At 49.2% G+C, this 57671-nt stretch carries 47 protein-coding genes and 1 other RNA gene (1 of these 48 running past the window's edge); 20 read left to right on the forward strand and 28 right to left on the reverse strand.

Translation table 11 applies throughout. The features are described from left to right. Positions 1-272 precede the first annotated feature (272 nt). Both GC178_08990 and GC178_08995 read left to right on the forward strand, forming a co-directional pair. Positions 273-752, forward strand: coding sequence for a hypothetical protein (locus GC178_08990; protein MBI1287700.1), 480 nt, complete (start codon positions 273-275; stop codon positions 750-752). 156 nt (positions 753-908) lie between these two features. Further along, the gene (locus GC178_08995) at positions 909-2318 is read left to right on the forward strand and encodes a T9SS type A sorting domain-containing protein (protein ID MBI1287701.1); all 1410 of its coding nucleotides are present in this window, start codon (positions 909-911) and stop codon (positions 2316-2318) included. 730 nt (positions 2319-3048) lie between these two features. Here GC178_08995 and GC178_09000 read toward each other — a convergent pair. From GC178_09000 to GC178_09015, 4 genes are all read right to left on the reverse strand, one after another. Next, positions 3049-6519 carry a hypothetical protein gene (locus tag GC178_09000; protein MBI1287702.1) on the reverse strand — a complete coding sequence of 1157 codons (3471 nt, stop codon included), beginning with the start codon at positions 6517-6519 and terminating at the stop codon, positions 3049-3051. Positions 6520-6673: 154 nt separating this feature from the next. Beyond that, entirely contained in the window at positions 6674-7009 is a 336-nt protein-coding gene (locus tag GC178_09005) for a tRNA-binding protein (protein MBI1287703.1), read from the reverse strand. Between the two features lie 89 nt (positions 7010-7098). After that, positions 7099-7530: a hypothetical protein gene (locus tag GC178_09010; protein MBI1287704.1), complete on the reverse strand. Its 432-nt coding sequence runs from the start codon at positions 7528-7530 to the stop codon at positions 7099-7101. 11 nt (positions 7531-7541) lie between these two features. Then, positions 7542-8297 (reverse strand): hypothetical protein, encoded by a 756-nt coding sequence (locus GC178_09015; GenBank protein ID MBI1287705.1) that lies wholly within the window; start codon positions 8295-8297, stop codon positions 7542-7544. 102 nt (positions 8298-8399) lie between these two features. Here GC178_09015 and GC178_09020 point away from each other — a divergent pair, with 102 nt between their 5' ends. Next, a complete protein-coding gene (locus tag GC178_09020; protein MBI1287706.1) occupies positions 8400-10091 on the forward strand; it encodes a T9SS type A sorting domain-containing protein in 1692 nt (563 codons plus the stop codon). A gap of 1 nt (position 10092) precedes the next feature. Then, a complete protein-coding gene (locus GC178_09025) occupies positions 10093-11550 on the forward strand; it encodes a redoxin family protein (GenBank protein MBI1287707.1) in 1458 nt (485 codons plus the stop codon). A gap of 152 nt (positions 11551-11702) precedes the next feature. Here GC178_09025 and GC178_09030 read toward each other — a convergent pair whose 3' ends face one another. Beyond that, positions 11703-12155, reverse strand: coding sequence for a hypothetical protein (locus GC178_09030; protein MBI1287708.1), 453 nt, complete (start codon positions 12153-12155; stop codon positions 11703-11705). Positions 12156-12388: 233 nt separating this feature from the next. Between GC178_09030 and GC178_09035 the strand changes: the two genes are divergently transcribed. Then, the gene (locus GC178_09035; protein ID MBI1287709.1) at positions 12389-12988 is read left to right on the forward strand and encodes a DUF479 domain-containing protein; all 600 of its coding nucleotides are present in this window, start codon (positions 12389-12391) and stop codon (positions 12986-12988) included. Here GC178_09035 and GC178_09040 read toward each other — a convergent pair. After that, a complete protein-coding gene (locus GC178_09040) occupies positions 12969-14174 on the reverse strand; it encodes a SpoIID/LytB domain-containing protein (GenBank protein MBI1287710.1) in 1206 nt (401 codons plus the stop codon). The genes GC178_09035 and GC178_09040 overlap by 20 nt on opposite strands. A 75-nt stretch (positions 14175-14249) precedes the next feature. Here GC178_09040 and GC178_09045 point away from each other — a divergent pair, with 75 nt between their 5' ends. Then, entirely contained in the window at positions 14250-19151 is a 4902-nt protein-coding gene (locus GC178_09045; protein ID MBI1287711.1) for a hypothetical protein, read from the forward strand. 50 nt (positions 19152-19201) lie between these two features. Then, positions 19202-19516: an ATP-dependent Clp protease adaptor ClpS gene (locus GC178_09050; protein MBI1287712.1), complete on the forward strand. Its 315-nt coding sequence runs from the start codon at positions 19202-19204 to the stop codon at positions 19514-19516. Between the two features lie 85 nt (positions 19517-19601). Here GC178_09050 and GC178_09055 read toward each other — a convergent pair whose 3' ends face one another. Then, complete coding sequence (locus GC178_09055; GenBank protein MBI1287713.1) at positions 19602-20204, reverse strand: hypothetical protein; 603 nt, start codon at positions 20202-20204, stop codon at positions 19602-19604. A 47-nt stretch (positions 20205-20251) separates the two neighbouring features. Next, the gene (locus GC178_09060; GenBank protein MBI1287714.1) at positions 20252-20746 is read right to left on the reverse strand and encodes a DUF4920 domain-containing protein; all 495 of its coding nucleotides are present in this window, start codon (positions 20744-20746) and stop codon (positions 20252-20254) included. A 97-nt stretch (positions 20747-20843) separates the two neighbouring features. On the opposite strand from GC178_09060, the gene nhaC reads away from it, so the two are divergent. Then, positions 20844-22292 carry a Na+/H+ antiporter NhaC gene (gene nhaC / locus GC178_09065; protein MBI1287715.1) on the forward strand — a complete coding sequence of 483 codons (1449 nt, stop codon included), beginning with the start codon at positions 20844-20846 and terminating at the stop codon, positions 22290-22292. Between the two features lie 3 nt (positions 22293-22295). Here nhaC and GC178_09070 read toward each other — a convergent pair whose 3' ends face one another. The 5 genes from GC178_09070 to GC178_09090 form a co-directional block, all read right to left on the reverse strand. Next, entirely contained in the window at positions 22296-22841 is a 546-nt protein-coding gene (locus GC178_09070) for a hypothetical protein (GenBank protein ID MBI1287716.1), read from the reverse strand. 78 nt (positions 22842-22919) lie between these two features. Continuing rightward, the gene (locus GC178_09075) at positions 22920-24764 is read right to left on the reverse strand and encodes a T9SS type A sorting domain-containing protein (protein MBI1287717.1); all 1845 of its coding nucleotides are present in this window, start codon (positions 24762-24764) and stop codon (positions 22920-22922) included. A gap of 114 nt (positions 24765-24878) precedes the next feature. Beyond that, an RNA gene (gene rnpB, locus GC178_09080) (RNase P RNA component class A) lies at positions 24879-25207 on the reverse strand. A gap of 6 nt (positions 25208-25213) precedes the next feature. Then, on the reverse strand, positions 25214-26197 hold the full coding sequence (locus tag GC178_09085; protein MBI1287718.1) for a DUF2027 domain-containing protein: 984 nt from the start codon (positions 26195-26197) through the stop codon (positions 25214-25216). 3 nt (positions 26198-26200) lie between these two features. After that, positions 26201-27127 (reverse strand): DUF2279 domain-containing protein, encoded by a 927-nt coding sequence (locus tag GC178_09090; GenBank protein MBI1287719.1) that lies wholly within the window; start codon positions 27125-27127, stop codon positions 26201-26203. Positions 27128-27333: 206 nt separating this feature from the next. Between GC178_09090 and GC178_09095 the strand changes: the two genes are divergently transcribed. Next, positions 27334-28653, forward strand: a complete 1320-nt coding sequence (locus GC178_09095; protein MBI1287720.1) for a hypothetical protein — start codon at positions 27334-27336, stop codon at positions 28651-28653. 51 nt (positions 28654-28704) lie between these two features. On the opposite strand, the gene GC178_09100 is transcribed toward GC178_09095, so the two are convergent. Then, positions 28705-29001 (reverse strand): hypothetical protein, encoded by a 297-nt coding sequence (locus tag GC178_09100; GenBank protein ID MBI1287721.1) that lies wholly within the window; start codon positions 28999-29001, stop codon positions 28705-28707. Positions 29002-29045: 44 nt separating this feature from the next. Further along, positions 29046-31427 (reverse strand): TonB-dependent receptor plug domain-containing protein, encoded by a 2382-nt coding sequence (locus tag GC178_09105; protein MBI1287722.1) that lies wholly within the window; start codon positions 31425-31427, stop codon positions 29046-29048. Positions 31428-31523: 96 nt separating this feature from the next. Here GC178_09105 and GC178_09110 point away from each other — a divergent pair, with 96 nt between their 5' ends. Together GC178_09110 and GC178_09115 are read left to right on the forward strand one after the other, a co-directional pair. Continuing rightward, complete coding sequence (locus GC178_09110) at positions 31524-31811, forward strand: hypothetical protein (protein ID MBI1287723.1); 288 nt, start codon at positions 31524-31526, stop codon at positions 31809-31811. Then, entirely contained in the window at positions 31808-32197 is a 390-nt protein-coding gene (locus GC178_09115) for a magnesium citrate secondary transporter (GenBank protein MBI1287724.1), read from the forward strand. The genes GC178_09110 and GC178_09115 overlap by 4 nt, the downstream gene beginning before the upstream one ends. 42 nt (positions 32198-32239) lie before the next feature. Here the strand turns inward: GC178_09115 and GC178_09120 are convergent, their stop codons facing one another. From GC178_09120 to GC178_09140, 5 genes are all read right to left on the reverse strand, one after another. Beyond that, positions 32240-33649 carry a phosphoglucomutase/phosphomannomutase family protein gene (locus GC178_09120; protein ID MBI1287725.1) on the reverse strand — a complete coding sequence of 470 codons (1410 nt, stop codon included), beginning with the start codon at positions 33647-33649 and terminating at the stop codon, positions 32240-32242. A 71-nt stretch (positions 33650-33720) separates the two neighbouring features. Continuing rightward, complete coding sequence (gene mltG, locus GC178_09125) at positions 33721-34785, reverse strand: endolytic transglycosylase MltG (GenBank protein ID MBI1287726.1); 1065 nt, start codon at positions 34783-34785, stop codon at positions 33721-33723. Next, positions 34785-35660: a hypothetical protein gene (locus GC178_09130; GenBank protein ID MBI1287727.1), complete on the reverse strand. Its 876-nt coding sequence runs from the start codon at positions 35658-35660 to the stop codon at positions 34785-34787. The genes mltG and GC178_09130 overlap by 1 nt, the downstream gene beginning before the upstream one ends. Beyond that, positions 35657-36253: a GNAT family N-acetyltransferase gene (locus tag GC178_09135; GenBank protein ID MBI1287728.1), complete on the reverse strand. Its 597-nt coding sequence runs from the start codon at positions 36251-36253 to the stop codon at positions 35657-35659. The genes GC178_09130 and GC178_09135 overlap by 4 nt, the downstream gene beginning before the upstream one ends. A gap of 132 nt (positions 36254-36385) precedes the next feature. After that, complete coding sequence (locus GC178_09140; GenBank protein ID MBI1287729.1) at positions 36386-37159, reverse strand: diaminopimelate epimerase; 774 nt, start codon at positions 37157-37159, stop codon at positions 36386-36388. Between the two features lie 254 nt (positions 37160-37413). On the opposite strand from GC178_09140, the gene GC178_09145 reads away from it, so the two are divergent. Together GC178_09145 and GC178_09150 are read left to right on the forward strand one after the other, a co-directional pair. Next, positions 37414-38844: a Do family serine endopeptidase gene (locus GC178_09145; GenBank protein ID MBI1287730.1), complete on the forward strand. Its 1431-nt coding sequence runs from the start codon at positions 37414-37416 to the stop codon at positions 38842-38844. A gap of 118 nt (positions 38845-38962) precedes the next feature. Continuing rightward, positions 38963-39802, forward strand: a complete 840-nt coding sequence (locus GC178_09150) for a hypothetical protein (protein ID MBI1287731.1) — start codon at positions 38963-38965, stop codon at positions 39800-39802. Between the two features lie 55 nt (positions 39803-39857). On the opposite strand, the gene GC178_09155 is transcribed toward GC178_09150, so the two are convergent. After that, positions 39858-40151, reverse strand: a complete 294-nt coding sequence (locus tag GC178_09155) for a type II toxin-antitoxin system RelE/ParE family toxin (protein ID MBI1287732.1) — start codon at positions 40149-40151, stop codon at positions 39858-39860. A 1-nt stretch (position 40152) separates the two neighbouring features. After that, positions 40153-40389 carry a hypothetical protein gene (locus GC178_09160; protein MBI1287733.1) on the reverse strand — a complete coding sequence of 79 codons (237 nt, stop codon included), beginning with the start codon at positions 40387-40389 and terminating at the stop codon, positions 40153-40155. Positions 40390-40898: 509 nt separating this feature from the next. Here GC178_09160 and GC178_09165 point away from each other — a divergent pair. From GC178_09165 to GC178_09175, 3 genes are all read left to right on the forward strand, one after another. Further along, on the forward strand, positions 40899-41762 hold the full coding sequence (locus GC178_09165) for a sigma-70 family RNA polymerase sigma factor (protein MBI1287734.1): 864 nt from the start codon (positions 40899-40901) through the stop codon (positions 41760-41762). Between the two features lie 27 nt (positions 41763-41789). Beyond that, positions 41790-43265: a glyceraldehyde-3-phosphate dehydrogenase gene (locus GC178_09170; GenBank protein MBI1287735.1), complete on the forward strand. Its 1476-nt coding sequence runs from the start codon at positions 41790-41792 to the stop codon at positions 43263-43265. A 396-nt stretch (positions 43266-43661) separates the two neighbouring features. After that, positions 43662-44660, forward strand: coding sequence for an acyl-CoA desaturase (locus GC178_09175; protein ID MBI1287736.1), 999 nt, complete (start codon positions 43662-43664; stop codon positions 44658-44660). Positions 44661-44894: 234 nt separating this feature from the next. Here GC178_09175 and GC178_09180 read toward each other — a convergent pair whose 3' ends face one another. Further along, a complete protein-coding gene (locus GC178_09180) occupies positions 44895-47270 on the reverse strand; it encodes a TonB-dependent receptor plug domain-containing protein (protein ID MBI1287737.1) in 2376 nt (791 codons plus the stop codon). A 40-nt stretch (positions 47271-47310) separates the two neighbouring features. Then, positions 47311-48177, reverse strand: coding sequence for an outer membrane beta-barrel protein (locus GC178_09185; GenBank protein MBI1287738.1), 867 nt, complete (start codon positions 48175-48177; stop codon positions 47311-47313). Between the two features lie 183 nt (positions 48178-48360). On the opposite strand from GC178_09185, the gene GC178_09190 reads away from it, so the two are divergent. The 4 genes from GC178_09190 (at position 48361) to GC178_09205 (ending at position 53502) form a co-directional block, all read left to right on the forward strand. After that, entirely contained in the window at positions 48361-49656 is a 1296-nt protein-coding gene (locus tag GC178_09190) for a hypothetical protein (GenBank protein MBI1287739.1), read from the forward strand. Positions 49657-49800: 144 nt separating this feature from the next. Continuing rightward, positions 49801-51324 carry an aminotransferase class V-fold PLP-dependent enzyme gene (locus tag GC178_09195; protein ID MBI1287740.1) on the forward strand — a complete coding sequence of 508 codons (1524 nt, stop codon included), beginning with the start codon at positions 49801-49803 and terminating at the stop codon, positions 51322-51324. A 3-nt stretch (positions 51325-51327) separates the two neighbouring features. Further along, positions 51328-52911 (forward strand): hypothetical protein, encoded by a 1584-nt coding sequence (locus GC178_09200; GenBank protein ID MBI1287741.1) that lies wholly within the window; start codon positions 51328-51330, stop codon positions 52909-52911. A 6-nt stretch (positions 52912-52917) separates the two neighbouring features. Continuing rightward, positions 52918-53502 carry a hypothetical protein gene (locus GC178_09205; GenBank protein ID MBI1287742.1) on the forward strand — a complete coding sequence of 195 codons (585 nt, stop codon included), beginning with the start codon at positions 52918-52920 and terminating at the stop codon, positions 53500-53502. A gap of 105 nt (positions 53503-53607) precedes the next feature. Here GC178_09205 and GC178_09210 read toward each other — a convergent pair whose 3' ends face one another. The 4 genes from GC178_09210 to GC178_09225 form a co-directional block, all read right to left on the reverse strand. After that, positions 53608-54579, reverse strand: coding sequence for an AAA domain-containing protein (locus GC178_09210; GenBank protein ID MBI1287743.1), 972 nt, complete (start codon positions 54577-54579; stop codon positions 53608-53610). A gap of 117 nt (positions 54580-54696) precedes the next feature. Continuing rightward, positions 54697-56046: a peptidylprolyl isomerase gene (locus GC178_09215; protein MBI1287744.1), complete on the reverse strand. Its 1350-nt coding sequence runs from the start codon at positions 56044-56046 to the stop codon at positions 54697-54699. 1 nt (position 56047) lies between these two features. Beyond that, positions 56048-56905 (reverse strand): hypothetical protein, encoded by an 858-nt coding sequence (locus GC178_09220; GenBank protein MBI1287745.1) that lies wholly within the window; start codon positions 56903-56905, stop codon positions 56048-56050. Positions 56906-56911: 6 nt separating this feature from the next. After that, on the reverse strand, positions 56912-57671 hold the 3' end of the coding sequence (locus GC178_09225) for a peptidylprolyl isomerase (protein MBI1287746.1). It continues 1265 nt past the right edge of the window; only the last 760 of its 2025 coding nucleotides appear in the window; the start codon falls outside the window, past its right edge; it ends in the stop codon at positions 56912-56914.

The following is a 57671-nucleotide window of genomic DNA, read 5'->3' on the forward strand; positions in this document are numbered from 1 at the left end:
GACCATATATGGGCCATTTTAAGCCCCTGTCCGGCCCCCATTTTCTGAGAAACCGAAAAGGTGTTGCCAACAAAAAATCCGCCTTAGGCGGACTCATTTGTGATCGTATTCTGACGCGTAAGGGGGTTGCGCATCAGTTACAATGCCTAAAAGTATTGCGTGGGAAGGTACGTCAGTCAGTCTCAGTTTCGTTCTGCTACGTTACCGTATCTCGAAAACTCAGTAGTTTCAAAACGCAATACTTTTAGGCGAACCGTTGGTAGCAATTTAAAATGAGAAACATTACCGCAATATTTACAGTACTGCTACTTGCCCAAAAACTATATGGACAAGGATTTATTCCAGCAACCCCAGATACATTGAGCTTAAAAAGCACACAAAAACATCAAAGTTTTGCTGGATCATTAGGCTACAGGTATCTGAAAAAGTATTACAAGGTCGCATCAGAAAAAGACTCAGTTATCTACTACGCATGGGGAGATTCGAACACCATTTGTTCATTTCGTCAATCATTTGAGAGAGAAATAGTCTATGAAGTTTGGGAATGTTCAGAAGGAGGAGGAATAAGCGAACAAATAACATTTCCCAAGATGGACAATAATACTGCGAAAAAATTTGTTGACCTGTTGTTCTACGATAAATGGAACACTTGGGTATCTGACTTTACATACGAACCTGTAGGTCCTGGATGCGACTATAATATTCAACAGAGAGAAAATAAAACGGTAATTCTCATATACTGTGGATGTTGAAATAAAAATGCCACCAATAACCACCAAACCTAATGTTTGCGACTGTGCGTCATTCGGTCTCAGTTTCGTTCTGCGCTGTCCGTGCATGTCGAAAGGACGGCAGTTTCTAACGCATTATCTTTAGCGGAAAACGTTGGCAAACATTAAAAATCGAAAATGAAAAAAATATTGATGTCGGTAATGCTATGGTCTTGCGGAACTTGTATGGCACAAGACGGAGCCAATGACCTATCCTTTGACCCTGGTTCTGGAGCTAACGACTATGTCCACGAAATAACCGTTCAACCAGATGGTAAAATACTGGTAGCTGGAGAGTTCACGCAGTTTAATGGAGCCGCTGTAAATCGCATAGTCCGTCTAAACTCTGATGGTAGCATTGATGGAACTTTTAATTCAGGGACTGGCGCAGACGGACGAATCAGAGAGTGTGTACTTCAGTCTGATGGCAAAATTTTAATTGGTGGTGGTTTTTCGAATTACAATGGTGTTGGTAGGCAAGGTATTGCTAGACTGAATGTGGATGGTAGTCTTGATCAAACTTTCGACCCTGGTTCTGGAGCATTTTCTATCAAAGCGATAGCTATACAACCAGACGGGAAGATGATTATTGGAGGAAGCTTCTGGAGTTACAATGGGACTTCAAGAAACAGCGTTGCCAGAATCAACAGTGACGGCAGTTTAGATTTAAGTTTTGGAAGCAGTGTGGGCGGGGCTGATCAAGATGTGGTTAGCATCTGTCTACAAAGCGATGGAAAGGTTGTGATAGTAGGTGAGTTCACAACATATGATTTCATCGATCGGAACAACGTAGCTCGACTTAATTCCAACGGAACTCTTGATGCAACATTTGATCCAGGCTCTGGTGCTGACATAGCTATTCTTACCTGTGCGATACAAAATGACGGTAAGATCTTACTTGGAGGTTTGTTCTATTCTTACAATGGAATTCAGGTAGAAAACTTAGCTAGAGTAAATTCTGATGGAAGTCTTGATGCCACGTTCTTATCAGGGTCTGGTCCGGATAATGGTGTCGACCAAATTGCTTTGGATGACTCTGAAAGAATAATAATCGTGGGTACATTTACCGATTACGATGGCAATACAAGAGTTAAAGTTGCCCGAATACTGGAGAGTGGAACTGCTGACCCAACGTTCAATCCAGGTACTGGTGCAACAGGCCCTAGCTCTGGTACTGACGCGGTAGCAATTCAAAGTGACGGAAAAATCCTTATTGGGGGCAATTTCACTTCCTACAATGGGGTTTCGAGAAATGGAATTGCCCGAATACAGTCTTCAATTCCAGTTGGGCAAACGGAGGTAACGGCCTTTGACCAATTGCCCATTGAGTTTTATCCCAACCCAGTATCCGACATCTTGTATTTAAAGCACAAAGGTACAGCAGGTTTTCAAGTAGACATTTATACATGCCTTGGCAAACTTGTAGAATCATTTGCCGATGTCAATAAGATTGATGTTAGCGGATTATCAGACGGAGTATATCTATTGAAGATGCGAAACCCAATGACTTCCGTAGAGACAATAGAGCGGTTGATAATTAGTCCGTAGAAACAAGGTTTAATTTCAGATCGCATGATTTCGACCTTTCGGATAACCAACCATTGGAAACTGAATCAAAAAATAACGTTTTCCAACAATGCCTAAAACTATTGCTTGTGACGGTACGTCAGTCGGTCTCAGTTTCGTTCTTCCACGTTACCGTATCTCGAAAACTCAGTAGTTTCAAAACGCAATACTTTTAGGCGCACCGTTGGCAAACATTAAACACCTGAATAATGAAGCGACATACTAAAACTGGATTAATCACATTTCTTGTAGCACTGGTGATGATGTCGGCAGAAACCATCTATCACCATGGGATGGTACCAAGTGAACTGTTGTCACCGTTATGGAGATCATTGGTGACGGGATTGGTTGTAGGCGTAGCCGTCTACTTCATGGACAAGAAAGATTAAGCCTACTCGCTGGCGCGCTTTTGCGGTTGCCCGTGCGCGTCTGTGACGCGTTCATAGGTCATACCAGTAAATAGCCACCAGGTTTTCAGTTTATTGCAGACAGATCAGGCGGCACGCGTTGCAAACGCGCGCTAACGGAGTGATCACGACCGAAAAGCGTTGTCAACTTTCAAAAAGTTGACAACGCTAACACACAAGACGTTCTTCGGAAGATTTGAGTGGGATCGTTGATTCTGCGATCGCTGCCGCGCGTCTGTTCCCAAGATCCGCAGGTCTTGGGTCGCTTCATGCCTACATAGCTGACACCTGTAACCTGATACCTCTTAAAAGAACGCCCTCACCTGCATGGTGCCCGTATGCACGGCACCGCTGGTCTGGCCCTTGCGGCCGCTGTACTGTAGGTTCACCTGCATGTTCTTGCCCACCCGCATCTGAAAGAAGGCGCTCCACGTGTAGTTGAGCCCCACTTTCAGTCCTTCCAGCATCTCAAAGGCCACGGTGTTTCCGCTGTTCCCATCATACGTGATGCTGATGAAATTGAACGTGGTGTTGATGCTGCCGCGTTGCAGCACGTTGTATTTTCCCTCAATGCCCGCATCGCGCAGAATGGCCTGTTGCGTGCCGCCCTCGGCCAATCGGTTGGTCTTATCGGTGTATTTGAATTTGGCCCGCACCCGCCATTTGGTACCGGGCTGAAACACCATCTGCGGTTCGATGTAGTAGTACTGAATGTCGTAATTGTTCGTATTGAAGAAGTCCGAGATGGTCGATTTCCAACCATATTCCCCTTCGGCATTGAAGGTGAACATCTTGGCGAAGTTCCATCGCACTTTGGCCTTGTGCGAAAAGGTGCTCCGCGTTTCAAATCCGTTGGCCAGATACACCTTGGTGCGGTTCTGTTGTACGGTGTAATCAGCTCCTACCTTGCTGCTGCTTCGGTTAAAGAAAAACGTGTTTCGGAAGGAAGAAGTAAGCGTAAGCAGCGTGCTGTCGAGTTTGCTGTAAAACGGATTGAAGGCGGCCAGCAGATTATCGCGCTGCGTTTTGCGCTCGATGCGATAGACCAATTGGTCCGAGAACCGCGACACGAATTTCTTCAGTCCCTTTTTGTTGCCCCAGGCAATGCGCGGGTTCAGATCGATCAGTTCGTTGAGCTGGGTGCCATACACCTTGGTGTAATCGTTGGTGGGCGTGAACACGCGGATGTAGCGGGCCGTGTCCTGATAGACCGCCTGCACGTATTCGTTCAGTTCCTTGATGCCGTTGCCGTTCTGGTCGATCCAACTGTAGGCGCCCTGCCCAGCAGGAACTTCCACATAGATGAACTCTTTCTTGCTCTCGAGCCCCGAACCCACTTCGTAGAACGTGGAGGTGGAGATGACGCCTTTCAGCAGGCGGAGGTCGTACTGCAATCGGTTCACGAGGTTCTCGTCAGGTCGGTTCGAGCTCAGCGTGGTGTCCTTCACGGTCAGTCTTCGGTAGGTGATAACCGCTTTGAAAACGCTGTTCGGGTTGCGCGCCAGTTCGCCCGTCAGTCCCATGCTCTCTCCCAAACTCGAATACTTGAGATGATTGTTGCTGGGCAGCCAGTCGTCACGTCTTTGGTAAAAAACCGAGTAATTGTTCTTCCAACCATCAGGGCTTTTGATATAGACCTTGGAGTCGTTCCAGCGGTAGCTGTTGGCCTGCATCGAATCGGAGTGTGCCACATAGAACTCATTGTCCTCAAAGATGTCCGTTCCACCGATCACAAACCACTTGAATTTCTGCTGAATGCCTGCCTGAAAGCGGCCGAAACGGTTGTCGGTCACGGTTCCTTTCGAAGAGATGAGGCTGCTGACCAGATCGAAGTTGAAACCCTTGTGGTTCACTTTGGCGGTCAGCGCGTTCTGGAAGGCGTTGAAAATGGTCTCGTTCAAAAACGAACGGAAGCTGTATTCCACATCGGCAATGTTCTTTCGCACAAAACCGAACTTGGCGGCCGAAATGTATTGGGTGGTGTAAGCGGTCTGGTTGCGGAGGTTCCAGTCGCGGTCAAATTCCACCGTTCGGTAACGTTCCACATAACGGAAGTTGTTGTTGATGTTCTCAAAATCGACCCCCGTTTTCAGCATCCATTTGGCCGAGTCATCCAATGGGATCACGTGGTTGTAGGTCATCTTCAGACCATAACCCAGATTGTCTTTGCTGTCTTTGCTCGAGAAACGGTTCAGGTCGGTGTTGGTGAGTGCGCCTTCCACCATCACGTTTCCGTTTTTCCCAATTTGGTATTCGCCCGCCAGCGTAAACATCTGGCTCATTTTCGGGGTGATGATCTTCTGTGCGGGAATGTAGCGGCCTCTGTGTGCACCTGTAATGGAATCGGGAGCCACCCATTGGTAAACGCGTCCGTTGGCAATGGACTGCTTTTGCACGTAGTCACCGTTGCCTGTGCCCACATCCGAGAACTGGACCTTGTAATAGGCGCTATCGGCATTGATGCTGTAAACGTATATCTCAGGAAAATAGACGGGAACGCCACTCACGGTAATGGTCGTGTCGGTTTTCTTGTACCGCACCTGATCCGTGCTGAAACCAGCAGAGTCGATGGCTGGAATGATGGCCTGATTCAGACTGTCTCCGATGTTCTGCAACAGGTCGAGCTGGTCGCTGGAAAGGTCACCGTTCAGGATGCCTTTCTTTCCGTCCTGTTCGGAGTAGAGGTTGAAACGGATCTTGGTGCGGTTCTTCTCAAAGTCCGTTCCCACATGGAACAATGACCGTGAGTAGTTCCGCTCCGAATACTGGAATTCCACAATGATCCGCGAATCCTTGGTAATGAGCCGCTTGGAGGTGAATGTGAGTTGGGCCGTGTTGTAATCGATGGTGTATTCGTGTTCCTGGCCGCGGGTCAGCAACTGTCCATCAATGTAAACACGCTCCGTTCCTGCAATGACGATGATGTACGTTTCATTCTCCGCACCCGTAAGGCGGTACGGGCCTTGGTTTCCTTCCACACCCTGAATGATCTGGCGGTTGAACTTTCCGCGCGAAAGTGCTCCGCTTCCTTTCACTTCCAAAAAACCAGGCTTGTCATCGGCCACTTTTTTCCGCGCGATGGGAAAGCGGTGTTTCACGCTCAGGCCCTGCGCCCGTTTCAGGAAACTCATGAAGTAGCTGTCGGGTCGGTCAATGCGGAAATCACCTGCCGTCAGTTCGGTCTCATCCGTAAAAAGTTGAATGTAGATCTGGTCGAAATCCTGCAATTGCTGGGTATTTCCCTGCGGCTGAAAGGGAACGTTATTGTCGGTGATGGCCGCGCGCATACCGATCTTCGGTGTCAGCTGTCCCGAAAGGTTCAGGTTCAAACTGGAAGTAACCCCAAGGTTCTGGTTGTTGCCCAAGTTGATGCCGCGCGATATGGATCCGCTCTTGCTCAAAGAACCAAGGTCGAAAAGTTCCTGTGCCGTGCTTGGTTTAACCGTATAGCTGAACGGATTCTGCGGCACATCGCGGATGTCGCGTATCAGTGACGGGTCCTTATTGAAGGTCTTTTCTGAATACAGCGAAGGGAAAACGCGGTAGTTCGCCACCACAGAACTTCCCACCAGACTCTTATCAACGATCAGTTTTCCCGAATACCATTCCAGCAGATACTTCGAAGAATCGACCGCCATGCCATCTTGCGTAAGCACAAAACTGGAAGGAACGATGCTCAGCGTGTCCAGCGCAACCGTGTCGTTGCTCAGTTCAATGGTGCTGCTGCGCAGATTGCTCAGGTTCTGCCCCACGGCAGGAACCAGAAAAAGCGTCATCACGAAAAGGAGTATTGGTCTCAGAAGGCGCATGCAACAGCGGGAAGCCCCGAATAAGCAAGTATAACGCAATAAACGCGGAGAATTATATGGGACCCAGAGATGTGAACGGTCTGAAAGAGTGCAACCTATTTCAAACGTGAAGATAGGGGCATCATCTGACCACCGAACCGTTCGCGATCTCCCCTTCGGGTTTCAGCAGTACCACCTCTTTCTCTTCGTTGATGATTCCGAGTACCAGCACCTCACTCTTAAAACCAGCGATGCGTTTCACGGGGAAATTGACCACAGCCATTACTTGACGGCCTTTGAGGTCATCCAATGCATAGATCGCGGTGATCTGTGCGCTGCTGTTCTTTTGACCCAACGAACCAAAATCGATGGTCAGTTTGTAAGCAGCTTTTTTGGCATCTGTGAATGGCTCAGCATGCACAATGGTTCCAACACGGATGTCAAGCTGCTGAAAGTCTTCGAAGGAGGCCGTTTCCATGATTTAAAAATAATCCTTTAGCACTGAATGCCCTCCAAGGGCTTAACATTTGCAAATGAAAAACGCTTAGAGATTAGGCTGCCCCAAATTCAATTCCCCACGTGCTCTTCTTCGGTCTGCTCTTGCAGGTATTTGGCAATGTTCGGCCTGAAGTAGTTCTCGCCCTTCATCACTTTGCCGTCCTCGCGGTAAATGGGCTTGCCATCAGCACCCAACTTGCTCATGTTGCTGCGGTGTATCTCATCAAAGATGTCTGCGATCCTGTCCTGCAAACCATGCTTGCAGATGGTGCCGTAAAGAATGTACATCATATCGCCCAGCGCATCGGCAATTTCCACCAGGTCGCCATCCTTGCAGGCCTGGAGGTACTCCTCATTCTCCTCATGCATCAGGCGGTGGCGCAGCAGGTATTCATCCTCACCGATGTTGTGCTCAGGCGAGTCATTGTTGCCAATGCCGAACGTGTCGTGGAAATCGTAAACAGCTTTGATTTTTTCGTTGAGAGAATGGTCTTTGCTCATTTTGTGTAATGTCAGTAATAGAGGAACACACTTCTGTACGTCCCATCTGAGTTCGTTTGGCTCTTTTCGGTAAGATGCTGAGACGCATCATAAATGTACTCCGAATGGGCCGTGACCGTGGCCGTGCTATCAGTAAATTCAGTGGAACTTATCAACCCGTTCTGTGAAAAACGGAACACCTTCCTGCCGATAAGATCATTGCTCGAAGTATAGAAAGACACACGCGTCTGTCCAGTACTGAAGAAGTACTCGAAACTTCGGTAGGCCAACAGCGAATCTTCCGAATTGTAATGGTAGATGCGGTAAAGATTCCCATCATCTTGGAAATACCGATAGATGAAATATCGCTGTAGAGAATCACCCTCGAAATAGGATTCTCTCCTCCGCTTTCCGTTCTCATACATCACGAAAAGACTGCTGTCGTTCGCTCCGTAAACAATGGTCTCCAAACTGTCCATCTGGTTGTAGTTCCACGTTTGCACTTTCGTGTCCGCATCGGGGTATTGCTCCGCAATGACGCTCGTTCTGCCATCTTCAAACCATTGTTTAACGGTCTTTTGCAACCGATGCTGATCATCGAAGATGCGCGAGATAAGCAACGAATCTCCCGCATGCTCAAACTCCACATATCCTTCGGGCGAACCATTGAAATAGCGGTACTCTCGGCAAAGTTCCCCACTCGGACCCTCACCATCACACGGCACAAGTCCATCCGTGGAACACGAGCTCAGAAAAAGAACGGATACGAACAGGAAAGCATATTTCATAAGGGTCGGTGAAAATAGGAATATCACCTTTTGGTTAAGACCAGCCACCTTTTGACGCCATCAGCTTTGAAAAGCTAAATTTGAGTTCTCTAAACGATTGAAATGAAGAACAATTACTTCCTTCTGTTGATCGCTGCGATGTTCGCAGGCCAACTCCAAGCGCAGACCGTTACGCGCGGACCCTATCTGCAGTTTCCTACTTCAAGTAGTATGAAGGTGATGTGGCGCACCGATGTGGCCACCCCAGCTCGCGTCTATTATGGACCCACGCTGGCCACCGTTATGGACAATCAGGTGGATGTGTCCACTTCGGAAACAGACCACACGGTCAACATCACAGGACTTGACCCATTTACCGAATATTATTTCGCTGTGAGCGATGGCTCTACGGTTTTGGCGGGGGCCGATGACAATCATCGCTTCAGAACCTCGCCAGAGATCGGAACGGTGCAACCCATTCGTGTTTGGTGCATCGGAGATTTCGGAAAAGGCAACGAGAAGCAGATGGCTGTGAAACAATCCATGTTGGATCATGTAGGAGATGACCTACCTGATTTCTGGATGTGGTTGGGCGATAACGTGTATGACAACGGAACCGATGAGGAATATTCCACCAAGGTGTTCGATTCCATTTATGGTTATTCGGAGATATTCCCGCGTATTCCGTTCATGCCCTGTCCTGGAAACCACGATTATGGTTCGGTGCTGAGCCTGACCACGGGTGCCGATCCTACCACGCATCATGGTCCGTATTACGACCTTGTGGATGTGCCTACCAATGGCGAGATCGGTGGCGTTCCATCCAATTACGAACTCTATTATTCATTCGATTACGGCAATGTTCACTTCATGTCATTGAACTCAGAGATAGGTTCGGTTACACCGCTCCAACCATCTTGGGACTGGACAGGTGCCAACCCACTTTTCTCGTTCAATGGTTCTCCTTTCACCGATTGGATGGAGGCCGATCTTGCTGCCAACGATAAGCCGTGGGTGGTGGCATTTATCCACCAGCCTCCGTACACGGCAGGTTCGCATGAGTCAACGGCTTTTTACGAAGTGTACATGCAGGCCGTGCGCGAGAATCTTGTTCCCATATTGGAAAGTTACGGTGTGGATGTGCTGATTACGGGTCACAGCCATGTTTATGAGCGATCATACCTCATCCATGGATATTACAGCAACAACCTTTCGGATTTCGACCCGAATGTGCATGTGGTCAATTCATCCAGCGGAAGACTTTCTGAAGGAACTCCGTATGTGAAATATGTAGATGGTCCGAACCCGAACTACGGAACCTTGTATGTAGTGCAGGGGAATTCTGGTAGCAGCGAGAGTTCAGCCAGCCTCGATCATCCGGCCATGTACACAGGCCATGCCTGCGATACCTGCGTGGGCTCGACCATGCTTTATGCGAACGGTGACACGCTTTCGGGCTATTACTTGACCAAGGATGGCGAGATATTGGATGATTGGACCATTCTGAAAACGCACTTTACTGGAATTGAGGAGGCAAAATCAGGTTCACCGATCACGAATGTGATGGTCTCTCCCAATCCATTCACACAGCAGACCAAGTTCTCGTTTGACCTGAAGACAAACCTGAAAGCCAATGTGGAACTGACCGACATGACGGGACGACTCATTCATTCGTTCCATTCAGGTGAAATGGCGGCTGGCAAGCACACCTATTCGATAGATGCACAGACGCTTGGTCTTGGAAAAGGAGTTTACCTTGTGCGCGTGATCACAGGGAAACGACAGGCCGTGGCTCGCCTCATCAAAGTAGAATAACATGACAAGACTCTTTCCGATTGCTGCGCTCTTGCTGGTAAACACCACGTGGGCGCAGCAATTTCATTTTAGTGGAACCATCAAAGGCATGGCCGATCAGCCTTTGTACGTCACTTATCCTGCTGATTATTTCGGGAATACGTGGCAGGATGAGATTGCGGTTTCGGGAAATTCGTTCGGCAAGAAGGTCAACGTTCCCGCTTCGGGTTGGATGAAACTCAGCTACAACGACAAGGACCGCGAGGTTTACGTGTGGAAGTATGAGGATTCGCTTCGCATCCAGTTCGATTCCATGTTCTTGGAAGATGATCAGACCGTAAAATTCGGTGGAGATGGAGCGGCCATCAACGGTTTTGCTGCGCAGATGAAAGAGGAGTTCGGTAGCAGATTATCCGTCAAGTGGTTGGAAGAACAGGCCAAGGACGCCACCAACATCGATGCGATGGAAATGGACGCTTTCAAACTTCGGAATGATGCCGTTTTCGCATTGGAGAAGTTCGAACCGAAGCTTTCGGATGCCTTCATCAAAGCATACAAGAACCATCTTGGGTACTACTATTACCTCTCGCTGTTCAAGTTTTCGGAAATGAAAACCGCCAGCAGTTCCATTCCCAAGGCCACAGAAATTCCGAAGGTGTTGATCGAGAACCTCTCATGGGAACGCATGAACATGGCCAAGGAACTCGATAGCGAGTTCTTTCGCGAGTTGCTCATCCAGTTTGTGGATTACAAGGCATTGGAGGAATATGATTTCATGAAGTTTGCCGACCGTCAAGCGGCTGTTCAGGCAGCGTTCAATACGGCCCGCGAAAACCTGAAAGGCGAATCGCTGCAGTATTTCCTCACCAAGACCATGCTGCAAAATGCCAAGAATGTGCAGCCATCGCTACTGCGCCAAATGCGCGACCATTTGGCAGGAACGCAGCAGTCGGAAGTATTCGTGAAACTGGTGGAAGACAGCTTGGCTGAACGCCTCAAGGCGAAGGATGATGAAGTGGAAGTGGCCGTTACAGATGAACAGAAGACCGATCACGATGCGATAGATATTGAGGTGCAGGGATTGGATGGCAAAACCTTCAAACTCTCCGATCTGCGCGGCAAAGTGGTTTACTTGGACATCTGGGCCAGTTGGTGCGGGCCGTGCCGAAAGGAATTCCCGCATTCAAAAGCGTTGAAGGAAAGTCTTTCCAAGAAGGAATTGAAGAACATTGAGTTCCTCTACATTTCCATCGACAACACCGAAACCGTTTGGAAACTGGCCATCGAGGAATTGGGAATTGAAGGAAAACATGGCCTTTCAAAAGGCGGTTGGGGTTCGGAGGTCACTTCCAAATTCGGTGTGAACAGCATTCCGCGCTACCTCATTTTCGATAAGAAGGGAAAGGTGGTAGATCAGAACGCCCCGCGCCCAAGTGACCCACGTCTGCTGGAAATTCTGAAGAAATTGGCGGAGCAGTAGGGGTGCAAGGCAATGCGCCTGTTTTACCAAGGTCGTCAACTTTCTAAAAGTTGACGACTTTCCCATTTCGGAGTACTCGATCCATCATGTTTGTTCGAAGGGTCATTTTTCTCCCCTTTGGGGAGATGCCGAAGGCAGAGGGGTTGAGGAGGTCATTTCACCTCCATGTCATCGCCCAGCCAGTTCTTGCCCACATACAATTTGTAAGGCGCATCGCTCAGGTCGGCAAGTATGCATTCCACTTTGCGGCTCACCTTGTGGCTCATGAAATTCATCACCAGTTCCAGTTCGGCCGTGTAGCACTTTACGCCATTCCATTCCTCAATTCCTTTTACAACGGAATTCACGGTGCGGCCTTCGCCATTCTCATTCACCACCTTAAAGCTCACTTGGCGTGTAATGTTCTTCTCTTTCGGGAAGGAGGCATTCATCACCGCAATGGTGTTGGCGTTGATCACACACAGTTTCAGTGTGTCGCTTACCGCTGCTTTCCACAGCACGTTCGATTCCACCACTTGAACGGGTTCTTCTTTGGAAACAGGGGTTTTTTCTTGGGCGAAGCCGAATTGGCAGACGAGAAGTAGAAACGGTAAAAGATTTTTCATGGTCAGATTTTAGGGTCGAAAAACAAATTTAGCAACCGTAGGCAACCCATGTAAAAAGGTGTCGTCTTTCAAGCAGACATTCCACTTTTTCCCGAGGGAGTTAGGCAGATGATTTCTACGAAACGTTTACCTGGCTCCCTTTCCCTTTTACATGAAATGGCCACGGACGCTCAGATTTCCACAGATTTGAGCACAGATGGAATATTGGCTTTTCGTGAGATCCGTGGTTATCTGTGAATCCTAAATTTGATGTTTTGAACTTCCTCGGCCACATTTTTCTCACACCTGACGATGACGAATTGCTGCTGGGCAACTTCATTGCCGACTCGGTGAAAGGAAATCCCGAAAAGCACTTTAATGGAAAAGTGGCCGATGGCATTCGTTTTCACCGCGCCATCGATGCGTTTACAGATTCACATCCGCTGGTTAAGCAGGGAATTGAACGTTTCCGCGAAACGCAAGGACGCTATGCACCCGTGGTGATCGATGTGGTGTACGACCACGTGCTGGCCAGCAATTGGAAGGAATTCCACGCAGAGGATCTGCACGATTTCACGCAGTCTGTCTACAAGCGACTGGATGGGCAAAAACACCTCTTCCCAACGCGTGTTCAGCAATACTTTCCATTCATGCGGCAGCAGAATTGGCTGTACAATTATCAGTTTGAGTGGGGGCTGATAAAGTCACTACAAGGCTTGGACAGGCGTTCTTCAACCGAAACCCAAATGCACCTCGCGGTGGATGTTTATCGCGCATTCAATCAGCAGTTTTTGGAGGAGTTCAGGGAGTTTATTGCTGAGGCACGGCAACATCTTACGGCCTCAACGAAGTAAACGGAATCAAACTCACCCCTTTGTAGTAGTAACCGAGAATCTGGCTGTAGGTGTAACCACTTTCGGCCATTTTCATGGCGCCCTGCTGGCAAAGCCCAACTCCGTGACCGTAACCGCGCCCGCTCAATTCGGCCTTTCCGTCTTTCACCGTCAGGTCGAAGAACGTGGAACGAAGTTGAAGCAGCCTTCGCATCTGTGCTGTTTCGATGGAATCGTTCCGCAGCGTGAAGAACTTCTTGCGGTCGTGCTGCCCGAATTTCCAGCCGTCAAGTCCAGCCGTGTCGGTGGCAAAACCGAGTTGCGCCAACAGTTCTCCCAAAGGCATCGATCTGTCCCAAACCGCGCTACGACTTTTGAGACAGAATGTATCATTGACCGCTGTGAGGTAAGACCGTGATTCTTTCCAAACATCCTCCGAATTGGCCGTTTGGCCACCACAGTTGGCATGGAAGGCACTCAGAATGAGGTTGTTCTCGGGATCCACCATCACCAATCCGCTGGTAGCGGAAGTGGCTTTCACCACCTCATCCGAAGTCTTTTTCAATCCCGAAAAAACCTGGCAATGCTCGTTGTCGCACAGGTCGAAGCCGTCCAATGCATGGCGCTCCAAGTTGCGTGTGGCATACGTGCGGCAAATAATGCTCTGTATCTTGTAGTATTCCTCGGCCGCGCCATGTCCGACCTCTCCTTGCACCACGCGACCAACGTAGCGTTCAATACTTGCCTGATCGATTAACCGTAATTTTCCATCCTTCACAGAAATGTTGAGGCGGTCAATGTAGCCATGGTCCTGTTTCTCGTCATTGAAACGGAGGCGGAAACTCGGTGAAATGCCGCTGCCAACCACAGAAAGTTTCACAACTGTGTCGTTCAGTCCGTAAGGGCTTTTCACCAGCAGTCGGTCACCCAAAACGGAAACCGACATGGCATCATCCGAACGGAAACGATAAAGCGTGTCCGCGTTCTCATTCAGCAGCACATACGTTCCGCTGCTTGGTGAGAAAAGCACCGAAGAAATGGCCTTTCGGGGCATCAGCCCGATGGTGATCTCTTGCGCTTGCGCGGAGTTTGAAAATAGAACGAATGTGGAAAAGGAAAGGAGTAAGCATCTCTTCCAACAAGAGATCATCAAATGACGGACTGTTGTTTCCTGTTCATGAACTACAGCTTTCTTCACCTTGACCATTCCTTTAAAACGAATATTTTTGGGAGCTTGAATGAATTGCCGAAAATAACCCGAAAAACGGGTAAAACTATGCTGTTGAAAGCGCGTCTGATTTTCCCTTTTCTGCTGTTGTTGATTGCCTTCCAGAGCTTTGGACAGATCAGTTTCGATAGTCAGGAAGACCTCGAAAAGGCGGCCAATGAATTTTTTGAGAAGGAAGATTACGCCAAGGCCAAGCCGCTGTTCTCGCAACTGCTAAGCAAAGATGCCCTCAACCCGAATTACAATTACCGTTTCGGGGTCTGCATCCTGTTCACTGAGGCCGATCCGCTGAAGCCATTGCCCTACATCGAAGGTGGCGCAAACAGCCCTGGAGTGAATAGCGAGGCGTACTACTATCTCGGCAAAGCATACCAGCTCAATTATCGTTTTGATGATGCGGTGAAAGCCTACGAGAAAGGGAAGAATGCTGGTTTTTCCAGCCCGAAGATCGATCTGGACCGCAGCATGCAGGAATGCCGAAACGGCAAGATATTGTACAACGCGGCCATCGATTTTCAACCTGCCATGGACAAGGAGGTCATCGCAAGCGAATTCTATCGGCCCTACGATTTCCGCAAGTTGAAGGGAAAAGTGATTCCGATGCCGCCCAATTTCAAGACCAAGTACGATGAGAAGAATTTGGTGGGAACGGTGATCTACACTCCTATGAACAGTGAAGTACTGGTTTACGCCAGTTATGGCGAAGATGGGGCGAATGCCAAGGATCTGTACCGCGTCAACCGCCTACCGAACGGAGAATGGGCCATTCCGCAGCGATTGCCGAATGTCATCAACACGAAGTATGATGAGGATTACGCGTTCTATGATGAGGAATCGCAGACGCTGTTCTTCGCTTCCAAAGGACACAACACCATGGGCGGCTACGATGTGTTCAGTTCCAAGTACGACCCGAATGCGAACACGTGGTCAACGCCCATGAACCTGCAATTCCCGATCAACTCACCGTTCGATGATTTTCTCTACGTGAGCGATCCCGAAGGGAAATTGGCGTTTTTCACATCTGGTAGGAACACGGAAGCAGGTAAGTTGCGCGTGCTCAAAACACTGCTTCACGACCCGAATCAAGTGGAGGTTTCGGTGGTGGAAGGCATGTACGAAGACCTCACCGATTCGGTCTACAACTATGCAGCACTAACGGTTGTCGACCCGCAGACCAACGAGGTTGTAGGGAAGTATCGCAGCAACAAACTATCGGGAAAATATTTGCTCATCCTTCCACCACAGAACGATTACCGCTTGGATGTAGGTCCGAAAGAGGCCAACGGTTTCATGTTCGATCTGGATGTTCCTGTGCATGAATCGTATGATGCTTTGCAGCAGCAGATCACCTACAATTCGGTGAACGATGAGGCCACCGTGGCAATGACCAATTACTTTGATGCTGCGGGAAAGCCAGATACGGTGAAGTTTTCCGAAAGTCGATCGCTGAAAGAAGTGATGGCGCAGATGGCCGAAATGCCCGAACTCACGGCAGAAGAGCTGGCGCAGATGAACCCGAAAGAAAATGCCCTGAAAGCGGCTCAGTTGGCACAGGCCAAGCAGGATTCCATCCGCAAAGCGGAAGAACTGGCATTGAAGAAGAAGGAAGAGGAAGCGCAACTATTGGCACAGCAGCAGGCTGAGAAAGCTCGGTTGGATTCGCTGAAGCGCGTGGAAGAACTGGCTGCCGCACAGGCAAAGGCGCGTCAGGATTCCATCCAGAAAGTGCAGCAATTGGCGCTTGCGCAGAAGAAGGCAGAGCAGGCACGACTGGACTCAATAAAGCAGGCTGAGGCATTGGCGTTGCAGCAGGCCAAGCAAGCAGAAATGGCAGCCAAACTGGCGAAGGAAAAAGCTGAAAAGGCCAAGTTGGATTCGTTGAAGCGTGTGGAGCAATTGGCGTTGGCACAAGAGAAATCGCGACAGGATTCCATCGAGAAGGCCGTACAACTTGCGTTGGAACAAAAGCAGGCTGAACAGGCACGCCAGGATTCGATAAAGCAGGCTGAAGCGTTGGCGTTTGAACAGACCCGCCAAGCAGAATTGGCAGCAAAAGCGGAGAAAGAAAAAGCCGCCAAAGCAAGGTTGGATTCGTTGAAAGCGGCCGAAGCCGCCAACTTGGCAATGCTGCAGAAAAGGGCCGTAGAAGCGAAACAGGCCAAACTCGACTCATTGCGAAAGGCGGAGGAAATGGCGTTTGAAAAGCAACGTTTAGAAGTTGCTGAACGCGAGAAACAAGCGGCAAAAGAGGAGGCAGCGAAAGAAGCAGGCAAGTTGGCACAAGCAGAGGTCAATGGGCAGCAGCAACAGGGTCAGTTGGATTCATTGAAACGTGCCGAGGTGCTGGCCGCGCATGAGAAGGCACGGGAGGACTTCATCTACAAGGCCGAGCAACTGGCCGAAGAATACAGGCAGGCAAAGCAGCAGCAACAGGATTCCATCAAAGCGGCTGAGGAGGAAGCCGCATTGGCAATGGAGTTGAAGGAAGAGGAAGATGCCATGCTGGCCGAGGAAAAAACCATGGACCGAACGCTTGCAGAGAAGAAAGCACGTGAGGATTCCATCGCCTTGGCCAGAACGCTGATGCAGGTGGCGCGGGAAGAAGCACTGAAAGCTGAGATTGTGCTGAGACAAAGACAAAAAGCTGTAGCCGACAGTTTGGCTGCGGTGGAGTTGGCACAGCAGGCACAGGAGAAAGCCATTGCAGATTCCATCGTGAAAGCTGAAAAACAACTGGTGCAAGAAAAACTGGCCGCTGCCAAAGCAGAGCAGGAACGCACCAGAAAGCGGGCACAGGCGAAAGCAGACAGCATAGCCGCTGCCGAACTGGCGCAGAAGACGGAACGCGAGAAAGCCATGGCCGATTCGGTTGCCGAGGTTGCGCGATTGGCAGAGATCAAAAGGGAAGTGGAGTTGGCAAAGCAGCGTGCGCTTCGCGATTCAATGATCGTGAAAGACGTGGCAGTTTCTGAGGAAGAAACGGAATCTGAAAAGGAGTTGACCTATTCGGAGATTCTGAAGGAAATGGCCGCAAAGGAAGCTGAGATATTGGAACAACAAGGTGAAGAGAAGAGGAATGATGCCATCCCAGAATCGGTGACAGCCACTTCAGACACATCAAAGAAAGTTGACGGAAGTGAATCGGATATTGCCCTTGAGGATGCAAAAGTGGTTTCCGAATCGGAGCTTTTCCTGGAAACCATTGCCAAGATGGAGCAGCAGCGCAAAGAGCAGGAAGCGCTGATAGCTGCTGAGAACAAAGCAAGGGAAGAAGCAAAGGCACAGGCCAAGGCTGAGAAGGAATTGAAGCAACAGCAAGCGGTCCAAAGTCCGCAGAAGCTGGTAACGGACGGAGTTGACTCTGCGCTTGTGGTTACAGGAGACAAGATCGCGGCAGCAAAAATTGATTCGAATGCAACCAGAGTTGAAGAACCGCTGGATGGTGAATTGGAGTCGGTGGCATTGAAGAGCGATGCCGACCCGAATGCGTATCTGGCGGCACTCAATGAGATAGAAGCTGAGATGGAGAAGGAGGCGAAATCCCGACCAGACAAGGATTACACACTCCGCAGCATGGATGAACTTCAGGGAAGATCGGACGATAAGAATGCGGATCCTGTGCTACAGGCCAAAATAGATGCTGACCGAAAAGCATTGCAGGAACATCAGAAGGAAGCCATCGCCAAGGAAGAAGCGCTGAAAGAGGAGATGCAGAAAGACCGCCAAGTGGTCGAATCGTATAAAGACGGATTGGCGGATGAACTTCGCGAAGCAGAGAACGAAGTTGTACTCAACCAAACCGAACCCAAGAAAGAAACGGAGACGATCACCCTGAACGAATTTTTAACCAAGAAAGGAGAGAAGAAGACCGATGCGGTAGCACCAACGGTCGATCAGCAGGAAGTTGCAGCGGCAGAAGCGGAGTGGGATAAAGAAGCAGAAGAGATCGTACAGCAACCACAGACTGAGGCTGAGAAGAAAGAAACACCAGTAGAGAAGCAGTTTGAGGAAGTGGAAGGTTCTGGGCTGCTGATTGAACAGGAGAAAGATGCCATTCTTGAAGAATTGGCCCAGATAGATTCTGTTCAGCCTGAGGAGAATAAGGCTGTTGAGGAGGAAGTGGTTATGATGGAATCTGAACCTGCACCGAAAGACCGTGCGGTTATTGAAGAAGAAGTACTGGAGGCTGAGAACACACCAGAGCCGAAAGAGGTTGAGCCGATGGTTGACGTTGAAATGGAAAAGGAAGCGGAAGAGGTCGCGGTTGTTCAGGCGGAGGAAATTGCGACAGAGGCCGAAACGGAGAAGGAATTGGCCGATCTGGAAACCGAACCTGAGGAGGAAGTGATAAGTCTGGATGCTCCGCAGCCAGCATCGGTCGGTACGGTCGGAACCATTCCATTCCTTGTGGCTGCCAAGCGCGATTACAGCATTTCCAAGCCTTCGTTTGATAAGGTGCAGAACCCAGATGTTCGCAAGATGATCAAACGCATGCGAGCGGAGGACGTTGGGCGATTGGCCGTTCTCAAGAACATGAAGAACGAGTGGATCGAGGCTGGGAAAACGCAGGAGTCGCTCACTGAGATCAAGGGTAATCGCAGAAACCAGGATGTTCTTGCAAATCAGGTTTCGCATCCGCGCGAGGAATACATCCGTCCGCCATTCAATAAGTACGATCTGCGCAAGCGCAAGGATGTTTACTACAAGCTGGAATTTGTGATGGAGCCTGCGGGTGTTTCCGAAACGGTTTCGGACGCCATGAGTCCAGAATCGGCTATTACGTTTTCAATGCCATCGGTGCAACTCAGTACTGGGTATTTCCAGACATTGGCAGATGTGCGCTCAGAACTGAAGGAATACCAGAACCGAGGTTTTTCATCGGTACGCATTGTTCCATATTTGAACGATGCAAAAGTGGCGTTGACTGACGTGCAAGACGTTCCGTTTGTCGATTAAAGTTCTATTTTAGACGGTCGATTATCTATCTTCATCGCCAATTATTGAACATGAATATTGATCCGCTATTTACGTTAGACCTTGAGGTCGAATTTCAGCAGGAACTCGAGGAGTTGGTGCAGGCACCAAAGACGCTTGTCATCCACAATGACGACTTCAATACATTCGATTTTGTCATTGAAACATTGATAGAGGTCTGTCGCCATGAGCCTTTGCAGGCTGAGCAATGCACGTTCATCATTCACTACAGTGGAAAGTGCGGTGTGAAAACTGACATGTTCAGCAAATTGCAGCCCATGTGGGCAGAGATGATCAACCGAGGATTGACCGCCACGATCGAGGACATTCCCAAGATGGCGAAGTGATCATATTTGAGATAAAGGAAAAGGGCTCAGCGATTTTTTGCTGAGCCCTTTCTGTTTCCAATGATTCTGATTTGTTGTCCGTTTGTCATTTTGCCTTCTGCAATTTGCACTCACCAGCGGTGAACATTTCCCATTTCTGGTCAACCAGGCCATAATATGTCTTGGTCTCAACCTGACTTTGGTAACTGAACTCCTTGATAACATACGAGTTGGGGTCTGAACCGCATTTGTCCGTGTAGTCAATTACAATACTTGGGTTGCCATTACGGTAATGCAACGTAACGCGCTGCAACTTCCCTTTCTTGAATTCCAGTTGCTTGTAAGCCCAATCATACTTCTTGTTCCGTTGGAAAAGCCATTCTCTGCCGATGATGGGCAAATGGTCGCGTGTGCTCAGAAAGAAGGTGTAAACCCCATTTAGCTCGATGGGTGTTGCCATTTCCTTCAGTTGATTGGTGTCTTTAGGAACCAGCCGCGAAAAATTGCGGTTGTCGATCTTCTTTTGGAGGCGGATTCCGTCTTCGTAAGACACGAAGTGAACGTACTTCGCATCTTCCACTTTCTTTACGGGAGAGAGGTCTTCGCTGAGGTATTCAGCCCAATAACCTTGCTTCTTGCCGCGGTCATCCACGCGGTTGAGTGTGTCGTTTGCCGCTTGCCCGAACAAGTTTGCAGAAAGCAGCAGCATCCATCCCAAAAGGACGAACAAAATGTGGGAAGATCTTTGAGAGTCGATCACTTGATAAGAACGCCTGTTGCTTCAAATGTCAATGCCAATTCTGGACGTGTGATGGCATCAATTTCTTCCTGCGTTTTTCCTGCATCTTCGGCCAAATGCTTCAACATGTCCACCGGAATGGTATCGTACATAGCCACGCCTTTCATCAGCATGGTCTTTCCGCCAGCATCCTTCGGAACGAAGAACCCGTAATCTTTAAAGGAAACGCGCATGCTCTCGCCATCTCCCATGTCCACTTTCATCCAGCAGCCTTTCTTCTGGCAGCATTCCTGAATGGTGCCTTCCACAATGAATTCGTTGCTTGATGAATCATTCATCAATGCTGGAACATCGGCAGGAGCAACAGCTTCGGCCACTTCAAATTCTTCCCCGAACCAACCTGTGTTGGCCGCAGCGGCTTCTTCCTGAGCTTCTTCGGCATGCTCTTCGGTCTTGTGTTCGCCACAGGCTGCAAGCAGCAGCAGGGAGAAGATGGGAACGATGTATTTCATTCTATGCGTTTTGAATTTGTGGCAAATGTAGGATTATGGGCGATAAGCTGAGGCGATAAACCTGCGGCTTGCTATCTTGCCCGAACATTTCTCGATCATGACGAACGCCAAACAGCCCTCTTTGTTGCAATCATTCATTCCGCTCATCTTTCTGGTGGGATTGCTGGGTACCAATGTGGCGTTCTATGGCGATAACTCTTTGGGCGGAGCCAACCAGATGGCGTTGCTGCTTTCGGCAGGTGTGGCGGCCATTGTTTCCATGCTCAATGGCCATCGTTGGGATGATCTTTTTGATGGTGTGGTGACGAGCATTTCCAGTGCCCTGCCCGCATTGATCATTCTGCTGATGATCGGGGCATTGGCAGGAACATGGCTCATCAGTGGAGTTGTACCGGCCATGATCTATTACGGTCTCGACATTCTCAATCCCACAATTTTTCTGTTTGCCACAACCATCGTCTGTTCCATTGTGTCGCTGGCCACAGGAAGTTCTTGGACCACGGTGGCAACGGTGGGTGTGGCTTTGATGGGAATCGGGCGTATTCTCGGTTTCAGCGATGGAATGATCGCGGGTGCCATTATCTCTGGTGCGTACTTCGGGGATAAGATGTCGCCACTTTCAGACACAACGAATTTGGCACCTGCCATGGCCGGTACGGATCTGATCACGCACATTCGCCACATGATGTGGACAACCGTTCCTTCCATTACTATCACCGCATTGCTGTTTCTTATCCTTGGATTCACATCGGGTTCGGGAGCCGATCTTGCAGGAGTTGAGGCGCTTCAATCGGCCATCGGTTCCAAGTTCAATATCAGTCTGTGGCTGTTTCTTGTTCCCGTAGCGGTAATTGCACTCATTGTGAAGAAAGTTCCTGCGGTTCCTGCGTTGCTTGTAGGTTCCATTCTTGGCGGCCTGTTCGCCATTTTCATGCAACCGCAGATCATTCAGGAATTGGCGGCCGAGGGCGCAACCTTCGCCAAAGCATCTTATATGGTCGTTATTGATGCGATGACAACCGATGTTTCCATCACTTCGGGCAATGAAGTGGCTGATGAACTGCTGAGTTCTGGAGGAATGAACGGCATGCTCGGAACGGTTTGGTTGATCATCTGTGCCATGACATTCGGTGGCGTAATGGAAGCCAATGGCATGCTTGAGCGTATTGCACAGTCCATCCTGAAATTGGCGCACACAACAGGTTCGTTGATCGCTGCGACTGCTGGTACGTGCGTGGTTTTCAACGTAACGGCATCTGACCAATATTTGGCCATTGTGGTGCCTGGCCGCATGTTCGCCAAGGAGTACAAGAACCGTGAGCTTGCTCCCGAAAACCTCAGCCGCGCCTTGGAAGATAGTGGAACGGTCACCTCAGCTCTGGTTCCATGGAACACTTGCGGAGCGTATCATTCGGGCGTACTGGGTGTGGCTACAGGAACGTATCTTCCATTTGCATTCTTCAATCTCATCAGCCCATTGATGACGATGCTTTTCGGCTACATGGGATGGAAAATAAATGCACTTGCTAAGAAGAATGAAGCCTGACCTTCAGCACGGAACGCTGATGCGTAGATTGAAATAGCAGACCTCATCATCCACATCCTGGAAGCTGAAACCGAGGTCATTGCCCGATTTTTTCTTCATGTCGATAAGTCCGAGGCCAGCGCCTCCCTTGGTTGAGAATTTTACCACGGTCTGCTTCATGATAACGCCATAGAGGAATTTGATCTCTTCCTCATTTAGGCTGTTGATCTTGCGGAGCTTGTCTTCCAAAACCGCTCGTTCGCTGTTTGCAACCAAGTTGCCGATGATGATGGTGATGTGGTCTTTGTTCTTGGTGAGCATGAACATGGGCGGCAGACCGTATTCCTTCGCTGTTTCCTGCTGAAAAGAGTGCAACTGTAGGTTCTGGAGCGTTTCGATGGCAATGTTGACGATCTTCCGTTTCTTCTGTCTATCTACCGAAAGGCTGTCGAGTATCTGTTCCAACTGTGGCAAGGTGTCGAGCAACACCTGCTTGTTTACCTGACCTTCATGTTGGAACAAAACGGCTTCATCACCAACGAGCGCATACTTGTTAATTCCGTCAGACATTCCGCAAATAGAGGTGCCTAAATCAAGGCACTTGAAGTTTGGTCAGCAAACCAAATCTACGGAAGTAAGCCCAATTGGTTACTCTATTCTGGTCATTCTTCGAGTAACGACCGCATTTTCTGTCTGCAAAGTAAAGATATAGAGCCCAGCGGGTAGGTCAGAGGTGTTCACTTGCAGGTACTGAAGGCCGTTACGCAATTGCCCGAGATCCTTCTCCATGATCATTTTACCCGAGATGTCCGTCAAACGGATGCGCACCTGTTCTGGTTGGAACAGGTTGAACTGCACCACAAAGCGGTCGAAAAATGGGTTCGGATAAGCTCCAATGATCACAGGTTCGTTTTCAATTTCTGCAATACCTGTGCTTGTGTCTGGTTCAAAAACGGGGGCCAATGGTGGATAGGAGTCTCCCACCGTTGGAGCAGATGCGTGTTCAAGATGGTTTTCTCCGTCACGCGTAAACCAACTGGTGCCGAGCGAGGAGGTGTGCGTGGGTACGGTAACGTCCGAAACGAAATACCAATCGGATTGGGCGATCGTGTCCGTCAGGTCCAGGATCAGGTACCCTTTCTGTGTCAGGTCTGCATATTTGATGTGCGGGTTTACCGACATGATCAGGTTCTGTCCAACTGGAATGGGGAAACTGGATGAGGTAACGCTGGTCACCACATATTCAACACCCACAGAGCCACTGCCAGTATTGGAATCGTAATTATCGCCTGGCAGATCATTTGCCCACGAAGTGTGAATGTCACCTGTAAGCACAACCGTATTGTCAATATTGTTGGTAGCGATGAAATTGAAAAGGCTGTCACGTTCGGCAGGATAACCATCCCATTGGTCGTTATTGATGGGAAATCCGAATGCCGTCAATGGAGCCATCATCACCTGCTGTCCGATCACCTTCCATTTCGTGGTCGCATTTTCCAGATTGTCATACAGCCAATGACGCTGTTCATAGCCCATCAAACTCCTGTCCTGATCACTTCCCGAACCCTGCTCATCGCGGTCGTAAAGGCGCGTGTCCAACATTTCCAGTTCGGCAAGATCTCCGAATTCGAATTTTCGGAAACGCTTTTCAGGATGGTTCGCATCGGGCAGTCTTACAGGCAGCCATTCGGTATTGGCCTGAATGGAATGCGCTTTGCGATCGGACCATGGTCCCTCTGTGGCAGGCGTATGGTTCTGGGCCCCATCGGTGTAAGAGTTGTTGGCCGATTCGTGGTCGTCCCAAATAACGATGAACGGATACTGCTGATGCGCATCGCGCAGATCGGGGTCGAGTTTGTAGAGCGAGTAGCGCGTGCGGTAGTCGCTCAATGAGATGATCTCGTTCACAGGTTCGTTCGTTCGGCCAGAAATATTGGCCGAGTAACCGCCCACTTCATATTCGTAGATGTAGTCGCCCAAAAAAAGGATGCAGTCGATGTCGTTCCTTCCCGCCAGATCGCGGTACGCGTGATAATAACCGTGCTCATAATTCTGGCAGGAGAGAACCGCAAAGCGCAGATGGTCCACACCACCAACGGGCGCAGTATGGGTTCTGCCAATGAGCGAATGGTCGCCATTGTACTCAAAATCATAATAATACCACGAGTCTGGATCAAGTCCCGTCACATCCACATTGATGGTCCAGTCAACCGAAGAATCGGTTGTTGCCATGCCACTTGCCACAATGTTGCTGAAAAGCGTGTCGGTGGCCATTCGCCAGTTCACGTCCACGGGGTCGGTACTGTTCAGCGTGATGCGCGTCCAGATCACAACCGCATCAGGAAGCGGATCGCCAGAGGCAACGCCATGATAGAACGGGGCCAACTCAGGTTCCAGCGCGCTTCTTGAGTAATGGGTCGGGCCAACTTCTTGCTGCTGCGCGAAGACGGAAATGGAAAATACGGAGAGTAGTGAAAGTAAAAGTGATTTCATGGTAATGATTGAAGAATGTCAAATGTAGTTCAAAAGCCCGTTTGAAACTGTGTAAGGGTTGACGGCTCAATGGTTAGAAAATGGACGGCCCCTGACGATTTCCCGTCAGAGGCCGTTTTGTGCAGACCCGTAAGCCAGATTCTGTTTTAGCTCACCATTTATCTATGCAGCCCACCCATCGGGAAAGAGCGAGCAACCCTTAATTCCCGACCTATTTGGCCTTGCAGCCCGCAAGGTTTACCCGACCGTGCCGTTGCCGACCCGGCCCGTGAGCTCTTACCTCACATTTTCACCCTTATCCGCCAGAGGCGGACGGTTATTTTCTGTGGCACTTGCTGTTGCTGCAGAATTCCTTCTGCGGCACCCACGCTTGCACGCGGTGCGGTGCTCTGTGCTGTCTGGACTTTCCTCCCTCAGTAAAGAGTGATGAGCCGATCTGCGCTGCAAAGTTAGTGTAGTCGCACCACAGTTGCACCAACTCCGTATCTGTGGAATGGACCTTCTTCGAATGTGAGGCCGTATTCGGTCAATTCTTGGCGGATAGCCTCCTTCAGTTTTCCAGAACCAACTCCATGAATGAACGTGATCTGCACATACTTGCGGGTGAGCGCATTATTGAGCTTGCGCTCGAAATGCCGCATTTGCGTGAGGAATTTCTCATGGTCGGGCATGTCATTAGGTTCCGTTCCGAGAATGGCTTCCAAGTGAAGGTCAACTTCTTCTTCAATGGTTGGAAGCGAAGGTTTCTGAACCTGTTTGCCAGATTGTGGGATTTTCGGGAAGGAAGGCGCGGTAACCGCCTTTTCTTTTTCAATCGGAAAGCAGATGCCAGGGTTTTCAATGCCTTCGTAAGTCAAATAATTACCTGGTTTCACAAATCGTGTCACTTTCACTTTCGTGAGGCAGGAGATCGGCTCGCGCGCTTCGTAGCCCGTTTTGCCAAAGAAGATCACATCCACATTCAAATTGCTGAGCATGCCAATATCCTGTCTTCGCAGCGATTGCACCAACTGGTCCGATTTCGGAAGGATCTCACCGTTGAAAATGCTGAACCATTCGTCACCTTCCTTGGCGGCCACATTCACCAGCAGGTGATAGTTGGAACTGTTGACGAACAGAAGGTCGAGGTCGCCACTTTCGGGTTTGGATGAATTGGTTGACGTGAAGACCAGCGCCAATTCAGGCAAGGCAACTGTATTTGAAGGTTTTGGAGCGGGCTTCGGTTGTGGTTTCGGTGTTTCAGGTTGGATGTATTGTGGCTGCGGTTGTGCAGGCACATGGTCGCGTTCGGCAGGTACGAGTTTGCTGAGCGGATACGGGTGCTTCAGACCGTATTCATCTTCCACAATGGCAGTTTTTGCATCAACGATGTGAACGATGGTCGCCTCACCGACCTCATCAAGGTAACGTACTTTTTCTCCAACTCGGAACACGGCTCAAAAATAGATCGGATGGAATTTGACCTTTTGAACGGGATTGAATTCGACCGTTGGGAACGGAAGTTTGATGAGATTGACCGCTTTGAAAATGGTTCGCAGCCACTTTTTCTTCGTTCGGATCTTCGTTAGATCCACATCCAACGAAAGATAGAATTGCCGATAGCGTGTGAACTTTGGGTATGGATTGCCATTGGCATCGACATCAGGGTTTTCAAACGCCCCTATCATGCCATTGGCTCCAAAACCCATTGCAAAATTGATCCAACGCGGAAACTTGCTCTGCTCCTTCAGAAATGAATGGATGTTGATGGAAAGCCAAAAGGTTTGGCCGTTGTAATCCTTCATCATCCGCGACCCGAAATTGTCGCCCAGCAGATTGGGTCGATACTGTGCGAAATCTGTCGGGTGGTACGAGATCTTAGGCGTGATGCGCTGCTCATTCCAGGCCAATTCCTGTAGAATGACCGCAAATGAGCCACATGTGTTGACCGTGAAATCGCTGAGTGAAAAACCCCACGCACCCGAAAAACCGTCCAATATTTCGATGCCAGCCATGTAAAAACTGCCCATGAAACCGCCTGCCCAAATACTGGTCTTTCGGTTGAAACCAGACCATCGCATAAAATCCATGTAATAGTAACCGATGGCGTAACTGGTAAGGAAATGCCCTGCCTTATCCATCTGCAACCATTCTCGGCTGTCATCAAACAGGTGGAACTTGGAACGCGGTTCGTTGGCATACCAAAGTTGGTTCAGGCCGACCACGGAACCGACCCAGAGGGAGGCCGTTCCTGCTCCCAGACCAATAGCTCTTCCTTTATAGATGGTGTCGCGGTAAAACTTGAATGTGGATGGATCGGACTGAGCCCAACTGCAATTCACGGCAAGCAGCAGAAAACTCGAAAGCAGCAGCTTCTTCAACATGTTGTAAAGGTAGTTTCCTCAAACAGGAAATCCGAAATTCAAAAAACTTCAAGTTGGAAACCGTTTCGAATTTCACTTTTCAGGTTTCTCATCTCAGTATTTTGTGCTTAGAATTTCATGAAAAAGCAGTTTGGCATTGTCTTGGGTATAGTGGCTGCAAGCGACCGATAAAAGTGCCGCAGATGTCTAACCAAAAACTGAAGATCATGAAAAAGCTGACTTTGATATTGATGGGTGTTCTGGCCCTTACGTTCCAGTCCAAAGCCCACGGATATTCGTACATAAATAGCTACGCGGATGCGATCGTTTTCGATGAGATGGGAATCACTTTTGCCGTTTATCCAGATGGCGAGTTCGATTTTTATTTTGCCAATTCAGGTGCCACAACGGTGAGCAATGGATATGTGAATGCAACGTTCAATTCGGGCTACAATTACAATCCGTATGTGCAGTATGACGATTACGGTGCGGTGGTTCAGGTAGAGAATGTGCCTGTTTTCTACGATTGGTACGGACGCGTGAGCCAAGTAGGTGATGTGCAGATCAGCTACAACAACCGTAGAGTTTGTCGGGTTGGCGGGATGAACATTTACTACAACGGCTACGGCCGATACGCCTACCACACAGGTTTCATCAACACATGGAATCCTTACTTCGTGTACCGTCCGTTCTACGTGGCGTTTGTAAGACCTACCATGTGTTTCGTGAACCTGAATCCCTACAGAAGATACTACCGACCAGTGCGCTACACGTACTACCATCCGTATGTGAGCAACCCACGTCCATGCTACGCCACCATTGGCCACACATACACCCCAAGTGGAAATGTGGTGACAACCACGCAACATCGTTACTCACAGACTCCTGGCTACGGCCAAACACCTGTGGTGCGCCAACGAACAACGGTTACCAAAGCAATGGAGGCTCCACGACCAACCGCGGTAAACCGCGGAACGATGAGCCAGCATACAGCTGCGACTTCGAACTACGGACGAACAGGTTCGGTTCCAAGCAACGGTTCCAATTACCGAACAGCACCGACAAATGGGTACAACAACGGCCGTGTCAATCAAACCTCGGTTTCACGCAATGCGGCAACTACGCAAGCACGACCTGTACAAACCGCGCCTGCAAGAAGTAACGCAGCAACCAGAAGTACAGGTTCAAGCAGACCGACAGTGGTTGCTCCGAACAGAAGTGGTTCAACTTCCGGCTCAATGAGCAGAGGAAGTAGCACTTCGGTACGAACTGCACCAGCGAGAACTACACAGAGTTCCGGTTCGAGCAGAGGTTCATTGTCGAGTTCATCTTCCATGAACCGCGGAACTTCAACCCATGTTCAGCAGAGTTCAGGTTCAAGAAATGCGGTTTCAAAACCCAGCTCAAGTGCACCTTCGAGAACCACAGCTTCGAGACCTGCCTCCACAAGAAGTACAGGTTCAGTAAGCAAGGCTCCAAGCAGAAGCAGTTCATCAACCAGCATGAACAAGGGAGGTTTCTCCAAGGGTTCTGCCGGTAGAAAATAGAGTGGAAAGATTTGGTGGGAGAGGCGGTCGCGCGAAAGCGCGGCCGTTTTTTTATTGGGTCAGAATCATCACCAGTACAAAAATGGCGAAAGCGACCGCCATCATGGCAACGAACGTTTTTCGCGTGAACGCTTCGCGTTGAAGTTTTTTGTTGATGTGAATCTTCCGAACGATGCGCTTCAGTTTTTCCCTCGGTATTTTCCTTTCAGGCGCAGCCTTTCTTTTGTATTGGGCACCGGAATAAATATTGTGTTTCAGGTTGGCGGTCCTTTCTCGCCTTGCTTCCAGCAGCGCACGGTTGTAATTCATTCTGCGCACCATGTCCATTACGTGACCTCCAAAACTCATTCCGATGAAAAAGTATGCAATTATTCGGTTCGGTTTCGGTGGAATCAGATCTCCACCACGATCCCAAAGGAAGGGATCACAGTTCCTGTCACATTCTTCACCTGTTGGAGTTGATAGCGTGATGGGTCGTTGGGGTCGATCAGTGGATTTCCGTTGCTATCGGTCGGAACGATGTATTGTGGAGGCTGCTGCGCTTTGAAATTGTACACGTTCTGAACATCGATGTACACGTTGAGTGCCCATTTTTTGAAAAACCATTTCTTGTCTACACGCATGTCGAGGAAATGCGCAGGCGTGAGCCGTTGGCTGTTGAGGCGCGAATAATCGGGCAGTGCGCTTCGGTTGAGTTGCCAGACGGGAATGAGTGAGGAGGTCTGCACATCGGCTGGAGTATAAGGTGCGCCACCAGTAAATCGCCAGCGCACGCCAAGTTCCCAGTTCCGTTTGAACTTTTTTCCTGCGGTGATGGAGATGAGGTGCTGTGCATCCCAGGCAGAAGGCACGAATTTGCCATTGCGGTCTTGGAACTCGCTGCGCACCCACGTGTAGGCAAGAATGCCGTAAAAGCCTTTCCACAGTTTCTGTTGCACAAGGAACTCCACTCCATAGGCGCGTCCTTGGTTGTTCGAGACCACAGCCTCATTTCCGATCACTCCGAAATTAGCCCCAAGGTTGGCCAAAGAAATGCTATCGCGAAGCAGGAACGGATAATGCTGCCAGTACTTGAAAAATCCTTCAACCGACACTTTCAATCCGTTCTTATTTACATACTCGGTGCCCAGAACCGCGTGGTTGGATGCGATGTATTTCAACCCGTTCTGCTTGTTCACGAGTACACCACTGTTATCGCGGTAACCGAAAGTAGTGTAGGGCGGTTGCTGAAAGTAACGGCCTACGTTGAAGTTGAGACTGAAATTGTCGTTGAACGAATAGGAGAGCGAAAATCTTGGAGAGAACGTCTCGTATGTTTTGGCCATTTCCTTCGAGTAGCTGTTGCCATCAACCCGCGCTCCGAGCGAGAGCAGCAATCGGCCTTCCACAAACGAACGGCTCACCTGCCCGAAAGCGCCCCATTTGTGCAGCTCGATGGCCGATGAAAACGACTTGCTGAAAATGGAACCATCTGGAAGTGTGATCTTATTGAACGTACTGTTGGTGTATCGCGCGTATTCGTAAACCACCCCGTAATTGATCTTCCAACCTTTGTCGCGCCAGTTGTTCTCAAACCGCATCTTGTTCTCTATTTCCTGACTCTTGTAGTTGAGTATCAGGTTGGTATCGACCTCAATGTTGTCCATGTATTTGATGGCGGTGTTGTTGAGCATGTTGCGGCTCACCACCAACTGCGAATAACCTTTTTCGCGGTAATTCTTCCAGTTCACGCCAAGCGTATAATTCCATTGATTGTTTACGGGCAGCACTTCCACCAACCGCTTCTGATCCTCATCCAAATTCTTGTCAAGGTTGAGTTTGAACTGGTCGATGGCACCGAGACCGACCACGATCAGCTCGTTCTTATCGTTGATCTTCGCCTTGTATTTCAGCTGGAAGTCATCGTACGTTGGCAGGAACGGCAGTTTCAGCAACGCGAACAGAAATTGCAGGTAACTTCTGCGATACGAGAACATGAACGAATGGCCTTTGGCGATCGGTCCTTCGATGGTGATGCCTGCATCGTTCGCGCCCAGCGTGAAATTGCCACCGATGCGATCCTGGCGCGGATCCTTCATTTTGAAATTCAGCACCGAGCTCAACGCATTGCCTCGGTTGGCAGGAAACGCACCTGAATAGAATTCCACTTCGCGGATGAAATTCACGTTGATCATTCCCACCGGACCGCCCGAAGAGCCCTGCGTAGCGAAGTGATTGATGTTGGGAACCTCCACTCCGTCCAAGTAGAATCGGTTCTCGTTGGGCGCGCCTCCGCGGATGATGATGTCGTTCCTGAACGCCACGGTTGATTGAACACCAGGAAGCGATTGCAGCGCCTTGGAAATATCGCGGTTTCCGCCTGGGTTCCGTTGAATTTCGTTCACTCCGATCGTCCGCAACGAAACAGGACTTTCCTCTTTCTTCTCGAACGGATTGGCCGTGACCACAACCGCTTCAAGGGTTTTGCTGTCCTCTTCCAATTTCACATTGATCAGCGCAGGCTTGTTATTGAAAACCTCCACTTCATACTCTACATGCGTCTTGTATCCGAGAAACGACACTTCCACGTTGTATAGTCCTGGCGTGATGTTCTTGATCTCGTAATTGCCATCAAGATCGGTAGATGCACCCAGCGTGGTGCCTTGCAGCACTACATTGGCAAACGGGATCGGCTCATTGCTGTTGGCATCCGAAACGCGGCCTTGCACAATTCCCGTTTGGGCGAACGTTGATAAACTGGAGATCAGAAGAAGGGCGAACAATACGTGCTTCATTCTTGGTCTGAGGTTGATTTTGGTTCTAAACCCAACTCGTTAAATATTGTTCGCGGCCGAAGCATTTGTGCTGTACTTTTGGGTGATGAACGCTCTATGAAAACAGAGAAAAAATGTTCAAACTGTGGTGAGTGGACCACTTGGGAAAAGCAGCCGACCGACCGCTGTGTCCATTGCGATGAGCTGCTCGATCATCTTTCGCTGAAGGAAAAAGAAGCAAGGGAGGAGCGGGAGCGAATTTTCAAGGAGAACGACTTTTTCCGTGTTCGGGAAGATGACAACTTCCTGATGGTAATGGTTCGAAAGACGGGCTGGGTATTGCATGCCATTTTTGCTGCGATCACGTGGTTTTTTCTCTGGATGGCCGCGACTACGCCAGGATGAAACAGACATTGTCAAATCCGATTTTTCTGGTGGCTGTTGCGTTGGCCGCCACCAATCAGTTGCTGGAAAAAGCATTCGGGATTTTCGTTCCCATAATTCACAGCTATTTGGACGACCTGCTGTGCTTTCCGATCGTGCTCACACTGGGTTTGGCCATGTACCGCTATTTCATTCCGAATTATCGACTGACCGCATGGCACATTTGGCCAATACTAATTATCTATTCGGTGTATTTTGAATGGTACTTGCCTCGCACTTCAAATGCTTACACTTCAGATGTATTGGATGTGCTGATGTACGTTTTGGGAGCCGTGATGTTCAATCTTACCATCAACAGCGAGATCAGCTTCAGAAGAACACCATCACTAAATTCTCCTTCTCTGTGAATCTCTATTTCTCAGAAAGTCTCTGTGTAAGAAACAAATTGGTCAAGCACCGATCTCAGCCTTGCAAGCTTCAAGAATAGCTAACGCGTCTTCTCGGGTTCTCGCTTCCGCGTAAGTTCGCAGAACAGGTTCCGTTCCTGATGGACGGATCATCACCCATTCGTGGTCGCTGAGCCAATATTTCCAGCCATCAAGGTCATCGATTTTTTGAACCTTGTAATGGCCGAAGTGGTCGTATTTACCAGCTTCGCAATTGGCCACGATTTCTTCTTTCAATGATTGAGCAATGCGGAGGTCATTCCGCTCAAAGGCGAATTCACCAACGATGTCATAGATCTCTTGAATGAGGTCGTGCAGACTTTTACCCGATTTGGCCATGAATTCCCACAGCACCAACCCATTCCAAATGCCATCGCGTTCTGGAATGTGACCTTTCACGGCAATGCCGCCACTTTCCTCTCCACCAACAAGCACATCTTCGGTAATCATAATGCCGCACAAATGCTTGAAACCGATCTTCACCACATCCAATTCCAAACCGTATTTCTCACACAATTGATTGATTTTGACGGTGGATGAAAAACCAGTTCCAACACGGCCGTTCCAGCCTTTCACCTTGTGCAGATAGTGAATGAGCAACAGCAGAATGTGGTGGCTGTCCACATAATTCCCTTCGTGGTCGAAAAGCGCAATGCGGTCGGCATCGCCATCCGTAGCAAGGCCGCAATCGATATCGCCTGAAATTTTGATGACCTCAGCAAATTCACCGAGGTTTTTGAGAATCGGTTCGGGTGGCGTTCCGTCAAAAAGCGGATTGCGTTCGCAATGGAGAAACGTGATGTCAGGAAACAACCTTCGCATCACGTACTGACCAGAACCGTACATCGCATCGTATGCGAATTCCACCCCTGAATTTCGGATAGCATCGAGGTCAAAATTGGCTTCGACTTTATGAACGTATAGATCTTCCAATTCGGCTGTTTTCAGCTTTCCGCTTTCGCGGTAGCTGTCAAGGTCGATGGCGTCCAACTCAAATTCATATTCATCGGGGATGAGTTTCTCCACAGCTTTTACATCGGCCTCCAAAAGCGGGCCACCATGGTTTCCTTTCAACTTATAGCCGTTATCCGCTGGCGGATTGTGGCTTGCCGTGATGATAACACCGATGCCTGTTTTCAATTCCTTCGCACCCAACGAAACCATGGGCGTGGTAACTGGACCTTCAGCCAGATACACTTCAAATCCATTCTGCAGAAAAACCTTGGCGGTCGTTTCAGCGAAAAGTTCGCCCCCGAAACGGCAATCGTGACCGACAACAGCCACTTTCGGCAGGCCTTGCGCCAAGACCCAATTGGCCGTTCCTTGCGCTACGCGCGCTACATTTTCTACCGTGAATTCCTTGGCGACCACCGCGCGCCAACCGTCTGTTCCGAATTTGATGGGAATTGCCATCTGAAAGGTTTTGGGCGAATGTAGGGGTTTGCTGTGGCAAACCGGTTGTAAGGGCGTACGGCCATACGCCCCTATCTGTAAACCTTGCGTTTGTTCAGCTCGCGCTGAAACTCACGGGCGTTTTTCCGATGCTCGTCATACGTGCTTGCAAACGAGTGATATCCTGAACCATCGGCCTTGGCGCAGAAATACAGGTAGTTGTGCGATTTAGCGTTGAGCACAGCATCAATGCTTTGAATGCTTGGCAGACAGATCGGCCCTGGCGGCAAACCCTTATATTTGTAGGTGTTGTAAGGCGAATCGATGGTCTTGTGGCTGTTCAGCACGCGTCTTGCAGTGAAATCACGGTTGGCGTAAACCAAGGTCGGGTCGGCCTGAAGCAACATGCCTTTTTTGAGGCGGTTGAGGTACACACCTGCCACCACGGGTTTTTCGTCCGACATGTTGGTTTCCTTCTGGACGATGGAGGCCAAAATGCTCACATCCGATTGGCTCAGACCCAATTTTTGTGCTTTCTGTTTGCGCTCGGCCGTCCAAAAATTCTTGTACTCACCCGCCATGCGTTCCATGAATTGTTCAGCAGAAGTGTTCCACCAGAACTCATACGTGTTTGGCAGAAAAAGCGTGAACAGCGTAGTGGTGTTGAAACCGTACTTGTTTGCGAAATCGCGGTCGTTCAATAAGGAGATGATGGACAAACTATCTGCTTCGATGTAAGAAGCCACTTTGCTCGCCAGTTCTTCCTTGAAACGCACATTATTGAAGGTGACCATCACGGGCTCCTGTTCGCCAGATCGTAGCAGATTGACGAGTTCGTTGTTGCTCATGCCGCGCTCTAATTTGTAGCGACCCGCCTTCACATTCAGCTTGTATTTCTTCTGTTCAGAAACCCAATCGAAAGACGTTTGGTTGATGATGATGCCCTGCTGCACCAGTGCGTTGGAAACATCCTGATAAACCGAACCCGTTGGAATGTAGAAGTACTTCTCATCGGCCTTGAAACCCACATTAGGGCGGTAGATCATGGAGTAGAGCTCCCAAGCCGAAACGCCACCCAAACAGATAATGATGACCACAACAATGGCCACAATTTTCTGCCAGTTGGTGGATGATTTTTTTGCCTTTTTCTTAGCCATTATTTGATTCTTGTTCCATTCAGAAGAATGGTATCAAATCTGAAATTCGTTACTGATAGATCGAAATAAAACCTAATGGCACATCGGTCTGGACATTTCGAAAACCTTTGAGGTTTGAGAATTAGCCCAAGTGCGCCTGATGAATCGATTTTCGCGTGGTGCATGTACTCATCATAACAAGGGCCGAAATAATCGAAGACTATCAAACAAATAGAACTGTCTGGATTCCATTTTTCCAAAACGAATTTCGGCTTACTCAATTTGATTGAGTCAATATCGATGTACTGGTATTCAACAAATGGAGCGGAAATATGAGGCGAGATCGAGTCTTTTTCCCAATCGATATCAACTTCATAGATATTGTTGTCCTTGGAATCTATTTCGGAAAGGATTCTTGGTGGACAATACAGATTTCCTCTAATGCGTCTTTGGTTGAACTCGTAGAGAAGCAATGCCTCGAACTTTTGCCAGCTCATACCTACTGAGCAATCATAATCGTAGAAGTTTTTGGGTTTCTCTTTCAGCCTTGTTAGTGTATCATTTCGGCCATACCAGAAAATTATCATTTGATCGGGAGAGAGAACCTCAAAATTCAACGTGTCAATATCCTGGTTTTCGCTCAAGCTCCACCTGGAATCATCACTTTCGAACGCCCAATTTGAGAGTGCAAATCCATTGTCAAAGTGGTAATGCATTGGAATCATACCAAACAAATCAACATTTAAGAGGTCAATTAGCGAATCTGTGATTACAACCTCTGAATATTCTTCGAGAGGGTCACAAAAGCACCAATGTCCTTTAAATTCTTCGTGAGTGAATTGAGCTTTGCTTGTAACTGCGAAAAGTGTGAATATGATTGTCAGTAATTCTTTCATCTCAATCGCTGCATAAACACCGCGTCAATAAACGCATTTCCCTTTTTCACCCAATCGTGGCAACGGCCTGTTTCTTCAAAGCCGCAGGTTGAAAACAACCGCAAGCTGGCCTCATTATCAACGGGAATATGGCAGTGCAATTGCCTGAGGTTCAACACTTCAAGGCAGTAATGTGTTAAAAGGTTCAGCGCTTCTTTGGCGTAGCCGTTCTTTCGGTTTTCGGTTTCTGCAATTAGAATTCCTACTCCTGCCCGTTGGTTGTGTTGGTCGAATTCGAATAGATCTATGCAGCCAATCGTCATTGCGAGGGAGGAACGACCGAAGCAATCTCCTTGATCGGAGAGATTGCCGCGCTGCGCTCGCAATGACGTTGGAGAATTGAGGTCAATCATCAACCGCAATTGTCTGTCCGTGTAAATGTCTCCTGAGGAACTTTCAATGAAATCCGCGATTTGTTCTTTGGTGAGCGGTTCGTGTTCGTCACCCAGATAATCGAGTTCGGGACGGTTTTCCCAATCGTGAATGAGGTCGCAATCATCCGCCCGCATTTCGCGCAGCGTGACTTTTTCGCCTTTCAGCAATTCGTGCTTCATGTGAAGGCATTTTTGACCCCCTCCCCGCTACGCGGGACTCCCCCTTTCAAGGGGGAGAACTGGTGCAGCCATCCAAGGTCTGTGCAGAGAGGCAGCTCCCCTCCTTGCAAGGAGGGGCTGGGGGAGGTCTTATTAAACATCAATCGTCCCATCGAAAACGTGAGTGGTCGGACCCGTCAGCCAAATGTCGGTGTACGAACCATCAGCTTGCGGTTTGAATGACACGCTGACCTTTCCGCCCAAAACTTTGATCGGAACTTCTGTGTCGGAAACGTTACCCAAATGGTGCATCGCAATGGCGCAGGCCGTGGCCCCCGTTCCGCATGACAGGGTTTCATCTTCCACACCTCGTTCGTAGGTTCGGATGTGCGTCAACCCATCCATCAATTCAACGAAATTGACATTGGTGCCTTCAGCCGCAAAACGGTCGTTGTAGCGCACTTTCCGCGCATCATTTATAAGGTCGATGCTCAGCACATCATCCACCATCGTTACATAATGAGGCGAACCCGTGTTGAGGTAAACGTTCTCACCAATGTGCTCGATACTCGGTACATCGCCCATCTTCAAACTGACAAGTTTTCCCACCATTTTGAACTCGTGCATGCCATCAACTGCCAAAAATTCACCTGAATCTCGCAACGCATTCAGGTTCTGCGCAAAATCGACAAAGCAGCGGCCACCGTTTCCGCACATGCTGCTTGGCGCGCCATCAGAGTTGAAATAAACCATCCGCACCGAGCGTTGTTCCATTTGTAGCAGAATGAGGCCATCGGCACCGATACCGAACCTGCGGTTGCAGAGTTGCGCGATCTGGCTTTGCGAAAGCTCCAGTCCCAGCGTGCGATTATCGATCATCACGAAGTCGTTTCCGGTACCGTGGTATTTAGAAAATGGAATTAGCATTCAGATAGAGATGAGTTTAAATCCCCCGACCCGAAACGTTCCGCAAGCTCCACTTTCGGACCACCCCCTTTGAAGGGGGAAGGGCGTCCGTCCTCCTTTGAAAAGGAGGTACCGAGGAACGAGACGGAGGATTTTTTGACCATTAACATTTTTTAAAAAATGGCGAACAACGATCGGGTTTGGGTGGCGTTAAATTTGATCTAAAACTCGACATCGAGAACAAAAACCAAAGTTAAATCAAAATCGAAGCAGCGATGAAACAGATGACAGGATTGATTGTGGCGGCACTAACTGGAGCCATTGTTTCGGTAGGAACGTACACGTATTTGGACAAGAAGAACGGCACGGCCGTGGAGCAGGTTTACACTACGCCAGTGCAGCGCGTCAACTACCCGTTGGCAGCTCCCGAGGGCAGCGTTGATTTTGTGGCCGCGGCCAACAATTCCATCCACTCGGTGGTGCACATTAAAACCAAGGTGACGCAGAGCGGATACAGCAGCGGCAACCCGTTCTATCAGTTCTTTTTCGATAGAGGATACAAGCAGCAACCCCAGATGGGAAGCGGTTCGGGCGTGATCATCAGCAGCGATGGTTACATCCTCACCAACAATCACGTGGTGGATCATGCCGATGAAGTAGAAGTGACATTGAACGATCAACGCAGCTACAATGCTGAAGTTCTTGGAACGGACCCGAACACGGATCTTGCCCTGTTGAAGATCAATGAAGATGAACTGCCTTACATTCCTTACGGGAATTCGGAGGAAGTGCAAGTGGGCGAGTGGGTGCTGGCAGTTGGAAATCCGTTCAACCTGACTTCGACCGTTACCGCAGGAATTGTAAGCGCGAAAGGCAGAAACATCAATATTCTTCAGGAAGAATTTGCGATTGAGAGTTTCATTCAGACAGATGCGGCTGTGAATCCAGGCAACAGCGGAGGTGCGCTGGTGAATACACGCGGTGAGTTGATTGGTATCAACACGGCTATTGCCTCCACAACGGGAAGCTACGCGGGATATGCGTTTGCGGTGCCTGTGAATATTGCCCGAAAAGTGGTTGATGATCTTCTTGAATTCGGTACCGTTCAGCGTGCTTTCATCGGTGTCAGCATCCGTGATCTGAATGGTAAACTGGCTTCAGAAAAAGGTCTGAAAACAACGGAAGGTGCGTTTGTGAATGGCATTTCGAAAGGTGGTGCGGCTGAGAAAGCGGGTATTCGCGAAGGCGACATTATTGTGGCGGTGGATGGTGTGAAGATCAAGAACGTGCCTGAGTTGCAGGAGAAGATCGGGGAATACCGCCCAGGCGATCTGGCGCAGGTTACGGTGCTTCGCGATGACGAACTGAGAAAGTATGACGTGGAACTCCGCAACAGAAATGGCAACACGGAATTGGTCACCAAGGAAACTGACATGCTGGTACAGCTCGGTGCCGACCTGCAACCGCTGAACGAAGATCAACTTCGCCAAATGGGATTGCGAAACGGCTTGCAAGTGAAAAGCCTGAGCAATGGTAAATTGAAAGGCGCGGGCATCAAAGAAGGGTTCATCATTACCCGCGTTGACAGAAAATCGGTGGCGACATCGCAAGATGTGATGAACGCATTGAACAAGAAAGAAGGAGGCGTGCTCATTGAGGGCGTTTACCCGAACGGATTGACCGCCTATTATGGTTTCGGTATGTAGGGAAGAAGTGGGATAGGTTGGTTGATGGGGGCGTTCCGAAAGGGCGCCCCTTTTTTGTTGGTGCTCAAGCGGTGAACTCTTCTCATAATGAGTATTTTGTTCTCCCGACTTTGTTCCAATGAGGGTGCTATTTGGGTTTTACTTGATGTTGTGTGGATTTGTTTGTCTCGGACAATCAGAGTTTAATGAAAGGCTCAAAAAAGCAGACCAATTCTACGACACTTTCAGATGGCATTATGCTGCTGAAACCCTAGACAACCTACCAAATTTCCACAAGGCCCACAGGTTGTACTCTGAGGCTTTTGAAATCGATTCTAGTTCTACTTACGTGAGGGACAGATTATTAGAGATTGAGAGAACTCTGGTTGAACTAAAGGAAGATTCCGTTTGTAGCCAGTTGCTATCACAAGACCATGAGATACCTGAAAACATGTTCGAGTGTATGGTTCGATTGGATTCACTACTCTGTTCGAGAGACAAAGATGTAATGAGAAATCTCGTAAATCGGGATGAAATGGTTAGGTATCATCACGGTTTGGGTATGTATTTGCGGAATAGGTGGGGATTATGGCAGGATTCGAAGCTTTGCAAGTATTTCGAAAAGGAGGGAATTCGACATCCAGATGATATGTCAGGCATCATCTTGGATTACTATTACGATTGGTTGAATGGTGACAAGGACAGTTGGAAAAATTGGAGTGAGGAAAATGAATTTTCTCGATTCATAAGAGAAAAGGAACGCAAACGACTCAGCGAAATATATGCTCAAAAAAGAATTGAAGAGTTAACATGTCCAGGAAAGGAAGTCCTTTTGAATAAAATAATGTCAGAACTGGATTCTGAACCTATGAACTTGGACTCTATGATGACAATTGATGAACTGGTAAAAATGCTTGAGTTTGAAATTGAGAAGCTTGAGGCTAAAGCGAAGAAAGGTAACGTTAAGACAAGTGAATAGGGATTGCAGCGGTTACCCCTCAGCGAAACGAGGAGTAAAAGCGGAAAGCCCGAGATTACTTCGGCAGTTTTTTCGGATTCAGTGAAGTGTGGAAAACAGCCATGATGTAAGCGGTTTCGTCCGTTTCGTCCAAGTAGTAAACGATGAGATACGGGAATTTTCCTGTTGGTACTGCACAGTAATCCTTATACCGCACTTGGTAATGTGGATTCTGAGAAATGGCTTGGAGGTAATGGTCGATGGTTGAGCTGAAGCGTTCGCCCAATCCTTCCAATTGTTCTTCGTAATAGTCTATGCCATCTTGAATATCGGCAAGCGCCCGCGGTTCAATGACAACCTTGTACGGCATCTTATTTTTTGCCGTATTTCAGTTGCTTCTTGGCTTCCTCCCAAGGAATAAAATCTTCCTTTCTGGAAGTTGCTCTGCGCTGATCGAGCACTTGTTTCTGTTGGTAGGTGAGTTCTGGTTCTTGTGCCAGATAGTCTGTTTCGTCATCCAAAACCTGAATGCCCATTTCGCGGGCAACTTTCAGAAGGAGCTCCACTCGTTCTGGGTCATCACATGCCAATCGCACCGTTCGTGTCATAGGTTAAAGTTACAACGGAATTTCGGGTTACGGTTTCAGGTAGCGAGCGTTACGGGCTGTAGCGGCATCCTTTTTTGAGGAACGAGAAAAAGATATATGCGGAAGACCCGACCGCGCCCTGGTAGCTTCGCTGTCCTTCGATACAGCGCACTTCGCGCGCCACCCAGGATGACGCTCGGCTACGCCCACGCGCGGGAACGCCCTGAAAAGGATTTGCGATTGACAATTGACGATACTTCGACTTTGCTCAGTACAGGTTTTTGATTGGAGATTTACTTCTCCGCATCTCTGTGTCTCTGTGTGAAACACAAATTAGCTCCGCTGAACTACGTTTTCCGTTTTCCCATTTTTCTCTACAAAACGAGAAACAAAATGCGGTTTCTGCCGTTCAATTTACGTTGGGCCAAGGGGCAGTTGCATATATATTGTATAAACCATGCATTCTGATTATCTTCGCAGCCCTTTTTAGCAGGTGTATTTACACGTTCATTTAAACTGAAACACGACACATGAGACAACTTAAGATCACCAAGTCGATAACGAACAGAGAGAGTGCTTCGCTTGACAAGTATTTGCAGGAGATCGGTAAAGAAGACCTGATCACTGCGGACATGGAGGTAACTCTGGCGCAGCGTATCAAGCAGGGTGATCAGGCGGCTTTGGAGAAATTGACCAAGGCGAACCTTCGTTTCGTGGTGTCTGTTGCCAAGCAGTATCAGAACCAAGGTTTGAGCCTTCCGGATTTGATCAACGAGGGTAACCTCGGATTGATCAAGGCTGCTCAGCGATTTGACGAAACGCGTGGTTTCAAGTTCATTTCTTACGCTGTTTGGTGGATTCGTCAGTCGATTCTACAGGCGTTGGCAGAGCAGTCTCGTATTGTTCGTCTGCCTTTGAACCAAGTTGGTTCCTTGAACAAGATCAACAAGGCTTTCTCCAAGTTGGAGCAGGAGTTTGAGCGTGAGCCATCTGCCGAAGAGCTTTCTGAAGTTCTTGAGATCCCAGAAGAGAAAATTGCCGATACGATGCGCGTTTCTGGACGTCACGTATCGATGGATGCACCGTTCGTACAGGGCGAGGATAACAGCCTTTTGGACGTATTGGTGAACCACGATTCGCCACGTGCCGACAGCACGCTGATGAACGAATCACTTCAAAAAGAAATTGAGCGTTCGCTTTCAACGCTTACTGAGCGAGAAAGAGATGTGGTAAAACTGTTCTTCGGAATCGGTATGAACCACGGTCTTACCTTGGAAGAGATCGGAGCGAAATTCGACCTTACAAGAGAGCGTGTTCGCCAGATCAAAGAGAAGGCTATCCGCAGACTGCGCCACACTTCGCGTAGCAAACTGCTGAAGGCATACTTAGGATAAGCAAATCAACCCAAATCAATCCATTTCATGAGTACTGAAACGATTGCTTCGAAGTCCCACGGAACTTTTGAGGCAGAGTTGACCAATTGGATCGGGCGAGAGAAAGCCGCGATCAAGTTGATGTCTATTGTCGGAACCCTGCGTTTTGACCGAGCTGTAGAACTTGTCATTTTCCGCCAGCAGTTGCACGATTGCAACGTGGGTGAAGTGCTTGCTCATCATGAGTATGCGCGCAAGATGGTGAAGAAGCCGATCACGGTTTTCGATAGCCTTCAGGTGGCTGAAGGTCTGGTGGGCATGAACCTTGCGCCAGCCAAAATCGACCTTGGAAAACTGACCCACGAGTGGTTGGAGGCACGTGCCAACGGAGAAACCGTTGAGACGTTCCTTGGAGCTACTATCGGAACGTTTGTGGCGGATGGAAAAGAGCCTTCGGCACCGAAAGATGTGGTGCTTTACGGTTTCGGACGTATCGGTCGTTTGGCTGCACGAGAGTTGATCTCGCAGTCAGCAAAAGGCGATCAGTTGCGTTTGCGTGCCATCGTTACCCGTTCAAATTCAGACCTTGATATTTACAAGCGTGCTGACCTTCTGAGAACGGATTCCATCCACGGACCATTCCCAGGAACGATTGAGGCTGACGTTGAGAAGAAAGCGTTGATCGTAAACGGTCACACGGTTCTGTTGATCGCAGCGAACAGCCCTGCTGAGATCGATTACACGACTTACGGCATCAACGATGCGTTGGTGATCGATAACACAGGTGTTTGGAGAGATGCTGACGGACTGGGTCAGCATTTGAACTCGAAAGGTGTGAGCAAAGTAATGCTGACCGCTCCAGGAAAAGGAAATATCCCGAATATCGTTCACGGAGTAAACCATTTGGATTTTGACCCAGACGCGCATGATATCTGGTCTGCGGCTTCATGTACAACCAATGCCATTTCTCCTGTTTTGGCGGTGATTGAAAAGAAATTCGGAGTAGAGAAAGGTCACATTGAGACCATCCACGCTTACACCAACGATCAAAACCTGTTGGACAACTACCACAAGAAATACCGTAGAGGTCGTTCGGCTGCGTTGAACATGGTCATCACCGAAACAGGTGCTGGTAGTGCTGTTGCGAAAGTGATTCCAACATTGGGTGGAAAACTGACCTCAAACGCAGTTCGTGTTCCGGTTCCAGATGGTTCTTTGGCTATTCTGAACTTGACCTTGAACAAGGCTGTGACCTTGGAAGAAGTTGACAATGCGATGAAAGATGCTGCATTGAACGGAAACCTTGTAGAGCAGATCCGTTATTCAACTTCACACGAGTTGGTGTCTTCTGATATCGTTGGGGATAGCTGCGCTTCCATCTACGATAGTAAAGCGACCATCGTATCTCCTGACGGAAAGAACGTGGTGATCTACGCTTGGTACGATAACGAGTACGGTTACACACGTCAGGTGCTTCGTCTTTCGAAGTATGTGAGCAAGGTTCGCAGACTGCACTATTATTAAGAGAATCAACCTTTTAGGTAAAGCCGATGTGAACTTTCGCATCGGCTTTTTTTCTGCTTAAGAACAAGACTTTTTAAAGGACATTTTTTTAGCCACAGAAGCACAGATTTTCACAGATTTCACGGAAATTTTCGGTGAAAACCTCTGTGTTTTCTGCGTTTCTGTGGCTATTTCATGTCGATTGTGCTCGCAGGATGTTCATCGGTTCATACTATGATTGGTCAATTTGCGTTCGTGTTTTAGTGCCTACTTTCACGCCTCGCAAACACGAACATGACCCGATTACAACGATTGAAATTTTCCCGCACAGCGGATGTTGAATTTGTGCAGACCTTGAAATTCCGTGTCGCGGAATATTTCGCGGATAACCAGATTACCAAGCATGGAAATGCAGGTATGATCGTGAAGACCGTTTCGCTATTGATGCTGTATTTGGTGCCACTTGGATTGATCATTTCAGGTGTGGTTTCGCATTGGCTGGTACTTTTCGTGATGTGGGTAATGATGGCCGTTGGCATGATCGGTATCGGAATGTCCATCATGCACGATGCAAATCATGGTTCCTATTCCAAGAATCCGAAGGTGAACAAGGCTTTGGGGTACCTGATAAATATTGTGGGTGGCAGCGCCATCGTTTGGAAGATCCAGCATAACGTTTTGCATCATTCATTCACCAATATCGATGGGCATGATGGCGATATTGACACGGGTGGCATTCTTCGCCTTTCTCCAAACGGCAAGCGCCTGTGGATTCACCGCTTGCAAGTTTTCTATGCGTGGTTCCTCTACGGCATGATGACCATCAATTGGGCAACCTTCAAGGATTTCCTTCAGATATTCGATTTCCGTAAGAAAGGGTTGACGGTGAAAAGCCGTGGGAAATTCACCCTACAGGTTACGCGGATGACGGTTGCTAAGCTGGTTTACTGGGCGGTTGTGTTGGTGTTGCCAATGTGGCTCAACCCTGCATCGTGGTGGTTGACGCTGATTTTCTTCTTGACCATGCACTTCATTGCTGGCGTGTTCAGTGCCACGGTTTTTCAAGCGGCCCATGTGATGCCTGATGCTGAATATCCTGTTGCGCCAGAAGACGGAAGAGTGGAGGAAAGCTGGTTCGTTCATCAGCTTCGCACCACCTGCAATTTCTCTCCAAAAAGCCGTGTCTTCTCTTGGTTTGTGGGCGGGTTGAACTACCAGATCGAACACCACCTGTTCCCGACCATCAGCCACGTGCATTACCGAAAGCTGTCCAAGATCGTGCGGCAGACAGCCCAGGAGTACGGCATTCCTTACCATGTTTATCCAAACTTCAGGGTAGTTCTGTGGCAGCACGCCAAACATCTTTGGCAATTGGGTAATTCACCTATCCCGATCTTGGCGCGAGTTGCTAAGTGAGAATACGCTTTCAGGCAGCGTAAATGTCATGGCAATGTTACGTGATTCACGGAATTTTAAGGAATTGTCAATAAAATAGCCATTTATGGTCATTGGTGCTATGTTGGGTGCGTTTAGATTTGCACTCAACATTCAACCATGAGACCCGAAGAGATCATTGTTCTACGCGTTCTGCGATTTGTAATTGTTGCTGCTTTTGCCGTTGCCTTGGCTTACATGGCCTATAAAGGTTGATCATCCATCCTTCTCCTTTTTCCCGCCTTTACTGGCGAAAAAGTCGAGTTGGAAGGCCAGCACGGGAATAAAGCCCATCTGATACTTGTAGGCCAGTTCGTTGTGCTGCTTGTCGTAAAACTGGCGCAGGATGTTCTTGTGGTCGATGAAGTTGCCGATGTTCAGCGAGATGGTCCACGAATACTTGGGTTTGTTCTGCCGATAGGCCATGCGCAGGTCGGGGCGGAGGTAGTTCGGGTATGTCTGCGTGAAGGCAAGCGAGTCGATGGTGATGGCCTCCTTTGCCTGATTCGATGCGTTTACATCGATGGGTGTGTAGCGGAAACCGCCCATGTACGCAAAACGGAAACCCACTTCCAGCGCGCTGTTCTTGAACTGAAACTCGTAGCCGCCCATCAGCGACATCACAAAACGGCTATCGTACGCACCCGAATAGGTCTTGCCATTGAGCGGTGTGTACTGCGAGCGGAACACCGACCCGTTGGCCACCACAAACCAATGGTTGGCATAGAATCGTTGGATGGAAATGTCCACCCCGTAGTTCATGCCCGTGCCCTTGTTCACCAGCGAATCCTTGGCGTAGCCCGAGCGCTCGTTCAGCACCATGTACGTGCTGTTGGGATTGGCACTCACAGGCAGTCGGTACAGATACTGGAAATACGGCTCTATTTTGAACTTGTAATGTTTCAGGAAACTCAGCTCGTAGCTCAGTACAAAATGATGGCTCTGTATCATTTTCAGGTCGAGGTTGGGGTAATACACAGAGCCATCCTGCCGCGTGTAGCGCGTAAAGTAGGAGCCCAACGGCAGATACTGCCCATGCAGTCCGTAGCCGAAACTGAACTGCGAACTGCCGCCCACCTTCTGCGCAATACTGAAACGCGGTTCGATGGAATACGTGTTATTGAGCCGCAGATACACCGCATGTACGCCCCCGATAATGGTGGTGGTGGCCGTTGGCCGATACTTGGTGAGCACGTAAGGTTGCAGCGTGGTGGTGTTGCCCGAACCATCTATCAGGTTGAGTGTCTGCCCCAGCGAGTCCACGTATTTCGATTCGTGGAAAGTGTAGAAGTTCTCATCGGCATGGATGCCCGCCCGCAGACTGATGCGGCTGCTGAACTTATGGTTGTAGAACGTGTGGATGGCCGCCCGCGTGTTATTGAAATGCGTGTTGCGCACGGGGTGTAACTGAATGTTGTAATCGAGCGTGTCGTCTCCGTCCACCACATCATTATAGGTAAAGGCACCTACGGTTTTGATGTACGATTTCTCGTTGAGCAGGTAGGTCCACGAAACGCCCACCACCGCCAGGTTGGTCTTGAACGTGGTCTTGAAATGGTTGATGTATTCCTTCCAGTCGGCCGTGTCCTTTTTGATAATGCCCACCTCTTGGCTCATGCCGCCCACCCCGAAAATGCTGATGCGCGACTTCTTGGTATTGGGCAGATTGATCTTGAAGTTGAGGTCCTGATAGGTGTTGTTGGTGTTGGCATCCACCACATACAGCCCCATGGCACCCAGAATGCCCAAGGTGGAATAGCGGTAGTTGAAGAGGTAGCTCGAACCGTTGTCCTTCTTCGACATGGGGCCTTCCGCGCCCGCGTTGATGCCCAGCACACCCGCCCGCACCATGAACTCGTGTCGCTCGGTGTTCCCGTTGCGGAAACTGATATCGAACACACCCGCGAAGGCATTGCCGTATTCGGCTGGGAAGGCCCCCGTGCTGAAATCCATGTTGCCCAGCACGTTGGGAGAAAGGGCCGTGATGCCACCGCCCGAAGAACCGGGGCGCGAAAAGTGGTTGAGGTTGGGCACATCAATGCCTTCCAGACGCCAGAGGATGCCTGCGGCCGAGTTGCCCCGCACGATCACATCATTGTCATTGTCCTGCGCAGCTGTTACTCCGGGCGCGTTGAGTGCCACGCGGCCGGGGTCGTTGATGCTGCCTGCAAAACGCTGTGTTTCCTTGATGCTGAAGGAGCGTGCGCTCACGGTCATCATCTCGTTGCGCGGACGGCCATCCTGTGTGGCCACCACCGTTACCTCTTTGGTCATGTTCACGCTTTCCTCCAAGGCAATGTCAATGGTCATTTCCTTGCCCGAGGTGAGCGTTACCAGTCCGCTGGTCCATGGTTCGTAGCCGATGTAGGTGCATTTCACTTCCACGCGGCCCACAGGCACGTTCTGCAGGTGATACTTGCCATCTATATCGGTAGAGGCACCGATCATTTCGGGTGTTTCCACAAATACCGTGGCGCCCACCAGCGGCTGTTTGGTCTCGGCATCCACCACCGTACCTTTAATGGTCTGGTTGCGCTGGGCAACCACGCACAATGGAACAAGCACAAAAAGAATAGAGGCCAATCTTTTCATGAAGGCAATTTAGTGAATAGCAGCGGTCACTTGGCTACGTTCAGAAGTAATAGGACAGTCCGAGGGATGCTTCGATGCGTTTCACATCGAGGTCGTTCGTCTTTTCCTTTCGTTGGTAAGTGTTGTATTGATAGACAACATGATTGAAGAATGTGAATTCTGCGTTTATCAATAGGCTTATGTAAAGACCCTTGTATAGTTGATACTCCGGGCCAGTGGTCAGCGAGAAAGAGAATGCATCGCTTTTCAGTTTGAGGTCAAAGTCGTTTACGGCCTTATCTACGAACGTTGTATAGGCCGGTGATAGTCCGGCAAGAACTTGAAATCGTGGGTGTGCATTCGATTTGACCTTGATATTAATACTGACTCCAATGCTTTGAACAGTAATATCATCACCGATGGTAGCTTCTGTTTTCTGTAACTGACCGTTGGGCAGTGTGTCTGTTGATGTTATCCTGGTCTCTGACTGTTTTGTTCTGAAAGCCGAATAACGTATGCCTAAACCAATGGCAGGATTGAGGTAGAAGGTAAGGGCGGCATTCAGGTTGTATCCCGATCGAAGTCGCTTGAAATAGCTGTCCGTCTGCCCGCTCAGTACGTAATCGGACGGAATCCAGTAAGAATAACCGGCACCGATTCTCAGACTTGCTACGGAATAGTCCCGCTTCCTTTTAACCTTTGGCTTATTGTCGTTTGCGGTTTTCTGATAATAGTCCCTAACGAATGATCGTGCAATCAGTCTGGTATTGCTGCTTGTGGAGTCTTTGGTGGAGTGAAACCGAATGTGATCTCGGGCAATTTCAGTAATCCTGCAATGGATCGTATCTCCATTGTTGGTAATGATCATATCCTGCGCCAATGCCGGAAATGACGGTAGCATGAGCAGGACAAATAACAAGTTTCGCACGTGGCCAAATTAATGATTTGTAACCTTCAACTTTTGAAAGGCTCTAAGGATTTGTTCCATGAGGATTCTGGAGACGTGGTGAAATGTGAGTAGGGGCAATTGCCTCCAAAGGTCGGGCAGCTACCATGTATGTGGCTGTAAATCATGTACATTCGTGCTTCCCTCTTATTCCTAATTGTCATTATGAGAATTTTCACGTTTCTACTGGTGCTGCTGTTTGCGGTGCCCACCTTTGCTACCGACCCCACGCCATCTGCCTACCTGGTCAGCTACAAGCTGGTAAAGTCGCATACCAAAAAGACCATCAGTGCCCTTTGGAAGAAGAACAGCGTACCCAAGATCGCACTGCCCGTTAAGAACGCGGTCGATATCTACGAGATCATCTACAAGGTGCAATGGATAGACGGCACATGGCGTAATGCATCGGGCATCTACTATGTACCCAAGGTGCAGAAGGCTGTTCCGTATATGATGTTTGGCCACGGTACGCAGATACAGAAGGCGCGCAACATTACCGACAACGATTCGCAGCAGTTCATCTGCCTGGCGCACGCAACAGACGGCTACGCGGCCATGTACCCCGATTATTATGGCATCGGAAAAGGGGAGGGCAGGCACCTTTACCAGCATGCATGGTCGGAGGCGCATGCCTTCATTTATATGCTGATGGCGGTGGATGAGCTGAACAAGGAACTGAAAATTGAACCCAACGGGCAGTTGTTCCTTACAGGCTACTCGCAGGGCGGCCATGCCTCCTTTGCAGCCCAGAAATACATTGAAGAACTGGACGACCCCCGTTTTCAGGTCACGGCCACATCGCCCATGTCGGGCGCTTACGATATGACGGGCGAACAGGAGAATTACATGTTTCAGGAATACCCGCGGCCGTTCTATCTGCCGTATCTGTTGCTCTCTTACCAAACGGCCTACCACATCTTGGATATGAAAGACCCGTATGAGGTTTTTGCCGAACCTTTCGACACGCTGTTCCCTCCCTTTTTTGAGGATAACGACCGCAGAACGCTGGATGAGCTGGACAAGCTGCTGCCAAGTGTTCCGGCCAAGGTGGTCAAGTCCAAGTGGATCGAAGACTACAGGAACGACCCCGACCATCCCTTTAAGAAACGGCTACGCGAGAACAACCTGACCAACTGGAAACCAGAGGCGCCCGTTCAGCTCTGCTATTGCAAAGGCGATAAGGAGGTGAGTTACAAGAATTCGGAAGTGGCGTACGAGCGGATAAAGGCGCTTGGCGTGGAGCACATCAAACTGAACAATCTGAGCGACTATCTGGATCACAACACCTGTGCGGCATTTGCCGTGCTGGCCACCAAATACTACTTCGACCGCTTTAAGAAGCATGGCAAGAATCCGAAAATGAAGGAGATGCCCGCCTTCAAACGTTGGATACGCGGCATGGTGAAACACAAGGTGGAGAAGGACTACAAGCAGGATGGTTCGGACCATTCGTACCTGTAGCCTGCGGTCCTACGGCTTCTGTTTCTGTTCAATGATGCTGGTGTAAGTGTCACCTTGGTGGCAAACACCATGGTAGCCGCCACCGAACGCGCGTTTACCCGTATTGCGTTCTATATTTACCGTCAAACTAATTGATATAAGTCAATGGGATTCGCAAAATTCATAGAGAAGAAGGTCATCAAGCACCTGCCATCGGTGGCGCGCGCGGTGCAGCGCAGCATGAGTGACGATAAGAAGATTGACCTCGTGATGAACGAGATGCGCAACGACCCCGAAATGGTCGATTCGCTTTTCCCGTACCGCGAGAAATATGCGGTGAACAGCAAAATGCCCGAAAAGTCGATGCCGAAGGAAGAGATCCTGAAGCAGATAAAGGAGATGCATGCCGTGGAAAGCAAGCCGTGGAAGAGCGGCAAGATATCGGGTTCGTTCTACCATGGCGATCAGGACCATTACGATTTCCTGAACGAGGCCTTCGGCTACTATTCGCAGGTCAATTCCATTCAGCGCGATGTGTGCCCATCGTTGACCAAATACGAGGGCGAGATCATTGCCATGACGCTCGACATCTTCAATGGCGATGCGGTGAACAAGCGCAACCCACAGCAGAAAGCGTGCGGCTCGTTGACCACAGGTGGCACCGACAGTATTTTCCAGTCGGTGTACGTGCATCGCGAGTGGGGCGTGGACAAAGGCATCACGCAGCCAGAAATTGTGCTGCCTGTTTCGGCACACCCTGCGTTCTTCAAGGCCGCGCATTACCTGAACATGAAAACGATCACGGCCAAGTTGGACGGAAACTTCCAAGCCGATGTGGCCGACATGGCCAGCAAGATCACACCCAATACAGTGATGATCGTGGGTTCGGCAGGTAACTATGGCCACGGCATTATCGACCCGATCGAGAAACTCTCTGACCTTGCGGTGAAACACAATATCGGTCTGCATGTGGATGGCTGTCTCGGTGGGTTTATCCTTGCGTGGGCGCAACCGTTGGGCATCGAATGTCCCGTGTTCGATTTCCGGCTTCCAGGCGTCACCGCCATCTCTGCTGATACGCACAAGTACGGTTATTCGCTGAAGGGGACGTCAACGGTGTTGTTCAGCAACGAGCATCTGAGACGTTACCAATACCATTGCGAGGTCGATTGGCCAGGTGGTGTTTATGTTTCCACAGGTTTCAATGGCAGCAAGTCGGGTGGACTGTTCGCGGCCACGTGGGCGGCCATGATGCACTACGGCAAGGAAGGATATCTGAAACGCGCCAAGGGCATTTTCGAGGTGAACAAGCGATTGAAAGATGTGGTCCGAGGGATTCCTGAACTGCGGTTGTTCGGAGATTCACTTTTCATCACGGCTATTGGTTCGGATCAGTTCAACATCTACCACGTGAACGATTATCTGAAGACCAAAGGCTGGCGCATGAACGGCCAGCAACACCCGAACGGTTTCCATTTCTGTGTGACGGGTCCGCAGATCACCAATACCACCATTGTAGAGGACTTTGAGAAGGACCTGAAAGCGGCCGTGGAGTACGCCAAACAACAGAAAGGCGACCCGAAATCCGCTGCGATGTATGGCGGGGCAGGGAAGGAGATAGACCCCTCGATGTATGTGCCGATGTTGACAGCCTACACTGATGTGACGCAGAGTACCTATCCGTTCTAAGCCATGAGCGATTCCACATCCAAATGTGTGCTCTCCATCGACCTCGGTTCCAGCGGACCCAAGGTTTCTGTGGTCGATCAGAACGGGGATATTCTCGCTACGCGGTCGGGCACGTTCAATAGCATTTATATTAAAGGCGGTGGCGTGGAGCAGGATCCCCACGATTGGTGGGATCAGATCCTGAAGCTTTCCAAGGAGGTCATTGACGAGTCGGGCACGGCCAAACGCATTGTGGCCATTGGCAACTGTGCACAGTATTTCAGCTCGGTACCCGTGGATAAAGATGGCAACCCAGTGCATAACGTCATCATGTGGGAAGATTCGCGGTCTGCCAAGCACATCAGCAAAAAGATGGGCGGTTTTCCATCCATATTGGGGTACAACATTTTCAAGCTGCTCAAGTGGTTGATGTCGGTTGGTATTCCACCAATTCTTTCGGGTGTGGACGGCAGCAGCCACATGCTATGGCTGAAAAACGAAATGCCTGAGGTTTGGAAGAAGACCTACAAGGTGATGGAGCCTTCCGATTACATCAACCTGAAGCTGACGGGCAAATTCCAAACGAACGAGAACATCGGTTTCACCTATGCCATGATCAAAAAGGCAGGGTGGAGCAAAGGCACGTACGACAAAAGCCTCATCAAATTCCTTGGGTTGGATGCGGAGAAGTACCCAGACATCGTTCCAGTATGCGACAATCTGGGAAGTCCGAAAAAGGAAGTGATCGATTGCCTCGGCATCTCAGAGGATGTCAGCGTTTTCTCAGGTATGCAGGACACCACAGCTTGCATGTTGGGCGGAGGTGCTTTTGACCCAATGGATGCGGTGATCGAGATCGGAACCACGCTCAACACGGGTGTTGTTCTCGACACGCGAACCATCGATATTCTGAACGGCATCTATTCTGTGAGCAGTCCAGTTCCTGACAGGTTTATCATGGTGGGCGAGCCTGGAGCGGGCGCCAAGTCGCTCAATTACCTGCTGAACAATCTTCTTCGGGTGGAAGACCCACTTTCAAAGATCAATTCAGATTCGCAGGAGCATCACGCGGCCATTGCCGACAGGATGGCTGCGGAATCGCCTGTTGGAAGTAATGGGGTTGTTTTCCTTCCTTGGATTTTCGGTTCCACCTTCCCCGAACCCGACACGAACATGCGCGGAGGTTTTATCAACCTCAGCCCTGAGAATACGCGGCATGATATGATCCGCGCCATTTTCGAATCGTATGCGCTCAACTTCAAATGGGTGCTGGAAACCAAAGAAAAGAGTCTGAAAGGCAAGATCAAGAAGGTGAATTTTACGGGTGGAGGAGCCATGTGGGAAACCGCTCCTCAGATCTGTGCCGATGCGCTACAGGTCCCAGTTCATCTGATGGACCAACCGCGCCAGGCCAACACCAAAGGCATCGCGTTCGTGTGCTTCAACAATCTTGGCATTGTGACCTACGATGAGATGAAGACCAAGCTCAAAGTGAAAAAGGTCTTCCATCCGCAGAAGGAGAATTTCGAATTCTACGACAAGCGATTGAAGGTTTTCAAGCAGTTGTTCGCGAAGATGCGACCGCTGTATGCTTCGCTGAATCAGTAGTAGACAATGAGGTCGTATCTGCTTTTCATCGTTTTCTTAACTATCACCAAGTATGGTTTCTCGCAGGACACCATTCAGGAGTCTTATGATGATGTGAATGATTTAAAAGAAAAGCTGGTTCGTGATGAAATAGTGGAGTTAGACTATGTGAATTACGACCTGTCCTATGGTGTAAAAGTTCCAAAGTGGTTAAACCTAAAGGAAACGGGAGATGATAAATTGTTTGGAGGAACGTTACCGCCTGTCGATGGAATCAAGAATGCGATATTGATAAGTGGGTTTCTAAGGGATGAGTTTCCCTCGTTCAAGGAGTTTGAGGACAAGTATTTGACAGGGAATAGATTTGGTCAACCGACCAAGTTTAGCTCTTCACACATTTGGTATGGGCAAAACCCTTTAGTTCCTATTGAAAACGGTGTAAAGCAACGCGTATTCACGATTTGGAATAATCACGTTTATCACAATCAATTTGTTCTGCTACAAACAAAAACGGCTTATCTCTGGATACAATTTACTGCGACCCCCGAAACCTACGAGAAGAACATTGGCAAGTTTGAGGAGTTCCTGGCGGGACTAAGGCTATTAGAATAGAGAAAGAGCGAATAACCAATTGCTAATTAGAGCGAGTAATTCTAATTAACTGGTCAACTAATTAACTGGTCAGCTAATTAACTGGTCAGCTAATTAACTGGTCAGCTATCCCTTAACCAACTCCGCAATGATATCCTCAACGGTAATGCCTTCCGCCTCAGCCTTGTAGTTGCGTACAATGCGGTGGCGGAGAATCGGCTCAGCCACGGCACGCACATCTGCAATGTCTGGAGAGAACTTCCCGTTGATGGCCGCATGGCACTTGGCACCGATGATGAGGTACTGTGATGCACGTGGACCCGCTCCCCAGTTCACATATTCGTTCACTTTTGGTGAGGCGAGTTTGGTGTCAGGCCGCGTGCTGGAAGCCAGTTTCACGGCATACTCATAAACGTTGTCCGGAACAGGGATTCTGCGAATGAGCTGCTGGAAATACACAATGTCTTCTGCACTTAGAACAGGACTCAACTTCACTTTCTTGTCGGTGGTGGTTAGTTTCACCACGTTCAATTCCTCTTCGTATGAAGGGTAATCCAACCACACGTTGAACATGAAACGGTCCAACTGCGCTTCGGGCAATGGGTAGGTTCCTTCCTGCTCGATCGGGTTCTGCGTGGCCAGAACGAAGAACGGATGCGGAAGTTCGTGGCGCGTTCCGCCAGCGGTCACGGCCTCTTCCTGCATGGCTTCCAAAAGGGCAGCCTGCGTTTTGGGAGGCGTTCGGTTGATCTCATCCGCCAAGATGATATTGGCGAACAACGGACCTTTTACAAATTGAAACTGCCGCTGGTCGTTCAGAATCTCGGTTCCGATAATGTCTGAAGGCATCAGGTCGGGTGTGAACTGAATACGGCTGTATTTCAGGCCAAGCGCATCGGAAATACTGTTCACTAAAAGCGTTTTTGCCAATCCAGGAACACCCACCAAGAGGCAATGCCCGTGGCTGAAAATTGAGATCAGCACATTCTTCACCACAGCCTCTTGCCCAACGATGGCCTTTCCGATCTCGGCTGTCAGATTTTTGTAAGCACCCTGCAGCGCTTCCATTGCTTCTACGTCACTCTTGAATTGTGTCATTTCGTTTCAGTTTATCGAGTTTATAGAGTTGACAGGTTGAAAAGGTCAAGCGGATTGAATCCGTGAAATGCTCTTTGCAGGAGCTCTTGTCAACTTTGTAAACTGATCTTCATTTCACTATTTCTTCTCCCATCGATGCGCAAACGGACAGTCCTGATACGCTGCATCGATCTTTACATACGTTTCTGCCGCCTTGTCGTTGATCCACTTTTCGATGGTCTTATTTTTCTTCTCGGCCAATGCCGCCTGTTGGATCTTCTGGTAATCGTCCTTCAGATTGGCCACATGCGGCTCGGTCTTACTCTTCAGAAAGAAGAGGTTGTAGGCTTCTTTTCCATCAGGAGATTGGGTCTTTACCGCCTTGGAAATATCCCCAGGTTTCATGTTCTCCACCGTAAGGAAAAGACGCTGATCGATGGAACCCAACTGATCCATTTGGAAGGTGGTGGCGCCCGTCATCGGGTTGAACATCATTCCGCCATTGATCTTGGTTTCCTCATCGTCCGAAAACTTTTCTGCGGCCTGCGCAAAGGTCATTTTCTTCTCCTGAATGAGCTCATAAACGCTGTCAAGGAAAACGCGTGCACGTTCCAGATCCTCAGGAGATGTTTTGGCACGAACCAGAATGTGACGCACATTGATCTGCTCACCGCGTCTTTCCAGCATCTCCACGAAGTGGTAACCGTAGCTGGTTTCGAAAACCTCAGACACTGAATCTTCCTTGAGGCTGAACGCCACCGCATCGAATTCGGGAACCATCATTCCGCGTGTAAAGAATCCGAGGTCGCCACCATTTTTGGAGGAACCAGGATCTTCTGAATAAAGAATGGCCAATGCACGGAAGCTTTCTCCGTCCAAAACGCGCTGACGAAGCTCCTCTGCTTTGGCGCGGGCTGCCTCCTTCTGCGCTTTGGTAACTGCTGGCCTGCGCATGATGCGGCCCAGTTCAATTTCCGTGTTGATGTAAGGCAAACTGTCCTTTGGTATCTTGCTGAAGTAGGCGCGCGTCTCTGCTGGAGTTACTTTGATGTCACCTGTGATCTTCGTTTGCATGCGCTGCGTCAGCAACTGCTCTTTGATCATCTCACGGAACTCATCCTTGATCTCCAGGATCGACTTCTCGTAATACTCTTCCAGTTTCTCTTTGGAACCGAGCTGAGAGATGAAATACTCCAATCTGCGGTTCAATTCGTCTTCCACATCCCCGTCCGAGATCTCCAAACTGTCCACTTTGGAGCGGTGCAGCAGCAAGTTGCCGTAAAGCAATTCCTCAAACATGATGCAACGGCTGTCATCGTTCGGCTCGTAGCCTTGCGAAAGCATTTGCAGGTATTGCGTTTCCAGTTCGGATTGCAACGTGATGCTACCGCCAACAACAGCAATGACGCGGTCGATGGACTGGCCTTCCTGCGCCATGCTTACCAGCGTGGCGGCAACGAAAAGAAGGGTCAGGAAAGCGTTTCTCATATCAGTTGTTCAGTATTTCGAATTCGTTTTTCGAGACCGCATCGTCAAAAATGTCACGTTCAAGTTTTTGCACCAACTCCAGTTTGCGCTGGTTCAAAATTATGTTTCTGATGTTCTGCTCTTCAAACTCGATCGGTGAAACCGAGTTCTTGTACTTGATCTCTCGCACATCCATCATGTAATGCGCTGTAGAATCCGACAAATAAGCAAAGTTGTAAGAAGAGAAATAGTTGAGGTTGATGTAGGAAGTTTTGGGCAGCAGGCCCATCAGTTCTGTGAACGGAACCCATTGCTGATCGTTGAGGTGGAATGCTTTTGCGTGTTGCGTGCAGAATTCCTCCAGTTCCTCTCGGTCTTCAGTTTTTTCAGATCGCACAAGCTTTTTCACTTTCTCCACATCTTTCGAGTTCTCCGCAAGCTTCACGAACACGGCTCTTGCAATGTTGTCCTGTAACTCGAAATTCTGCTTGTTATTGTTGTAGTATTCCTCAATTTGCTGCTTGGTCACGTTGGTGTCCAATCGCTGCTTGATGAGTTGGTTCTCGTACTGGTAAATGATCAGCGACCTGCGGTACTCTTCCAACTGCTTGGTCACATCCTTGTCGGCTTCCTTCAGGTTCAGTTCGGCCTTGTCAAGCAGCAGCATCTGTGTAGCCCAGTTCTTGATGAAGCTGTTGGCGAAGGTGGTGCTGTCATCTGGCGTGAGGTTGGCAGGGAGTACAGCTTTCAGTTCATCAAGGTATAGTTTGTGTTCTTTGGCGCGCGCTACCACAGGGCGTTCTTCCTCCTTTTTAAAAAGACCACACCCCACTACAAAAAGCAGCAGGGTGAGAGCATATACGGTTCGGGTATGGCGCAAAATGGCTTATTTGATCTGCTTGAGCAGGTCGCGGTTGGCGCTGAACTTGTACTTGTTGCGCAACTCATCGATCCACTCTTTCTCCAAGTAATTCTGGTACTCGGCCGTTACAAGTCCGCGAGCTTCTTTTAGCGATTTCGGTGCTGGTTTCAACACTTCTTTCACCAGTACGAAAACCTTGTTGTTGTCCTCGTCAAACGGACCGTAAAGCCCTTTTTTCCATTCCACTTTGCTTAATAGCGGCTCGTCATTCTCTTCATATTTATCGGCCTCTGCACGAAGATTGAGCTGCGAGTTGGCGTTGAATGTTTTCAGGATCTCCTCACGGTTCGGGCTTCCTTTCTTGGCCGTTTTCTCCAGCTCCTTCTTAAGCGGTTCCAAGATGGAATCGTTCTGAACATGATAGATCTCGGCATCCAAGCGCTTGCCCCACATGAATTTGTCTTTGTTCTTTTCGTGGAAAGCCTTCAGCCCAGCGGTATCTTTTACCGCTTTAGACCATACTTTCTGGTCGGTGAGGTCGAACAGCAGGATTCCATCACGGTATTCCTTCAAAAGTGCCTTGTATTCAGGATGCTTTTCAGGAAGCTTACTCTCCTCGTATGCCAACAGACTTTCATCCACGTATTGGTTGTACATGCCGTTCATGATCATGCGAAGGTCTTCGGGTCTTCTTCGCACCTGATGACTTTCCATGTAGTTGGCAAAATCACCTTGCGTGTATTTCTTATCTCCAATGGAGAAAAGCATTACATCAAGTTTAGCT

This window comes from Flavobacteriales bacterium, from assembly GCA_016124845.1.
Lineage (GTDB): Bacteria > Bacteroidota > Bacteroidia > UBA10329 > UBA10329 > UBA10329.

What these genes read in the sequence shown, in the direction of transcription:
- GC178_08990 (MBI1287700.1), top strand. Translation starts at nt 273, where the DNA reads ATGAGAAACATTACCGCAATATTTACAGTACTGCTACTTGCCCAAAAA.
- GC178_08995 (MBI1287701.1), top strand. Translation starts at nt 909, where the DNA reads ATGAAAAAAATATTGATGTCGGTAATGCTATGGTCTTGCGGAACTTGT.
- GC178_09000 (MBI1287702.1), bottom strand. Translation starts at nt 6,519, where the DNA reads ATGACGCTTTTTCTGGTTCCTGCCGTGGGGCAGAACCTGAGCAATCTG.
- GC178_09005 (MBI1287703.1), bottom strand. Translation starts at nt 7,009, where the DNA reads ATGGAAACGGCCTCCTTCGAAGACTTTCAGCAGCTTGACATCCGTGTT.
- GC178_09010 (MBI1287704.1), bottom strand. Translation starts at nt 7,530, where the DNA reads ATGAGCAAAGACCATTCTCTCAACGAAAAAATCAAAGCTGTTTACGAT.
- GC178_09015 (MBI1287705.1), bottom strand. Translation starts at nt 8,297, where the DNA reads ATGAAATATGCTTTCCTGTTCGTATCCGTTCTTTTTCTGAGCTCGTGT.
- GC178_09020 (MBI1287706.1), top strand. Translation starts at nt 8,400, where the DNA reads ATGAAGAACAATTACTTCCTTCTGTTGATCGCTGCGATGTTCGCAGGC.
- GC178_09025 (MBI1287707.1), top strand. Translation starts at nt 10,093, where the DNA reads ATGACAAGACTCTTTCCGATTGCTGCGCTCTTGCTGGTAAACACCACG.
- GC178_09030 (MBI1287708.1), bottom strand. Translation starts at nt 12,155, where the DNA reads ATGAAAAATCTTTTACCGTTTCTACTTCTCGTCTGCCAATTCGGCTTC.
- GC178_09040 (MBI1287710.1), bottom strand. Translation starts at nt 14,174, where the DNA reads ATGGTCAAGGTGAAGAAAGCTGTAGTTCATGAACAGGAAACAACAGTC.
- GC178_09050 (MBI1287712.1), top strand. Translation starts at nt 19,202, where the DNA reads ATGAATATTGATCCGCTATTTACGTTAGACCTTGAGGTCGAATTTCAG.
- GC178_09055 (MBI1287713.1), bottom strand. Translation starts at nt 20,204, where the DNA reads ATGCTGCTGCTTTCTGCAAACTTGTTCGGGCAAGCGGCAAACGACACA.
- GC178_09060 (MBI1287714.1), bottom strand. Translation starts at nt 20,746, where the DNA reads ATGAAATACATCGTTCCCATCTTCTCCCTGCTGCTGCTTGCAGCCTGT.
- nhaC (MBI1287715.1), top strand. Translation starts at nt 20,844, where the DNA reads ATGACGAACGCCAAACAGCCCTCTTTGTTGCAATCATTCATTCCGCTC.
- GC178_09070 (MBI1287716.1), bottom strand. Translation starts at nt 22,841, where the DNA reads ATGTCTGACGGAATTAACAAGTATGCGCTCGTTGGTGATGAAGCCGTT.
- GC178_09075 (MBI1287717.1), bottom strand. Translation starts at nt 24,764, where the DNA reads ATGAAATCACTTTTACTTTCACTACTCTCCGTATTTTCCATTTCCGTC.
- GC178_09090 (MBI1287719.1), bottom strand. Translation starts at nt 27,127, where the DNA reads ATGTTGAAGAAGCTGCTGCTTTCGAGTTTTCTGCTGCTTGCCGTGAAT.
- GC178_09095 (MBI1287720.1), top strand. Translation starts at nt 27,334, where the DNA reads ATGAAAAAGCTGACTTTGATATTGATGGGTGTTCTGGCCCTTACGTTC.
- GC178_09100 (MBI1287721.1), bottom strand. Translation starts at nt 29,001, where the DNA reads ATGAGTTTTGGAGGTCACGTAATGGACATGGTGCGCAGAATGAATTAC.
- GC178_09105 (MBI1287722.1), bottom strand. Translation starts at nt 31,427, where the DNA reads ATGAAGCACGTATTGTTCGCCCTTCTTCTGATCTCCAGTTTATCAACG.
- GC178_09110 (MBI1287723.1), top strand. Translation starts at nt 31,524, where the DNA reads ATGAAAACAGAGAAAAAATGTTCAAACTGTGGTGAGTGGACCACTTGG.
- GC178_09115 (MBI1287724.1), top strand. Translation starts at nt 31,808, where the DNA reads ATGAAACAGACATTGTCAAATCCGATTTTTCTGGTGGCTGTTGCGTTG.
- GC178_09120 (MBI1287725.1), bottom strand. Translation starts at nt 33,649, where the DNA reads ATGGCAATTCCCATCAAATTCGGAACAGACGGTTGGCGCGCGGTGGTC.
- mltG (MBI1287726.1), bottom strand. Translation starts at nt 34,785, where the DNA reads ATGGCTAAGAAAAAGGCAAAAAAATCATCCACCAACTGGCAGAAAATT.
- GC178_09130 (MBI1287727.1), bottom strand. Translation starts at nt 35,660, where the DNA reads ATGAAAGAATTACTGACAATCATATTCACACTTTTCGCAGTTACAAGC.
- GC178_09135 (MBI1287728.1), bottom strand. Translation starts at nt 36,253, where the DNA reads ATGAAGCACGAATTGCTGAAAGGCGAAAAAGTCACGCTGCGCGAAATG.
- GC178_09140 (MBI1287729.1), bottom strand. Translation starts at nt 37,159, where the DNA reads ATGCTAATTCCATTTTCTAAATACCACGGTACCGGAAACGACTTCGTG.
- GC178_09145 (MBI1287730.1), top strand. Translation starts at nt 37,414, where the DNA reads ATGAAACAGATGACAGGATTGATTGTGGCGGCACTAACTGGAGCCATT.
- GC178_09150 (MBI1287731.1), top strand. Translation starts at nt 38,963, where the DNA reads ATGAGGGTGCTATTTGGGTTTTACTTGATGTTGTGTGGATTTGTTTGT.
- GC178_09155 (MBI1287732.1), bottom strand. Translation starts at nt 40,151, where the DNA reads ATGCCGTACAAGGTTGTCATTGAACCGCGGGCGCTTGCCGATATTCAA.
- GC178_09160 (MBI1287733.1), bottom strand. Translation starts at nt 40,389, where the DNA reads ATGACACGAACGGTGCGATTGGCATGTGATGACCCAGAACGAGTGGAG.
- GC178_09165 (MBI1287734.1), top strand. Translation starts at nt 40,899, where the DNA reads ATGAGACAACTTAAGATCACCAAGTCGATAACGAACAGAGAGAGTGCT.
- GC178_09170 (MBI1287735.1), top strand. Translation starts at nt 41,790, where the DNA reads ATGAGTACTGAAACGATTGCTTCGAAGTCCCACGGAACTTTTGAGGCA.
- GC178_09175 (MBI1287736.1), top strand. Translation starts at nt 43,662, where the DNA reads ATGATCGTGAAGACCGTTTCGCTATTGATGCTGTATTTGGTGCCACTT.
- GC178_09180 (MBI1287737.1), bottom strand. Translation starts at nt 47,270, where the DNA reads ATGAAAAGATTGGCCTCTATTCTTTTTGTGCTTGTTCCATTGTGCGTG.
- GC178_09190 (MBI1287739.1), top strand. Translation starts at nt 48,361, where the DNA reads ATGAGAATTTTCACGTTTCTACTGGTGCTGCTGTTTGCGGTGCCCACC.
- GC178_09195 (MBI1287740.1), top strand. Translation starts at nt 49,801, where the DNA reads ATGGGATTCGCAAAATTCATAGAGAAGAAGGTCATCAAGCACCTGCCA.
- GC178_09200 (MBI1287741.1), top strand. Translation starts at nt 51,328, where the DNA reads ATGAGCGATTCCACATCCAAATGTGTGCTCTCCATCGACCTCGGTTCC.
- GC178_09205 (MBI1287742.1), top strand. Translation starts at nt 52,918, where the DNA reads ATGAGGTCGTATCTGCTTTTCATCGTTTTCTTAACTATCACCAAGTAT.
- GC178_09210 (MBI1287743.1), bottom strand. Translation starts at nt 54,579, where the DNA reads ATGACACAATTCAAGAGTGACGTAGAAGCAATGGAAGCGCTGCAGGGT.
- GC178_09215 (MBI1287744.1), bottom strand. Translation starts at nt 56,046, where the DNA reads ATGAGAAACGCTTTCCTGACCCTTCTTTTCGTTGCCGCCACGCTGGTA.